General features: G+C 63.5%; 44 protein-coding genes, 2 pseudogenes and 1 other annotated feature. Of the genes and pseudogenes, 29 read left to right on the plus strand and 17 right to left on the minus strand.

Going from position 1 to position 54,805, the window contains the following annotated elements; translation table 11 throughout:
• The first annotated feature begins 275 nt into the window (after positions 1 to 275).
• Positions 276 to 2,093 carry a DUF726 domain-containing protein gene (locus RWK90_RS05810; protein ID WP_314035690.1) on the plus strand — a complete coding sequence of 606 codons (1,818 nt, stop codon included), beginning with the start codon at positions 276 to 278 and terminating at the stop codon, positions 2,091 to 2,093.
• Between the two features lie 148 nt (positions 2,094 to 2,241).
• Here RWK90_RS05810 and RWK90_RS05815 read toward each other — a convergent pair whose 3' ends face one another.
• Together RWK90_RS05815 and RWK90_RS05820 are read right to left on the minus strand one after the other, a co-directional pair.
• Positions 2,242 to 3,222 carry a hypothetical protein gene (locus RWK90_RS05815; protein ID WP_314035692.1) on the minus strand — a complete coding sequence of 327 codons (981 nt, stop codon included), beginning with the start codon at positions 3,220 to 3,222 and terminating at the stop codon, positions 2,242 to 2,244.
• 226 nt (positions 3,223 to 3,448) lie between these two features.
• Positions 3,449 to 6,190, minus strand: a complete 2,742-nt coding sequence (locus RWK90_RS05820) for an EAL domain-containing protein (protein WP_314035693.1) — start codon at positions 6,188 to 6,190, stop codon at positions 3,449 to 3,451.
• A 138-nt stretch (positions 6,191 to 6,328) separates the two neighbouring features.
• Here RWK90_RS05820 and RWK90_RS05825 point away from each other — a divergent pair, with 138 nt between their 5' ends.
• The 4 genes from RWK90_RS05825 (at position 6,329) to RWK90_RS05840 (ending at position 8,839) form a co-directional block, all read left to right on the plus strand.
• Complete coding sequence (locus tag RWK90_RS05825; RefSeq protein ID WP_314035695.1) at positions 6,329 to 7,771, plus strand: glycosyltransferase family 2 protein; 1,443 nt, start codon at positions 6,329 to 6,331, stop codon at positions 7,769 to 7,771.
• On the plus strand, positions 7,768 to 8,049 hold the full coding sequence (locus RWK90_RS05830) for a hypothetical protein (RefSeq protein ID WP_314035697.1): 282 nt from the start codon (positions 7,768 to 7,770) through the stop codon (positions 8,047 to 8,049). The genes RWK90_RS05825 and RWK90_RS05830 overlap by 4 nt, the downstream gene beginning before the upstream one ends.
• Positions 8,050 to 8,056: 7 nt before the next feature.
• On the plus strand, positions 8,057 to 8,482 hold the full coding sequence (locus RWK90_RS05835) for a hypothetical protein (protein ID WP_314035699.1): 426 nt from the start codon (positions 8,057 to 8,059) through the stop codon (positions 8,480 to 8,482).
• Between the two features lie 132 nt (positions 8,483 to 8,614).
• The gene (locus RWK90_RS05840) at positions 8,615 to 8,839 is read left to right on the plus strand and encodes a hypothetical protein (protein ID WP_314035701.1); all 225 of its coding nucleotides are present in this window, start codon (positions 8,615 to 8,617) and stop codon (positions 8,837 to 8,839) included.
• A gap of 124 nt (positions 8,840 to 8,963) precedes the next feature.
• On the opposite strand, the gene RWK90_RS05845 is transcribed toward RWK90_RS05840, so the two are convergent.
• From RWK90_RS05845 to RWK90_RS05855, 3 genes are all read right to left on the minus strand, one after another.
• On the minus strand, positions 8,964 to 9,671 hold the full coding sequence (locus tag RWK90_RS05845; protein WP_314035703.1) for an alpha/beta hydrolase: 708 nt from the start codon (positions 9,669 to 9,671) through the stop codon (positions 8,964 to 8,966).
• A 457-nt stretch (positions 9,672 to 10,128) separates the two neighbouring features.
• Entirely contained in the window at positions 10,129 to 11,100 is a 972-nt protein-coding gene (locus RWK90_RS05850; RefSeq protein ID WP_314035705.1) for a glycosyltransferase, read from the minus strand.
• A 205-nt stretch (positions 11,101 to 11,305) separates the two neighbouring features.
• A complete protein-coding gene (locus RWK90_RS05855; protein ID WP_314035707.1) occupies positions 11,306 to 12,568 on the minus strand; it encodes a nucleotide sugar dehydrogenase in 1,263 nt (420 codons plus the stop codon).
• A 283-nt stretch (positions 12,569 to 12,851) separates the two neighbouring features.
• Here RWK90_RS05855 and RWK90_RS05860 point away from each other — a divergent pair, with 283 nt between their 5' ends.
• The 12 genes and pseudogenes from RWK90_RS05860 to RWK90_RS05910 form a co-directional block, all read left to right on the plus strand.
• Complete coding sequence (locus RWK90_RS05860; protein ID WP_314035708.1) at positions 12,852 to 13,550, plus strand: PIG-L deacetylase family protein; 699 nt, start codon at positions 12,852 to 12,854, stop codon at positions 13,548 to 13,550.
• Entirely contained in the window at positions 13,547 to 14,119 is a 573-nt protein-coding gene (locus RWK90_RS05865; protein WP_314035710.1) for a sugar transferase, read from the plus strand. The genes RWK90_RS05860 and RWK90_RS05865 overlap by 4 nt, the downstream gene beginning before the upstream one ends.
• A gap of 11 nt (positions 14,120 to 14,130) precedes the next feature.
• Positions 14,131 to 14,952, plus strand: coding sequence for a formyltransferase family protein (locus tag RWK90_RS05870; RefSeq protein ID WP_314035712.1), 822 nt, complete (start codon positions 14,131 to 14,133; stop codon positions 14,950 to 14,952).
• A gap of 74 nt (positions 14,953 to 15,026) precedes the next feature.
• Positions 15,027 to 16,271, plus strand: a complete 1,245-nt coding sequence (locus RWK90_RS05875; protein WP_314035938.1) for a glycosyltransferase family 4 protein — start codon at positions 15,027 to 15,029, stop codon at positions 16,269 to 16,271.
• Between the two features lie 2 nt (positions 16,272 to 16,273).
• Complete coding sequence (locus RWK90_RS17340; RefSeq protein ID WP_396230278.1) at positions 16,274 to 17,176, plus strand: NAD-dependent epimerase/dehydratase family protein; 903 nt, start codon at positions 16,274 to 16,276, stop codon at positions 17,174 to 17,176.
• On the plus strand, positions 17,173 to 18,201 hold the full coding sequence (locus RWK90_RS05880) for an SDR family NAD(P)-dependent oxidoreductase (protein ID WP_314035714.1): 1,029 nt from the start codon (positions 17,173 to 17,175) through the stop codon (positions 18,199 to 18,201). Before RWK90_RS17340 ends, RWK90_RS05880 begins: the two co-directional genes overlap by 4 nt.
• Complete coding sequence (locus RWK90_RS05885) at positions 18,201 to 19,319, plus strand: NAD-dependent epimerase/dehydratase family protein (RefSeq protein ID WP_314035717.1); 1,119 nt, start codon at positions 18,201 to 18,203, stop codon at positions 19,317 to 19,319. Before RWK90_RS05880 ends, RWK90_RS05885 begins: the two co-directional genes overlap by 1 nt.
• Positions 19,316 to 20,452 (plus strand): non-hydrolyzing UDP-N-acetylglucosamine 2-epimerase, encoded by a 1,137-nt coding sequence (gene wecB, locus RWK90_RS05890; RefSeq protein WP_314035719.1) that lies wholly within the window; start codon positions 19,316 to 19,318, stop codon positions 20,450 to 20,452. The genes RWK90_RS05885 and wecB overlap by 4 nt, the downstream gene beginning before the upstream one ends.
• Before the next feature lie 334 nt (positions 20,453 to 20,786).
• Positions 20,787 to 21,911, plus strand: coding sequence for a hypothetical protein (locus tag RWK90_RS05895; RefSeq protein ID WP_314035721.1), 1,125 nt, complete (start codon positions 20,787 to 20,789; stop codon positions 21,909 to 21,911).
• A gap of 176 nt (positions 21,912 to 22,087) precedes the next feature.
• Positions 22,088 to 22,819: a hypothetical protein gene (locus RWK90_RS05900; protein ID WP_314035723.1), complete on the plus strand. Its 732-nt coding sequence runs from the start codon at positions 22,088 to 22,090 to the stop codon at positions 22,817 to 22,819.
• Between the two features lie 61 nt (positions 22,820 to 22,880).
• Positions 22,881 to 24,086, plus strand: coding sequence for a hypothetical protein (locus RWK90_RS05905; protein ID WP_314035725.1), 1,206 nt, complete (start codon positions 22,881 to 22,883; stop codon positions 24,084 to 24,086).
• Between the two features lie 309 nt (positions 24,087 to 24,395).
• A pseudogene (locus tag RWK90_RS05910) lies at positions 24,396 to 24,647 on the plus strand (IS481 family transposase); the annotation flags it as partial.
• Between the two features lie 1,730 nt (positions 24,648 to 26,377).
• On the opposite strand, the gene RWK90_RS05915 reads toward RWK90_RS05910, so the two are convergent.
• The 4 genes from RWK90_RS05915 to RWK90_RS05930 all read right to left on the minus strand — a co-directional run bounded on the left by RWK90_RS05915 (position 26,378) and on the right by RWK90_RS05930 (position 33,377).
• Positions 26,378 to 28,540 (minus strand): acyltransferase family protein, encoded by a 2,163-nt coding sequence (locus tag RWK90_RS05915; RefSeq protein ID WP_314035726.1) that lies wholly within the window; start codon positions 28,538 to 28,540, stop codon positions 26,378 to 26,380.
• A complete protein-coding gene (locus tag RWK90_RS05920; RefSeq protein WP_314035728.1) occupies positions 28,541 to 29,884 on the minus strand; it encodes a hypothetical protein in 1,344 nt (447 codons plus the stop codon).
• A gap of 192 nt (positions 29,885 to 30,076) precedes the next feature.
• A complete protein-coding gene (locus tag RWK90_RS05925) occupies positions 30,077 to 31,927 on the minus strand; it encodes a nucleoside-diphosphate sugar epimerase/dehydratase (RefSeq protein ID WP_314035731.1) in 1,851 nt (616 codons plus the stop codon).
• 55 nt (positions 31,928 to 31,982) lie between these two features.
• The gene (locus tag RWK90_RS05930; protein WP_314035733.1) at positions 31,983 to 33,377 is read right to left on the minus strand and encodes a polysaccharide biosynthesis tyrosine autokinase; all 1,395 of its coding nucleotides are present in this window, start codon (positions 33,375 to 33,377) and stop codon (positions 31,983 to 31,985) included.
• 1,222 nt (positions 33,378 to 34,599) lie between these two features.
• Between RWK90_RS05930 and RWK90_RS17345 the strand changes: the two are divergent.
• The 7 genes and pseudogenes from RWK90_RS17345 to RWK90_RS05960 all read left to right on the plus strand — a co-directional run.
• A pseudogene (locus tag RWK90_RS17345) lies at positions 34,600 to 34,725 on the plus strand (hypothetical protein); the annotation flags it as partial.
• Positions 34,726 to 34,823: 98 nt separating this feature from the next.
• Positions 34,824 to 34,932: a sequence feature (AL1L pseudoknot), on the plus strand.
• Positions 34,933 to 35,001: 69 nt separating this feature from the next.
• Positions 35,002 to 35,796: an IS3 family transposase gene (locus RWK90_RS17350; RefSeq protein ID WP_396230279.1), complete on the plus strand. Its 795-nt coding sequence runs from the start codon at positions 35,002 to 35,004 to the stop codon at positions 35,794 to 35,796.
• A 683-nt stretch (positions 35,797 to 36,479) separates the two neighbouring features.
• Entirely contained in the window at positions 36,480 to 37,067 is a 588-nt protein-coding gene (locus RWK90_RS05940; protein ID WP_314035735.1) for an ElyC/SanA/YdcF family protein, read from the plus strand.
• 772 nt (positions 37,068 to 37,839) lie between these two features.
• Positions 37,840 to 38,574 (plus strand): hypothetical protein, encoded by a 735-nt coding sequence (locus tag RWK90_RS05945; RefSeq protein WP_314035737.1) that lies wholly within the window; start codon positions 37,840 to 37,842, stop codon positions 38,572 to 38,574.
• A 94-nt stretch (positions 38,575 to 38,668) separates the two neighbouring features.
• Complete coding sequence (locus RWK90_RS05950; protein WP_314035739.1) at positions 38,669 to 39,553, plus strand: alpha/beta hydrolase; 885 nt, start codon at positions 38,669 to 38,671, stop codon at positions 39,551 to 39,553.
• 94 nt (positions 39,554 to 39,647) lie between these two features.
• The gene (locus RWK90_RS05955) at positions 39,648 to 39,983 is read left to right on the plus strand and encodes a hypothetical protein (RefSeq protein WP_314035741.1); all 336 of its coding nucleotides are present in this window, start codon (positions 39,648 to 39,650) and stop codon (positions 39,981 to 39,983) included.
• 66 nt (positions 39,984 to 40,049) lie between these two features.
• Positions 40,050 to 40,607 (plus strand): hypothetical protein, encoded by a 558-nt coding sequence (locus tag RWK90_RS05960; RefSeq protein WP_314035743.1) that lies wholly within the window; start codon positions 40,050 to 40,052, stop codon positions 40,605 to 40,607.
• Between the two features lie 24 nt (positions 40,608 to 40,631).
• Here RWK90_RS05960 and RWK90_RS05965 read toward each other — a convergent pair whose 3' ends face one another.
• The 4 genes from RWK90_RS05965 to RWK90_RS05980 all read right to left on the minus strand — a co-directional run bounded on the left by RWK90_RS05965 (position 40,632) and on the right by RWK90_RS05980 (position 45,537).
• The gene (locus RWK90_RS05965) at positions 40,632 to 41,732 is read right to left on the minus strand and encodes an acyl-CoA dehydrogenase family protein (RefSeq protein WP_314035745.1); all 1,101 of its coding nucleotides are present in this window, start codon (positions 41,730 to 41,732) and stop codon (positions 40,632 to 40,634) included.
• Positions 41,733 to 41,741: 9 nt separating this feature from the next.
• The gene (locus RWK90_RS05970; RefSeq protein ID WP_314035747.1) at positions 41,742 to 42,959 is read right to left on the minus strand and encodes an acyl-CoA dehydrogenase family protein; all 1,218 of its coding nucleotides are present in this window, start codon (positions 42,957 to 42,959) and stop codon (positions 41,742 to 41,744) included.
• The gene (locus RWK90_RS05975) at positions 42,956 to 43,735 is read right to left on the minus strand and encodes an enoyl-CoA hydratase-related protein (RefSeq protein WP_314035749.1); all 780 of its coding nucleotides are present in this window, start codon (positions 43,733 to 43,735) and stop codon (positions 42,956 to 42,958) included. The genes RWK90_RS05970 and RWK90_RS05975 overlap by 4 nt, the downstream gene beginning before the upstream one ends.
• Before the next feature lie 128 nt (positions 43,736 to 43,863).
• Positions 43,864 to 45,537 (minus strand): AMP-binding protein, encoded by a 1,674-nt coding sequence (locus tag RWK90_RS05980; RefSeq protein ID WP_314035751.1) that lies wholly within the window; start codon positions 45,535 to 45,537, stop codon positions 43,864 to 43,866.
• Between the two features lie 131 nt (positions 45,538 to 45,668).
• On the opposite strand from RWK90_RS05980, the gene RWK90_RS05985 reads away from it, so the two are divergent.
• Positions 45,669 to 46,988 (plus strand): MFS transporter, encoded by a 1,320-nt coding sequence (locus RWK90_RS05985; protein WP_314035753.1) that lies wholly within the window; start codon positions 45,669 to 45,671, stop codon positions 46,986 to 46,988.
• 129 nt (positions 46,989 to 47,117) lie between these two features.
• Entirely contained in the window at positions 47,118 to 47,819 is a 702-nt protein-coding gene (locus RWK90_RS05990; RefSeq protein ID WP_314035755.1) for an FCD domain-containing protein, read from the plus strand.
• 22 nt (positions 47,820 to 47,841) lie between these two features.
• Here the strand turns inward: RWK90_RS05990 and RWK90_RS05995 are convergent, their stop codons facing one another.
• On the minus strand, positions 47,842 to 49,092 hold the full coding sequence (locus RWK90_RS05995; RefSeq protein ID WP_314035757.1) for an amidohydrolase: 1,251 nt from the start codon (positions 49,090 to 49,092) through the stop codon (positions 47,842 to 47,844).
• A 166-nt stretch (positions 49,093 to 49,258) separates the two neighbouring features.
• Between RWK90_RS05995 and RWK90_RS06000 the strand changes: the two genes are divergently transcribed.
• On the plus strand, positions 49,259 to 49,636 hold the full coding sequence (locus RWK90_RS06000; protein WP_314035940.1) for a PH domain-containing protein: 378 nt from the start codon (positions 49,259 to 49,261) through the stop codon (positions 49,634 to 49,636).
• 77 nt (positions 49,637 to 49,713) lie between these two features.
• On the opposite strand, the gene RWK90_RS06005 is transcribed toward RWK90_RS06000, so the two are convergent.
• Together RWK90_RS06005 and RWK90_RS06010 are read right to left on the minus strand one after the other, a co-directional pair.
• Positions 49,714 to 51,288: an ABC transporter substrate-binding protein gene (locus tag RWK90_RS06005; RefSeq protein WP_314035759.1), complete on the minus strand. Its 1,575-nt coding sequence runs from the start codon at positions 51,286 to 51,288 to the stop codon at positions 49,714 to 49,716.
• Positions 51,289 to 51,489: 201 nt separating this feature from the next.
• Positions 51,490 to 52,602, minus strand: coding sequence for a Ku protein (locus RWK90_RS06010; protein ID WP_314035761.1), 1,113 nt, complete (start codon positions 52,600 to 52,602; stop codon positions 51,490 to 51,492).
• Positions 52,603 to 52,724: 122 nt separating this feature from the next.
• On the opposite strand from RWK90_RS06010, the gene RWK90_RS06015 reads away from it, so the two are divergent.
• Together RWK90_RS06015 and RWK90_RS06020 are read left to right on the plus strand one after the other, a co-directional pair.
• A complete protein-coding gene (locus RWK90_RS06015) occupies positions 52,725 to 53,318 on the plus strand; it encodes a DUF4352 domain-containing protein (protein WP_314035763.1) in 594 nt (197 codons plus the stop codon).
• 172 nt (positions 53,319 to 53,490) lie between these two features.
• Entirely contained in the window at positions 53,491 to 54,255 is a 765-nt protein-coding gene (locus RWK90_RS06020) for a sulfite exporter TauE/SafE family protein (RefSeq protein ID WP_314035765.1), read from the plus strand.
• A 50-nt stretch (positions 54,256 to 54,305) separates the two neighbouring features.
• Here the strand turns inward: RWK90_RS06020 and cynS are convergent, their stop codons facing one another.
• Positions 54,306 to 54,755, minus strand: coding sequence for a cyanase (cynS, locus tag RWK90_RS06025; RefSeq protein WP_314035767.1), 450 nt, complete (start codon positions 54,753 to 54,755; stop codon positions 54,306 to 54,308).
• Between the last annotated feature and the right edge of the window lie 50 nt (positions 54,756 to 54,805).

The following is a 54,805-nucleotide window of genomic DNA, read 5'->3' on the forward strand; positions in this document are numbered from 1 at the left end:
GCTGTCCGCCAAGTGATGACAACAACCTCGCCCTCTCTCCGGCCCAGACAGCTGAGTGAATGGCCGACTTGAGTGCGAATAATCACGATCAGCAATGCGTCCACTTCGGCGCTCAGCAGCGCGATCGTCAATTACCCTTCGTTAATCACAAAGTCGCACGTGAACACTGTCTACGCCTTCGGCGACCGGGCTATCCCAGCTCGAATCTCGAAGGCCGATCGTCGCGTGGTCAACAACGAGTCCCCGCGTCTAGCGGGTTGGAAAGCAAGGGTTAGATGCCAGGCGAAGCGGTGTGGTTCAGAAAGTCCGACGACGGGTCGACCGTGGCCGAAGCCCGTTCTGCGAAGGGCCTGAAGCTGACCCTGACGGGAATGCCAGGCGATCTCGAACCACAGGCGGTAGGCGACGACCGGCTCAAGCGAAATGCGACGTTGTGCCACAACTTATGGGCTTACGGCGGATTCGAGCGCCAACTCGCGGACCTTCCTGACTTGGTCGACGATCCTGACGCCTCGAATATTCAGGACGCGGCCGACGCGGCGGCCGATCTAGCCAGCGGTGTCGGTCTCCCCGCTGTCATCCCCGATTCCGATGTTCCACTGGACCAAGACGATGACGAGCTTCCACCCGACCCCGAACTGGTCGACGTCCCCGAGCTAGTAGGGCGTAAGGCGCGGGCGGCGCTGCAGAAGAAGGCAGATGGCCACGCGCGCGTTGTGAAGAAGATGGTCGTGCTCATCGACGAGCTCGGTGAGGAAACGCACGAGGGCTGGTGCTCGAACTGCTTCAACAAGAGCGTGCACCGCAAGGTCGCGAGCGCCAGGCTTCGCAGCAATACGTACCTGTGCGAGGACTGCGGCGCGCCGACGGATAAGTGCGCCGCTCCACGCTGCACGAACATGGCCAACCGGAGCCTGGGCACACTGCACCTACCGGGCTTCTGCGCGGAGCACTCTCATGATCTACCCAGCTTCGAAAGAGCTAACGACCAGATCGAGAGACTCGACGACATCAAGACCTTCCTCAAGTACGACAAGCCGAATCTCGCCCGCGGCACCCAGCTCGGTCTGACCGCGGTCTTCACCGCGGGCGCTGCGTTCCCCCTGGCGCTCGCGGCGGCGCCTGCTGTTGGTGGGGTCGTCGGGGTGCTGGCCTCGAAGTTCGGCGCTGGCGCCACGCTCGCCGGAGCCGCGGCTGTCAACCACGGGCTGGCGATTCTGGGCTTCGGGACCATCGCCGCCGGGGGACTGGGCATGGCCGGGGGAACGATGGTCGTCTCCGCGGTCGGTGCCGCATTGGGAGGCGGCTTGGGCGCATCGGTGACCAATTCATACGTTCGGGGCGACAAGTCGTTCAAGATTGAGTTTCTGCGCGAGGGCAACGGCGTCCCGGTGATCATCGCCCGCGGGTTCACCACGGAGAAGAGCATCGATTGGTGGCAGGCCGTGGACTTCGTCGAGAAGACCTATCCGGGCCACCCCATCTACCTGCTGAATTGGGGTTCCAAGGAACTCGCGGATGTCGCCATCCTGATGGGAAAGGTCGGCGCCGGCCAGGTGGGAAAAACCGCCGTCGGTGGATTCGCCAAGCGCGCTGGCAAGAAGGCTGCGGCGAAACTCAATCCGATTCTTCCGGTCGCGATCGCGGCAGATGTCGCCAAGAACCCGTGGCACGTTGCACGGGTTCGCGCCGACAAGACGGGCGTCATCCTCGCTGACATTCTCGCCCGCTACGACAATGAGGTCATCCTGGTGGGCCACAGCCTCGGCGGACGCGTCATGGCAACGGCGGCCCAGGCGGCGTCGACCAATCTTCGCAAATCCCGGATTCGCGACATCCGGCTCGCGGGCGCGGCGATCGGCGCCACGTTCGACTGGGACGCGGTCGGGCGTGCCGCCTCGGGTGTCGTGGTGAACTACTTCAGCAAGAACGACTCGGTGCTCAAGACGTTGTACAGAGCGGCAGAGTTCGGAAGCATAGCGGCCGGACTTGCGGGTACCGGGTCGGCAGCCAGCAACGTTCACGACGTCGATGTTTCGGACAAAGTGCCTAATCACAGCGCCTACTGGCTCAATATCGCGGGGGCCTTCTGAGTGCAGTCCCCGGGCTCAGATCGCAGAGACACCCCGGTGCGCCGCGCGTGTAAGGCTGCCGCGGGGCGCACCGGGTGAAGCACGGAGGGCGCGGTTAACCCGACAGCCTGTCCATGTCGCCCTACGGAAGCGTCTGAGTCGAGTTCGCTTAGCTTCCGTGCGACTGCCAGAGATCCCCCGCCGGGGCTTGGATCGATGCCACCTCAGCCAGGAAGCTGATCTGAGCTGCCAGATTCGCCTCAACCGTTCGGCGCTCTCGGATCGTATCTTCCACTCCTGCCCCACCATCGTTGAGAAGCGAGTCCGCCTCCAATTCGTGTAGACGAGCGGAACGCTGGTAGAGCCTGTTGGCCTGATCCCGCTGGTCCATCAGCCTGGAAACGCGTTCGATCTGCTCTCTGTATTCGATCAGCGAAGCGAGCTCCCGGAGAAGCGATCGCCTGGCAGCCATGACACGCTTACGCTCCAATTCCCACTGAGCGAATAGCGCCTCGTTGGCAAGGTCAGGCCGGGGGTCCGCCGCTGAGACGAACTCGTTGAGCTGCAGCGATCGGCGGGTGAGACGGTCCAGAACCAGGCCGAGGTCGAGGACGGCATCCTTGTCCTGGATCTCTTGGGAATCCCACGCACGCGACTTCATGATGTGGGCGACCTGGTTGCGGGCGTGAGCGACAACCCGCAACTCGAACTGGTCGACTTTCACCGCATCGAGACCCCGGATCAACACGGGAGGCGGCGGCGTTGGTCGTGACAGCTTCCAGATGACGAACGCAAGGCCGACGAGGATCGGTAGGACTACTAACAGCTCCCCCGCCAGGCGAGAAAATAGAAACGCCCCAATGGTGAGCACCCCATAGACCGCTGCCCCAATCAGAAGCTTGCGGCGGTTCTCCCGCCAGAAACTACCCGGGCCATGGAGTTCCGCTGGGCGCGGAAGCGTCACACCCAGGTATTCCCGCACCGTCAGCTCCCGAGACTCCCGGGAAAACCGGTCGTACTGGTCGTCGTATGGAGGTAGGTCAACAATCGTTGACACCGATATGTCTCGACGGTTCAACCCATCCGCCTTACGGATCAGGTTGTTCTCCTCCGATTCGCGGTGACTTTCGGTCCTCTCGTCGTTTTCCACGCTTCATCTCCAATCGAAAACTGAAGCTGTACGGCCCCAGCTTCAGCTCTCCGGCTACTCCGGCATCAACCAAACGGACTATATCCGCTGCCTAACGTCCTCTTAAGTAAACGTCGGACCTCCGCCGAAATGGACACCGGTGGCACAACGACCGCGCCCTTCTGGCCACCACCGAGTCTCCCGAAGCCGACCTCCCGCAGGCGTCCGGCCCGAGGAACCGGCCGCCTCAGCCCCGGTAGGCGCCGGGCCCGTCGCCACCCACGCTGCCCATCTCCCGGCCGCCCACGCCAGCACCCGCACCGGCGCGGACACCCGCGCCGGCCTCGCCACCGCCCCCATCCAGGTGCCGGGCCACGAACTCACCCTCCGGGCACGGCCGCCCGATCCCGAACCCCTGGGCGAGGTGAATCTTCTCCACGCGGACCAGGTCCATCACGGCGTCGGATTCCACGTTCTCGGCCACGACCTGCATCTGCAGCTGCCCGGCGAGGTCGACGATCGACCGGACAATCGTGCGGTCGGTCGCGGAGGTGTCCATGGCGGTGATGAACTCGCCGTTGACCTTCACGTAGTCGAACAGCAGGTGCTTGAGGTAGATGAACGAGCCGAAGCCGGTGCCGAAGTCATCGATCGCCAGGCGGACCCCGGCGGCGCGGAGCCGCTGCGCCTGAGCCTTGGCGGTGGGGACGTCGTCGATCTGGGCGGTCTCGGTCAACTCGATCACCACCGCGCTCGCCGGCACACCGTGCTCGACCAGGCTGGTGTGCAGCGTGCGTTCGATCTCGGCGTTCCCGATCGACTGCGCTGAGCAGTTGATCCAGACGCAGAAGCCGGGGTCCACCGCGCGCAGTCGCGCGGCCATGGCGACGGCCGCGCGGACCACCCAGCGGTCGAGCAGGACGGCGATGCCCGCCCGCTCGGCGACCGGGACGAACTCCGACGGGGAGACCAGCTCGCCGCCGTCGAGGAGCCGGACGAGCACCTCGGCGCCGATCACGGCGTGGGAGTCCACGTCGATGATCGGCTGGAGGTGCAGGACCAGCTCGTCGTTCTCCACCGCCCGCTCCACGAGCGTCTTCCACTCCGCGGGCGTGCGCGTGTGGTTCCGGTCCTCGCGGCAGTGGCCCACGATGAGGAACCCGTCCCGCCCAGAGTTCTTCACGTCGTACATCAACTTGTCCGCCAGCAGCAGCGGGGCGGTGCCCTCGTCGTCGGCGGCGTCAAAGGTCACTCCCCCGATCGACGCGGACAGCGCACGCCCGGCCCCGTCGAGGGTATGGGCGTAGCCACGTATGCGCTCGATGAGCGTGGCCGCCAGCGCCTGGAGCCGGTCCCGGTCCGCCCCGGGGATGAGGATCGCGAACTCGTCCCCGCCGAACCGGGTGACGAAATCGGACGGGTCGGTGGTCGAGGTGAGGATCCACGAGACTTCCGTGAGGACCTTGTCGCCGACGGAATGGCCGAAGGTGTCGTTGATCTCCTTGAAGCCGTCCAGGTCCAGGACCAGGACTCCGCTGCCGGTGCCCTCGAGGCGGTGGAGGTCGTAGTGGCGGGCGATCTCGCGGTCGAAGCGTCGGCGGTTGAGCAGACCGGTCAGCGGGTCGCTCTCGGCCAGGACCTCCAGCTCGCTCAGGACGCGGTGGTGCTCGCTCACGTCCCGGATGAGCAGCAGCGCGCGCTCGGGTTCGCCGCCGCCCTCGGCCACCAGCGGGGCCGCGGTGAGTTCAAAGGCCTGTTCCGTGCCGGCGCGGTCGACGTGGAGGAACCGGTGGCCCCGGACGGTCTCGCCGCGCAGCGCCCTGGCGGACGGGGTTTCCTCGCGGGCCGCGGCGTCGTGATGGCCGTGCGGCTCGCGGACCAGGCGGGTCAGCCCGTCCCGGCCCGTGGTGACGAACTGCTCCCCGGCGGCGTTGAGCGGGGTCGCCACGCCGGCCCGGTCCACGATGATCAGCGCGTCGGGGATGGTCTGGTTGACGGTGCGGAGCTGGACCGCGCGGGTCTCGGCGGTGGCTGCGATGCTGGTGAGCTGGTCGTTCAGCCGGACGAACTCGTTCACGCCGGTCGCCATCACCAGGGCGATCAGGTAGGCCACGATCATCGCCTGGTTGATCTGCAGGGACCAGGACACGGGATCGAAGTCGTCCCCCAGGGCGAGGCCCTCGCTGTACCACCCCAGCCCGCCCACCACGAGCACCGTGAACAGCGCATGGACGGCGGCGGCGGACGGGCTGCACCGCACTCCGCTCCAAAACAGCGGCAGCAGGACGATCAGCACCAGCGGGACGAAGGGGCTCAGGAGGTAGGCGATCACCGCCAGCGCGGTGGTGGCCACGTACGCCATGACCAGGTCCGACACCGGGTACCGCCGCGAGTCCCCGCGCCGGGCCACCAGGGCGAGCCCGGTGCCGGCGATCATGAGGACGTTGGCCAGGGTGCGCACCACCCACACGCACCCTTCGACGAAGCTCGGCACCGAACCGTCCAGGGTGAGCGCGACCGCGGCGATCCCCCAGGACAGCGACGCCCCGATGGCGGTGGCCGCGACCAGTCGGAACACGTCGGCGGGGACGGTCATCCGGCTGATGACCTCCCAGGCGGGCAACGGCGGCGACGAGCGGGCGCGGGAGGCGAACCCCAGACGGCGCCCGACCGGCACCAGGGCGAGGGAGACCCATCTCGTCACCAGGGCGGCGACGAGGTTGGCCACGGCCAGGACGAACGCCTGCGCGGGCGCCACGCCGGTGGCCACGGGCACCGCGGTGAGGATCACCAGGGTCAGGGCGACGAAGGCGGCGTAGTCCCGCGCGCTGCGGACGAGCAGCACCCAGAGGATGATCACGCCCACCGCCGGCCAGTACAGCGCCAGGCCCGAGGCCTGGGGCGCGCCCATCCGCCCGACCAGGGTGGCCACGACCAGGCCCGCGGCGGACAGCGCGAGCCGTTGGCCACTCATCGTCGGAGATTTCATCACGGAATCCTAACAACGGCCCCGGGCCGTCGACCGCGTTCCGCCCCTGCATTTGTCAGACGATGTGACGGTGACTAAGTTCTTATATGCGCCCGTCCGGCATGGGTGTGAGCACCTAACAGGACGGCGGGACGAAAAGTGCGCAAGAGCGGGTTCAGCATGGGCCGTGCGGTCGGTGTGGCCGTGATCGGTCTGGCGGCGATGGGCGGGCTGATGCTCTGGCTCGCGCTCGCCCTGTCGGAGAACCGGGCGCTGCAGGCGCAGGAGGGCCTCCTCTTTGGTACCTGGCGCGTGCTGTACGACACGTATGCGCCCTCGGCCGGGGTGATGGCGGCCGCCTTCGTCGTCGCCCTCGTCTTTGTGGCCATCGCCACCGGCGTGGAAACCACGGTCGCCACCCGCTACCGACGCGCCACCGACGCGGTGGATAAACCACTGGCACCGAAGATCGTCATGGCCCGGACCCGCGGCGTGTTCCACGGGCCGGTGACCATCACGGTCCTCATCCCCGCGCACAACGAGCAGGACCGGATCACGGCGACCATCACGTCGCTGCAGACCCAGGCCGACCCGCCGGAGCGGATCGTGGTGGTGGCGGACAACTGCACCGACGCCACGCCCGACCTCGCGCGCGCCGCCGGGGTCGAGGTGTTCATCACCCGCGGCAACGTCCACAAGAAGGGCGGCGCCCTCAACCAGGCCCTGGCCGACCTGCTGCCGGAGCTGGGCGAGAACGACTGCGTCATGGTGATGGACGCCGACACGGTCCTGGACCAGGGCTACCTCACCGCGGCGCGGCGCCGCTTCACCGACGACCGCGCGCTCATGGCGGTGGGCGGCCTGTTCTACGGCGAGGACGGCGCCGGCCTGCTGGGCCAGTTCCAGCGCAACGAGTACACGCGCTACAGCCGCGACATCCGGCGGCGCCGCGGCCGCGTGTTCGTCCTCACCGGCACCGCGTCGGTGTTCCGTTCCCGCGCGCTGCGCACCGTCGCCGCCGCACGCGGCACCCGGATCCCCGGGCGCACCGGGGACGTCTACGACACGGCCGCGCTGACGGAGGACAACGAGCTCACCCTGGCGCTCAAGTCCCTCGGCGGGCTCATGGTCTCCCCGCAGGAGTGCACGGTGGTCACCGAGGTCATGCCCACGTGGCAGGCGCTGTGGCACCAGCGGCTGCGCTGGCAGCGGGGCGCGCTGGAGAACCTCGCGGCGTACGGCATCACGCCGCAGACGACCCGCTACTGGTTCCAGCAGCTGGGGATCGGCTACGGCGCCATCGCACTCTCGAGCTACCTGCTGCTCATCGTGATCACCGCCCTCGCGCTGGACCAGTGGGTCTGGTACCCGTTCTGGGGCGCGCTGGGATTGTTGTTCATGCTCGAGCGGCTGGTCGGGGTGTGGCGCTCCGACGTGCGCGCCAAGCTCGCGGCCGTCGCGCTCGTCCCGGAGCTGGTCTACGCCACGTTCCTCAACGTGGTGTTCCTCAAGGGAGTGGTGGACATCCTCCTGGCCCGCCAGGCCAATTGGGGCCACGTGGTGCGGGACGCCGACGGCGCGACCCGGGTGGCCGGCGCATGAGCGGGGCCGTCAGCGGTGTGGCGCCGCACGAGATGATCCTGGCGGGGCTCGTCCTGCCGGAGTCGGTCCTGTCCTCGGGGTGGTTCGCGGTTCTCGCGGCGTTCGTGGCGATCAACACGGTCATGTACGTGACGTTGGCGGTGACCAAGACGCTGCCGAAGATCCACGTCCGCGACCTGCTGCCGCGCACCTACGTCCGGTCGGAGACGCGCAGCATCCACCCGGACCACGCCGAGCCGGGGCCTCGCGCGGCGCACCGCCCGGCCGAGCAGGAGTGAGCCCGCCGTGTTCTCCTCCTCCACCGGGCGCCTCGCCCGCCTCGAGATCGGTGGCCTGTGCGCTGTCCTGGCCCTCCTCCTGGCGGTGGTCGGGCTGGCCCGGGCGGGCGGCGACACCGCCGAGGTGCCGCCACCTCCCCCGGCCGGCCAGGCGGGGGCGATGAAGGCGGCGACGGACCTGACGCCGTGGACCTTCACGATCGACGAGGCGTACGCGTACGGCGAGCGGGCGTGTGAGGACATCCGGGATCCGCACTACGACGGGTTCGGCGGCTTCTACATGGGGGTGCGCAAGACGTGGGTCGCGATGCGGCTGGACGCGCACGGCCTGTCGAGTGAGGAGCAGGTGGAGCATCACCGGCGCCTGTACGCCGAGGCGGTGCGCTCCCTGTGTCCGGAGCTCGAGGCGCAGTTGCCGCCCCTGTATCGCTGACGCCCGCGCGTCCCCTCGGGGCGCCGGTGTCTGGCAATCCGGTAATTCCTCGCGCCGCGGATGTATTTACCCGTTACCATCACATCGCTTCTCGCGGGGTGTCCGTGCGGCGAGCTTTCTGGGAGGGAACGGATGACGGTATCGACGTGGACGGTGGAGACCCTGGGCCTGGGCGATTTCTCGGAGGTGTACTCCGAGGAGTTGCAGACGTGGGTCAGGGCGATCAAGCGTGTGCGCCGCCGGGATGGTCAGGTGTCGGCGACGGGCCCCACGGAGAGTGGTGAGCGGGTCACGGTGATGATGCCGATCGGTTCCACGTGGACGGTGCGGTACGCGGGGTGTACGGACGACAAGTGACGGGCGGCCGCTGAGGGCCGGCCGGCCCGCCGCGTGAGGGGTGGGGCTGGGACGGGGTCGACGACGACGAGGTCCTCCTCCCCCACCCGGCCTGCGGCCTCCGGGATGCGCGGAACCGGTGGCGTCAGCGTCCGAGGGAGCTGAGCCAGTCGCTGATCGCGCTGGCCAGCTGGTCCGGGGCCTCCACGGGCAGCATGTGTCCGGTCTCGGGGATCTCGACGTAGGTCACATGCGGCGCCGCATTCGCCTCCGCCCAACGGCGTTGTTCTTCCGTTAGCACCACCTGGTCGTGTGAGGCGCCCACGATCAGCACCGGGCACGGCGCCTTCGCGGGGAAATCCCAGCGGTCGGGCCGTGCGCCGATCGCGATGGAGTGGGCGGCGAACCGCTGGGGCCCGTACACCCGCGCGGCGCGCAGTCGCTCGGCGCGGACCTGCGGGTCGTGGCCGCGGTCGCCGTAGTAGACGGCCTCCATGCCGTCGAGGGCGATCTCCTCGTATTGCTCCTGGCTCAGGCCGGCTGCCCGTGCTGCCCGCGCCTTCGCGGATTGCGGGTCTTCGGCGCCCACCGGCGCGGTCACCAGGACGAGCCCTGCCAGCAGCTGGGGGTGCCGCTCGGCGAGGTGCATGGCGACCACTCCCCCGAGCGAATGCCCCACCACCACGCTGCCGGGCGCGATCTGCTCGGCCACCTCGTCGGCGAGTGCGTCCAGGTTTGCAACGGCCGGGAGGTCGAGGGCCGTGGCGCTCAGCTCGTGGGGCAAGGCGCGGATGACCGGGGCCCACGTCTGGGCGTCGCCGTGCAGGCCGGGGAGGAACACCAAAGTCGTCATGGGCTCGACCGTACGCGCGCCAGCAGCTGCCAGCCCTGGCCCGGCAAGTCCGACACGCGGCCGCCGAGGCGTCCTGTCTCGCCGTGGAGGTAGCGGTGACCCGTACGCCCAAACCTCGGGGCCCGCTGCTGGATTTCGCGCACACCAAGCATCGACACGTAATGTGAATCCCAGCTGACGGTTCACAACACATTCTTTGGTGTCACGCCTGCAAAGACCCTTATAGTAGGCCGACAAACGCCGAGAGTAACAGGGCCGGTCGAAGCAAGCTAACGGCCCTACGAGGCCTTCAGTGGGAGATGGGCCTCTATAAACATTCAAACCGCAAGCTTACCCGCGCCGCCGACGATGTTAAATGAACGCCGAACCGGGACTCCACCTATTCAACGTTGCTACTTCGTGACAGGAACACCACGCAAGCATGGCCTCACTCAAAACGCAACGCGAGACGGCCGCACTAAACCCCCAGGGCGCTTTTTGCAATTATGTCAAAGACAGAGGGGCCTTCTTGTTCTGCCCGCCAGCGCTCATAAGCATCAGCAGCCTCAGACTTCATACGCGACCTGACCGACCGGGGCAGCGAACAATAATCCTTCAACTCTGCCGACCATGCGTCAACAGTGTGATTGGCCACGATTCGCCCTCCCCCGTCCATTATGACATCTGTCCACGGGGTAACGTCTTCCACGAAAGTCGGGCACCCCGCCGAGAGGCTCTCCGCGATTGCGTGCCCGAAGTTCTCGTGTTCGGTCGGCAGAAAAAAAGCGTCGGCTTCGGCAAACAAACCTCGCACCTTCGAATTTTCCACCCCACCGCAGAAAACCACATCGACGTTCGACGGAAGGCGACTGGCAAGCTCTTCGCATCGCCGCAAATATGCAGAATTTTGAGCAGTACCGTAGATCTTAAGCGTCACGCCGACCTCAACTTGACCAAGGGCTTCCAACAGCAGAGTCACACCCTTTATCTCGGAGATTCTACTGACGAAGATTAGGTGGACATTATCGGTGCCAGAACTAGGGCAACGCATCGCCGTCAGGGGCAGAATCGACTCATTGAGCCGAACTACGACTGCAGCCCGCGGTTGGTAAGTCCTAATCTCGCCAGCCTCGACCTCACTGGAGGCGTGCCAGATCACACCGCTGTGCAGACGAGTCAGCCGCGACGCTATCAGGAACACCTTTTTCTTCAACGCCTTCTTCGCGAGAGCCGCAGTTCCGAACTCACCTCGGGGCGCCACAACCATCACCGCGTTACCGAAGATTCTAAACTTCGATAGGAGCATTGGCAGAATCGAGAATTTGGGGTCCAAGAAGCTATTAATGTACACGAAATCCGGATTGAGTCTTGAACCCTGCCAAAGCGCTCTGATTAGAGACCCAAGGTGCCGCTTTCTGGCGTAGAGCACCGACGCCTTATCTCGGACCACCCATGTGTCCGTAGGCACTCCTAGTGCCTTTGACTCCCCCCAATCCGTGTCTGACGAAATGACGTAGAAACGATAGCGATCTCCGTGCGTTTCAACCATAGCTTCGGTCGTCCGGATCGGGCCACCACCGCGAAAGGCCGGCGGATACAGCGGTGCAAGAAGAAGGACGGACGGCCCCTCATCCCCCCGAGCCGCGGCTCGAGAATCATAGCCGAACGACATTCTTATGGTCACCCCCCGTAGCCCCTCTAGTGTCAAAGAAGGCACGAGACAGGGAGGCGAGACGTTCCACATTATACGCACGGTGATTCTGGAGAAGAATCGTCAAATCCGCGTCAGCAGCAGCAGATTCAACGTCGTCGGCACGATGGGCGCTTGAAACTCTCGACCAATCCTCCACAAGCGGGTCGTGGAAGTGAACCACCGCGCCGTTCGATATGAGCTTCTCGGCGACTGAGGCAGCCGGGGACTCTCGCTGGTCCGCAATATCCGGTTTGTACGTAACCCCGAGGAGCAATATATGGGAACCGCGCAGCGCCATGGCCCGGTCGTTCAGTATCTCCTGGGCGCGTTCGACGATATAAGCCGGCATCCTCGCGTTGACTTCTTGGGCGAGTTCCACGAACCGGAACGGGTAGCCAAGCCGAGCTTTCACGTTGTGCGAAAGGTAGTTCGGGTCAATGGGAATACAGTGTCCCCCAACGCCCGGGCCTGGGTAAAAAGCTTGAAAACCAAAGGGTTTTGACTTTGCGGCCCCTATTACATCCCACAAATCAATGTTCAAATCGTGGCAAAACCTGGCCATTTCGTTGACGAGCGCAATATTTACATGCCGGTAAGTATTCTCAAGCAGTTTCGCCATTTCTGCTTCTCGGGTTCCACGTGTGCGAATAGTTTGGTTAACAAACTTCGAGTAGAACTCGACGGCACAGTCGGCACACGCCTCCGTGAACCCGCCGACAACTTTCGGCGTATTCTTCGCTCCGAACTCCGGATTTCCCGGGTCTATACGCTCAGGAGAGAAAGCCAGAAAAAAATCCGAACCCGCGGTCAATCCGCTGGATTCTAAGAGTGGTCGGACCACCTCGTCTGTAGTACCCGGGTATGTGGTTGACTCCAAAATGACAAGCATCCCGCGATGGATATGTTCGGCAATCATCGTCATGGCAGACGTCACTGCGCTAAGGTCCGGCCCCCCGCCCGCCGAAAGCGGCGTAGGGACACAAACGACCGCAACGGCCGCCTCGTTCAGCACGGCCGGGTCGGTCGAGGCACGAAAACCGCTCCTCAACATCTCCTCGACGTCCTCATCGGAAAGATCGTCGATGTGTGATCGCCCGTTGTTGATAGCACTTGCTACACGCTGGTCGACATCGAGGCCCACAACCTCCAGCCCCGCCAGTGCAGCTTCTCTAGCCAACGGAAGGCCCACATACCCCAATCCCACTATTACCGCTCGCATGCTCATAAAGGTCCTCCAGGGACGTCAGCGTATGATTGCGCCGCCGATATTCCGCCGACGCGTACCGGCCCTCCGACGTTGTATAAGCCGACAAGGGACGGTACGCGCCTACGTTACTCGGGCAAGGCGGCACCGTCGCCGACCCTAGCCGTCGAGACGACACTCCACTCGTCTACGGCGAGCCATCAGTCTCACCAGCCCCACCCATGGGCGATCAACGTTCACGCAGCCATCCGGACCCGAACATGCGCTACCGTTGCGACCGCCCCCACGAGAGAGGTCAGGTTCAATGCCAGAAAGCGTCTTGGTGGTCGTCGCCCACCCCGACGATGAGTCCCTGGGATGCGGCGCAACCGCCAGGGCGCTCACCGAAGCGGGACATGACGTGCGCACAATAATTCTTTCAGGCGAAGTGACCGCTCGAGCCCACAGGCCGTCGGACGAAAGTCTGATTGCCGACACGCGCGAGGCGTCACGTATTCTAGGGATGGCGGAGCCGGTGCTAGGCCCGTTTCCTAACATCAAGATGAACTCGGTCCCGCACCTAGAGTTGGTGCAATTCGTTGAAGCCAACCTCGCTGAGGCGAGCGCCCAGTGGGTAATCACGCACCACCCCCATGACTTAAACGACGATCACCGGCAAGTTAGTTCTGCAACCCAAGCCGCTGCTCGCTTGTTCCAGCGGAACCAATCCGTACCGCCGCTTAACGGGCTCTTCTTTATGGAAATACCCTCGTCGACAGACTGGCAGTTCCCCGGCGCAGGGCACGCGTTTCAGCCGAACGCGTACTTCCCAGTCACTGAGGAACAATTGGACGCTAAGATTGCTGCCTGTAGCGCATATCGGGGGGTGATGCGACCGTTCCCTCACCCACGAAGCCCGGAGGTTATACGCGGATTGGCGGCGGTCCGAGGCGGGCAGTCCGGCCTAGGGAATGCCGAGGCTTTCCAAATCGCTCATCTCCAGTTGCCCCAGGTTCTAGGTTGAGCTCGTATGCGCGCACGTGGAAGCGCGTAACAGACATCACGCTTGCATCGGTGACTCTAGCCGTGATTAGTCCGGTCAGCGGGATAATCGCCGCAGCTATATGGTTGGAAGACCGTGGGCCAGCCATCTTCCGCCAGAAACGGGTAGGCGCAGCAGGGAAAGAGTTCACTATCCTCAAGTTTCGCAGCATGGAGATCGGGACCCCTAGCCGGCCGTCAGACTCCGCAGCCGAATTCGCGATAACCCGGACAGGCAGACTCATTCGTCGTCTGAACTTAGACGAACTCCCCCAACTTGTGAATGTCCTACGGGGGGAGATGTCCATCGTGGGGCCGCGCCCCGCATTGAAGACCCAGACTGAAGTCATCACTGCACGCCAGGCAAACGGCGCGCTTAGTCTGAAGCCTGGGCTCACCGGCCTAGCCCAAATCAACTCGTACGATGGGATGTCGCCGGTAGAAAAAGCGCGGTTTGACGGCGAGTACGCATCTCGCGTCTCCTTCCGCCTTGACTGTGAGATTATCCTTAGAACTTTCGGCTACTTACTTAAACCGCCGCCGACATACTGACAAGGTTACCAATGCGCTTCGGATTTGTTACATGCGTCGAGCTGGGACTTTCCTGCATCGATGAAGTAGTTTCACTCGGCGGTAAGTTCGACCTTTTAATAACCCTTAACGATGATAAGTCCATCACGAAGTCCGGTCGAGTCTACCTAGACGGGATAGCGGCAAAACACCGTATTCCTTTGGTGAAAGTCGACCACATCAATGAGCCTGACTCAATCGCGGCCATACGCGAGGCGAGACTGGATTGGCTATTTATAATCGGGTGGTCTCAGATTGCCTCCGAGGAGGTTCTGAACTCCGCCGCACGGGGCGTCCTTGGTATGCATCCCACACTGCTCCCGCAAGGTCGAGGCCGCGCTGCCGTCCCATGGGCAATCATCAAAGACCTTCCGCACACTGGGGTCACACTTTTCGCTCTAGATTCCGGCGTCGATACGGGCCCGATTGTCGACCAAGTCTCGATACCGCTAGCCCCGCGCGAGACCGCCAGTTCGCTTTACGCGAAGGTTAACGAGGCGCATAGAACCCTGATACGCAAGGCGTGGCCGGCGCTAGTTTCGGGGACATGCCGGTTTGAAACCCAAGACGAATCGCTGGCGACTGAATGGCCCGCCCGAACGCCTGAGGACGGCAGGATCGTATCAACGATGACAGTCGCCGAAGTTGACAGGTTAGTTCGTGCAGTTACTAGGCCCTATCCAGGAGCCTTCTGGGACCAGGAAGGGAGGCGAGCAAGAGTATGGGCTGGCGGTGTGCAGCGAAGTGCAGTCGGTGCGCTCCAAATTAGGGTCTCTGACGGTTTATTCTACGCTACCGAGTTCGAGTGGGAGTAGGAACAAACTTAGAGTTGGCAGATTGATCCTGTTCGGTAAGAATACGGAAGTGGAGGCGCGTTGTGAGAGTAGGGATGGTCAGTCACTGGTTCGATCCAGAAGGCGGCGCGGCCGCAGGACCCGGCACGATCGCCCGCGCGATACAACGTCGTGGCCATCAGGTTGACGTCTTAACTGGATATCCGATTTACCCAGCCGGCAAAATTTTTCCTGGCTATCGAATTCGGCCCTACAGCCGCGAAACTCTCCGCGGTATAGCGGTGCATCGTGTACCCGCTTATCCGAGTCACGACGACAACGCGACGCGACGAATGGCAAACTACTTAACATTTGCCGCTTCGTCTTCACTAGCTGCGCCAGCCGCCTTGGGGGCCTCGGACGTGGTTCTCGTTTACTCATCCCCGGCTACCGCAGCTACTGCTGCAGTCCCGTTAAAAATGCTGAGGCGCGTCCCATTCGTGCTCCACATTCAAGACCTCTGGCCCGACACGGTGACTTCGAGTGGCTTCGTGACGGGTCCAACATCATCCTTTATGGACCGAACAATCGCGCGCTATTGCAACGCGGTATACCGCAGCGCGGCGCACATCGCGGTGATCTCTCCTGGAATGGTGGAAACACTGCGTGAACGAGGCGTTCCGGACCAAAAAATTAGTGTCGTTCCAAACTGGGCCGAGGAATCCTCGTTCTACCCCACGGCTAGGGACGCCTCCTTAGCATCGGCGTTAGGTATAAACCGCGCCTTTAACGTTATGTACGCCGGCAACCACGGTGAAATGCAGAATTTGGAGGTGGTCCTTGAGGCCGCGAACCGGCTGCGTCACCGGAAAGACATTGGCTTCACGCTCGTGGGAGACGGAGTGCGGAAGCATTTTCTGCGCCAGTCCGCCAAAGAGCGAGGCCTAGACAACGTAATCTTCCTGGATCCACAGCCCTTCGATAAGATGGCGGAGATTCTCGCGCTTGGCGATGTCCAACTGGTAACCCTGAAGGATCTCCCCCTTTACCGCATCACTATGCCGAGTAAGATTCAAGCAAATATGGCCGCCGCTCGCCCAATAATCGCTGCAGTGTCCGGCGACGCGGCAGCGGTTGTAGAACAGGCCGATTGCGGTGCTGCCGTGCAACCTGGGGACGTTGATTCCCTGGTTCGCGCGATTATCCAGCTTGCTGAGGCACCACATACAGCACTTGTTGAGCTAGGCAGGAATGCGCGGTCGGCCTACCTGGAGCATTTCTCAGAGCAGTCAGTCGGTGATTCGCTGGAGTCGATACTCGAAACCCACAAGCGGTCGGAAGAGGCGAAGTGCGAAAGATAGTAGTGGTCGGAGCCTCTGGCTTCGTCGGCTCCGCAGTCTGTAAGGCGGTCAGTGAACGCGGACACTCGGTTCAACAGGTTCGTGCGCCGCGACTTAAACACCGCTCCGACACCATTCCAATCACCGAGCTAGCTGCTATACAGGCTGCCGTCGCTGGTAGCTTCGCTCTGGTCAATTGTGCCGGAGTGCCTGACGCCAGTGGAGGCGACTTGTCGCAACTGATCCCAGCGAACGCAACGTTACCGCGGCTGTTAGCAGAGGTCGCGTCCACGGCGGGAGTCCGTTTCATTCATGTGAGCAGCGCAGCCGTCCAAGGACGCGTACCTATCCTGGACGCCCGCACTGACACATCTCCTTTCTCTCCGTATTCGCATTCGAAGGCAGACGGGGAGCGGGCTGCACTTTCGTACCCAGAAACGATCGTATACCGGCCCCCGGGCGTTCACGGCGCCGACCGCGAGGTCACTAAACGGCTTATCAAGTTCGCGAAGTCGCGACTCGCGTCCGTAGCGAAACCCGGTAGTGCCAATACTGCGCAGGCCCTCTTAGACAATGTAGCCGATGCCATCGCCTTTCTCGCCACAACCGACGCCAGCCCCCCATCGATAGTAAGCCACCCTTCGGAGGGCCTGACCGTTCAGTCGCTGTTGGAAGACTTGGGGGGTAAGTCTCCCCTTCGCCTTCCGAGGTGGTTTGCTCGCACCATCGTGGGCTGCGCCTTTCATCTTGCTTGCGTGCGACCAGGATTCGCCGGTATAGCTCGTCGTTTGGAAATACTCTGGTTCGGTCAAGAGCAGGCACCTAGCTGGCTGACCGCTGCAGGTTGGACGCCGCCCATTGCACGAATGGGCTGGAGAGAAGTTGCAGAAATATACCGTACACAAGATAAGTTGGAGAATAGATGATGAAATCTCTGCAAGGCGCCACCGTAGCAATTACCGGTGGTACCGGCTCTTTTGGCTCAACAATGGCGCGCCACTTGTTAGACAATGGTGCGGGCACCGTGCACATATTTAGCCGAGACGAAGCTAAACAAGACGAAATGAGGTCTCGACTGGGTGAGCCACGGCTCAAATTTTTTCTAGGAGACGTACGCGATCCGGAAAGCGTCGAGAACGCGTTCGTCGGAGCGGACTATGTTTTCCACGCCGCAGCGCTTAAACAAGTACCGTCCTGTGAGTTTTTCCCTGACCAGGCCGTTAAGACTAACGTAGACGGCAGTGCCAACGTCATTAGGGCAGCTCATAAGCTCGGCATTAAATCCGTGGTCTGCTTGTCTACTGATAAGGCGGTGTACCCAGTGAACGCGATGGGGATGTCGAAGGGCTTGATGGAAAAGACTGCTCAAGCATTCGCGCGGAACCATCCCGATTCATCGACCACGGTCAGCATTACCCGCTACGGAAACGTCATGTACTCGCGCGGCTCAGTGATTCCTCTCTTTGTTCGTCAGTTGCGAGAAGGCGTACCGATGACTGTGACGGAAGGCAGTATGACTCGGTTCCTGATGAGCCTCCAGGAATCGGTCGACTTGGTCGCGCACGCATTTTTCGAGGCCGAGCCGGGCGACCTCTTCGTCAAGAAGGCGCCTGCTACTACCGTTGAAACACTTGCCCGAGCAACCGCAAAAGTGATGGGCGTCAGTAATCCGCGCATCGCCCATATCGGGATCAGGCACGGTGAAAAGATGTACGAGACTCTACTTTCTCGAGAAGAAATGGCCAAAGCTGACGATCAGGGCGAGTACTTCCGCGTCCCACTAGACGCACGGTCTTTACAATATTCTGTCTATGTCGACGAAGGCAGTACCGATACTGCGAAGCCAAACGATTTTGACTCCAACAACGCCCGCCAACTGAACGTAGACGAGACCGCCGAGCTACTCGGAGCACTACCTGAATTGCAAAACGTCCTCTCAGGGAGGCTTTAATGAAAATTCTAGTTACAGGCGCTGGAGGTTTTCTGGGGTGGCACGTGCGTCTGAGACTTTCCGCACTCACCGACCACGAAGTTATCCCAGTGTATCGGAGTAACTGGCAGGACTTGCCACACTTGATAAAACGAGCCGACTCAGTCATCCACCTAGCAGGAGTGAACCGAGCCGACCGCGATGACGAAGTGGAGGAAGGTAATATTCAACTCGCGTACGATCTTTCCAGCGCTATCAAGGGCGCGGGGAGGGCGATTAAAGTAGTCTTCGCCGGGACAATCCAGACGGATCGAGACAACCCTTACGGCCGAGGCAAGCTCGCCGCACAAAAATTACTGGAAGAAGCGACCCAGGATGTTTCTGGGTCGTTTGTTAACGTCTGTCTCACCAACCTGTTCGGTGAGCACGGAGTGCCGTTCTACAACTCGTTTGTTGCGACCTTTATTCATGCCACCATAGCTGGCAAGAAACCGGCCATCAGCGGGAACTCCGTTGAATTGCTACACGCCCAAGACGCCGCCCAAGCTCTTATAGACGCGCTATCCGCTCGTGACGGTCAAGTTCAGCCGAAGGGTCTAGTGATCGGCGTGAGAGAAGTATGGGATATGTTGCAAGAGTTTCATGAAGCATATGAACATACTGGGGACATTCCGAGCCTCCACAGCAAGTTTCGAATTGACCTATTTAACTCGTATCGATCCGCCCTCTTCCCTTCCCATTATCCCATTCGTTTGCTGCCACACACTGACCCTCGCGGCTCCTTCGTGGAAACAGTACGCTGCCACGGCGGCCAGGGGCAATCGTCCATTAGCACCACAGAAACTGGCGTGACTCGAGGCGAGCATTACCATTTAACTAAGATTGAACGGTTTGCCGTTATTCAGGGAACCGCAGAGATAAGCTTGAGGCGAAAGTTCACTAACGATGTTGTGACCTTTGGCGTTTCGGGCGACAGTCCGGTAGCCATCGACATGCCAGTTGGATGGGTGCACAATATAACAAACACTGGAGATCAACTGTTGATAACCCAATTTTGGAGCCACGAACTCTTCCGCCCAGAATCTCCGGACACTTTCGCGGAACCGGTTCAATTAAGCGAGAAGGAAGATCAGCCATGAAAGTCATGACGATCGTCGGAACGCGACCCGAGCTCATACGTCTCTCCCGAGTGATTAATCGATTAGAAAACACGAACGGGATTGATCATGTCCTAGTCCACACTGGGCAAAATTACGACTACACCCTCAACCAAGTTTTTTTTGAGGATCTCGGAATCCGGCAACCCAATCACATGCTGGGTGTTGACACATCCAGTCTCGGCACCGTCTTGGGTGGCACTCTGATTGCCGCAGAGCAGATAATGACAGCTGAGAAACCCGATGCGGTACTTGTATTGGGTGACACCAATTCGTGCATCGCAGCGCTAATGGCCCGTCGGCTCAAAATTCCTACTTATCATATGGAAGCCGGCAATAGAAGTTTTGACCAGAATGTTCCGGAAGAAACCAACCGCAAAATGGTCGACCACATCGCGGACTTCAATATGGTCTACACGGAGCACGCTCGGCTTAACCTGCTGGCGGAGGGCCTACACCCCCGAAGAATCCTCAAGACCGGATCACCGATGCGAGAGGTGCTCCAGGCTTATAAGAACGAAATTATTTCATCCACGGTTCTAAACGATTTAGGGCTCGAGCAAGGCGAGTTCTTCCTAGTTTCTGCCCACCGGGAAGAGAATGTTGACTCGCCGGCTCGGCTACGTATGCTACTCGAGTGCCTAGTGGCCGTGCGCGAACGCTACAACAAGACCGTTTTCGTCTCGACCCATCCCCGGACTCGAAGGCGACTCGAAGCGCTGGAGGGGTGGAAGGCCCCCGAAGGAATTGTTTTCGCTGATCCGTTGGGTTTCCACGACTACAATCGCCTGCAGACCACTGCGGCGTGCTGCCTTTCTGATTCTGGCACGATCGCCGAGGAATCCGCGATTCTTGGCTTCCCCGCGGTCACACTTCGGGACGCGATCGAGCGGCCCGAGGCTCTGGACGCCGGTAGCATCGTAATGACCGGATTACATCCCGAAGACGTTATTACTGCAGTTGGGCTGGCAATGACCGATACGTCCGGCCCGGGCAAAGTTGGTGGATCCATCCCGGCCGACTACACGATTGAAAATACTTCGGATAGAGTAGTTAATTTCATTCTTTCCACGGCCCGACGCCATCACCAATGGGCCGGCATCAGGTTAGGCTAGCCGCACTCTCGCGCTCTGCGCAAGACCCAACCGCGCTGCGTGCCATCAGAACGCACTTCGCGTAGTCGCACATAGTCAGGGAATATAAATGACGCCGCTTTACCCAAAGCATCTTATCCGAAGGACCCTCGGGGCTAAGAGACTTCAGATTGCCACTGCAGGTGCGGAGCTTTTCCTTCAGCCTATAGGCGACGCAGAAATCGAGCATCGGCAGCTCGCGGAGTTTAATCGGGTCTGGCAATCGGCGACCCGGCTACCGTTTTACCGCGAATGGAAGCGGATACACTCTCTTCCAGACCGGGCGTCATCGTTAAATGATCTCAATACTTGGCCGGTGCTGACCAAACAGCAATTGCGCGAAATGCACGACTTGGTACTGGTTACGAAAGGTGCCGTCGGCACCTATAGGACTAGTGGCTCGACGGGCGAGCCGTATGACTTCCCGCGGGGGCCAAACGAGTTCGCTGACGGCTACATGTCTACCTGGGCGTCGCGAATTCCCAACGGGTTAGAGCCGTTCGACTCCTTCGTACTTGCCGCTAATACAATCTCTGGCTCTGGCGTCTCAGGATACGCCCAAGCAAAAGCGCGTCTCATCCGGGCGGCGAAGGACGTCTCTGGGAATTCATGGAAGGTGAACGGCTTCCTGCCGAATCCATCAGACGCCGATGCAGCTATTCGTGCTTTGAAGTTAGTTCGGCCGAAGTACGTCGTGGGCTACCCGTCAGCCATCGCATCAATTGCCAGGCGCGCAGCGGAAAGGGGTCAATCGTTCGCGCACCTAACCCATGTAATTCTCACCAGTGAGTCAGTCTATGCATCGGACGTTCGGCTGATCGAAGAAGGATTGAGCGTCCGCGTTCTAATCGAATATGGCGCCATAGAGACGGGAGTTATCGCGGGCACATCTGCCGGCGCGAACGGGTGGCCGCTGTCGGTCCTCTGGTGGAGGACCTTGGTGCGGACAGATGCCGATAACGAGGCTATCGTCACTACGCTCAGCAACAGGCTGTTCCCCTTAATCAATTACGGTCTTGGTGACCGGCTATCGCCCACACGCCTAACTGAGGCGGGTTCCGTCGTGACGATCGGGCAGATCGAAGGTCGCTCTCGGGACGTCGTCACCGTTAACGGCCGAGACGGCGCGTTGCGCATCGTCTCGGCGCGGGAAATTTCATCACTGGTACGGGACTTACCCGGAGTTTATTCCGCACAGGTTGCGCAGCCCAGGGAAGGGCTGGCCGAACTACTCGTAGTTGCTCCGGAACTGCCAATTGACCGCGTCGTGCGGCTCATGTCGGACGCTCTCGGCCGCAACCGGCCTGAGTTCGCCCCTGGGTCGGTGCGTGCACGACTCGTTACTCGGCACATCGAGGGTGCTCGCGGAAAGCGAAGCCTCGTTGTTCCCGGTGGTAGCATTCCGTCTGACAGTCCCGTGTTCGACCTCATCCTTCTTTGAAGCGGTATCGAACCCCTCCCAACCACTGCCGCTACCGCCCATGGTGCGGCTGTACGAAGCTAGGTGAGCGATCGCCGCGTTCCGGCCCAGTTAGGCAGCCATCGCCTGTGGAGAAGTTGGCTCTCTGAAGGTTGTAAAGTGCAGGAATGCCAAGTAGATAAGGTCTACACATCTATATGACTAGACACATTTTATGGACATCGGGCTGGGATTCAACTTTTTGCGTCGTTTCAGCGCTCCTCGACAGCGATGATCTCGTGCAACCGTGGTACGTCCTCGATTCCGATCGCAGATCATCGTCTATCGAGCTTAAGCGCATGGGCGAGCTGAGCGAGATGATCGCCCGCGACTACCCGCATGCGGCCGAGCGCTTGCTTCCGGTGACGGTTGTTCGGGTCGGCGAGATACCGCGGGACCGGCTCGTCGAAGAACAGTACTTCGCACTTCACTCCGAGTATGGCATAGGTGGTCAATACGATTGGTTGGCGCGGTTAGCGAAATGGAAGAATTTAAAACTTGAGCTAAGCGTCCTGCATGGCGCGGGCGCTAGCGGAGCATTCTCAGAATACCTGAAGCCGGCAATGTCTGGACGCTACAAAATGGCGGCGCCGGAAGATTCGCCGCTCGAGCTATATGAGCGCTTCTTATTTCCGCTTTACGGCCGCTCAAAAATCGATATGGCAGACGAGGCGAGGCAGCGCGGCTTTGAAACGATCATGAATCACACCTGGTTTTGCTTCAACCCGATAAGTGGTCGTCCATGCGGTTATTGCACGCCTTGTAGGCAGGCGATCGAGGAGGGGCTTGGCTACCGCGTGCCGACCAGGACTAGGCGACGTCGCGTCCAAGCCTGGGCTTTTATGCTACCTACTCGCATTCGGGTTAAGCTACGGCAACTAAGCAGGTAGCATGCCGCAGTGCAAATCGTCTTGATCTATACCATCTGCTTCCCTCCCGAACAGGCGTCCCGTGACTAGAGAGAGCGCGGCCGGCTTTGCCGATCAGGCTGCATCGAGCCTTGCTAATATCTTGGTAATTTTCGCCTGCGCACGCGTGATGGACGTTGCCTCCTTCGGCGAGGCCAGTGTCGCCTTCGCGATAGTTACGGCGATAATTATGGGTTGCCGCGGTTTCCTGGGCACGTCACTGGCGGTACTCAGCGGCGATCATGATCGGGTTAAATCCGAACTAGACAGGGCATCCGGTGCCGCGCTGTTGCTCGGATTTTTTATCGGGCTGATCTTGGTACTCTACGGGGCGTGGTCCGACTCGAGCATTTGGATCGTTTTTGGTCTGGGGTGCCCTTTTCTTGCTGCTCAGGATGTTATTCGTTATGGAGCCATCTCGCTTTCACGATCTACCTTAGCGCTGACTTCCGACTTAGTTCGCTTGGTTGTGTCGATTGTTTGCTTCGCGAGCACTTTCACCTCCCATCATCAGTTTCCGCCGGTCGCAATAGTCGGTAGTTGGCCCGCTGGCGCTGTATTGTCTGTCCTCGTAGTCTGCTTTGTCCTTAAAGTCCGTCCGTCGCCTAGGAGCTTTATTGTTTTGATGGCCGACCGACTGCGCGAGCGGCTGGGCTACGCCTTCGACACACTGATGATGTCAGTCACTTCGATCCTCTACATTGTTATTTTAACGAGCCTGCTTGGCAATGAGGGAGTGGCTGGTTTACGTGGCGCAGGCACATTGCTCGGACCGCTCAATACTATGGTCGCAGGCTTGTCGCTCGTGATGGTACCCCGCCTCGCACGGAGCAAAGCGAGCGTCAGCGCGATGATCCGAGAGGTCATCCCCCTCACTACGGCTATGTGTGTAGTGGCTGGGCTATGCGGATCGTTAGGCTTCTGGCTGCCCGAAAGTCTCGGCTCGGCACTGCTTGGTCCCACCTGGGTGGCGGCAGCAATCGTCCTTCCGATTATGGCTGTTGAGTATGCGCTAACTGCAATCAGGACGTCGCTTTCAACGATCCTGCGGGCCCGCCGAGCCGCTAGTCGGCTAGTAGTCGCTCGCATCGCTTCCACGGTAGGGATGCTGACTGTCGCCGCCGTCGGCCCGTTGTTTGGCGGGCCGGAGGCTGTAGCTTGGGGGATGGTGATGAATTCCGCCGTCGGAGTGACAATTGTGGCGGTCCTCTTGACTTCACTGTCGAGGGGACAGCGGCCACTTAAGTGAGGTTCCTGCCGCCAGACGGTTAGCGGACCGGCAGGTCGGTGGAACCTCGGCAGCAGGGGAGCCAGGCGTGTCGCTTTCTTTGCCCCGAATGCCCCGGCTTCTGTCCTGGTAGCCAACCTCAATGATCGGGACCCGCGTGGTGGGGAGCTTGGCGACGTAGCTTGGCTGCTCGGTCTCGGGCCTGGCGCTGTTCAATGGCGTCGTCGCCAGTGGTGCTTCGGAATTGCTACCCGGAGATCCTGTCCCGTTACGGGTGCGTGCGCTTGCCGTTCACCGAACCGGCCACCGACGCCCCGATCCCGCGACACAAGGCGCCGCCCGACCCGCTACGAGCACGCAGCTCCCGGCGATCTGGTGCACGTGCATATCAAGAAGCTCGGAAGAATCCCCGACGGTGGCGGGCACAAGGCCCTCGGCAGGGCCAAGGGGCGCAAGAACCGCAGCGGGGTCGGGTACTAGTTCATCCACGGGCGCCGTCGACGACCACTCACGATTGGCCTACAGCGAACTGCTGGACGACGAATACAAAAAGAGACCTGCGCCCAATTCTGGAAGCGGGCAGGCGCGGAACCTGACCCAGTTTCCCCGACTATCTCGGTGTGGCATCAGGTTCCAGTGGAAGTGTGCAGTGTTTCGTAGTCCTGCGGAGAGACTATCCCCAGGGCCGTACCTCGGTGGGTCTCATTGTGCCAACCCTCGATCCACTCGAGTACCGACAAGGCCAGTTCGGTGCGGGTGGCTCAGTCGCGGCGGTGGAGTGGTTCTCGCTGCACGGTGGACCAGAATGATTCAATAAGCGCATTGTCGACGCTGGACGCCACACGCCCCATCGAACACGAGCAGGGCCTGCCTGGCGCAGGCGGAGCCCGAAGATTCACGACGTGGAGGCGCTGCCGCTCTTCAAAGTGCACCACGGCCCCGTGTCGCTGCCAGCGGGCCATCTCCAGATTGTCCACCGAAAGTTCCGAGGGGACGTGGCCGGCGCTCGTCCACCCGATTACGCAGCGCGAGTAGGCATCGATCACCGTGGCGCAGTGCACCCTCCCATCCCGGGCGCGATGCTAGGTGTCATCGGTAAACCTGATGCGGTCCGGAGCATCTGCACGAAATTGTCATTGGACCAGATTGGGGAGCGTGGCAGGGCAGGGCTTCCACCCGCGGTGTTTGCGTCGGTGCCATACCCCGACCCGGCCGGCCGAGCGCATCAGCCGGGCCACCCGCTTACTCTCGACCCGGGTGCCCAGCCCCAGACCCAGCTCGGCGTGCACGCGGGCCCGCTACGTAGGTGCCTCGGGTCGCGTAGTGCACCCGGGCGATGGTCTCGGTCAGCTCCGCGTCCGCCCGGGACCGGACGGGCGGCGGCCGGCGGCCGATATCGCCACTCGTAGTAGCCCGACGTCGACACTTGCAGGGCCCGGCAGAACACCGCTAGAGGGAACCCATCGGCGGCGCGCTCGTAGACCAGCCGGAACCTACTCTGGAAGGACGTTCTCCCTAGCGATGCAGGCCGATACACGTTCTGGGGTTTTCTGTCTCTATCTCCAGCTCCCGGCTCTCGCGCTAATACTCCGCCAACTGGAGTTTGTCAGCTCTCGTCAGCCCCGCCTCTCGGCCCAAGCCCACCTCATCTACGGACTTCCACCGCCGCGGACACGACTCGCTGATACCCAGGTTCCGGGCGACTCGGGCAATCAGTTCACCTGAGCGACTAGATCAAGAACTCGACGCCGGAACACCGTCGGCTTCGCTGCAGTCATCACAGACTTGTTCCCTTGGATGATCATCACCCGCGTTAGTGTCCGGAAAAGCGGGTCAGGCTCCCAAGGCGCCTCACCCGCCACCTGCGTGGCAAACCTACGTGGACCGAACAATTGTGGCTGAAGTAACCGTCGTCGACGACATAAGGATTATGCCCATAGGTCAAACTGCCTCAAGGACCTTTTACCGCCCAGATAATGCCACCTACGAGGGTCGGAGCCAGCCAGTCGTCGATAGCCTGCGTCCCCTCCGGTTACCCAGGACCTTGGCTAACGCCGCAGTGGACGGACTCCAAACGCTCGCGCTAGGTTCGGCTGCACATACTGGCGCCACACCATCAACTAATACCCGGAGTTCGAACAATGACCCTGGGGCCAACACCGGTGTCGCGTCCGTGTCAGTCGCCGAGTTGAAACAAAACACCGAGAAACGGTTGTCGAATGGACGGGAGTCAGGTGTTCGCCACCAACCCATTTTTTTAACCAGATACCAACGTTGAACCTTAACTCGCCGTCATCTACCGTCTTCTGTAACTAGCCAGCTCCCGTTACCACAGGGACTAGTTGCCGTTCGAGTTCATCCACTAGAGAAAGCGCATACTGGAGCGATAGGTGATTCGAGTCGCGCCATACAAGAGTATTACCAATTACCGGCGGACAAGTACTCCCCGGACAGATCCAGTCGGTCAAGTCGATCACTGGAACGCCGGTTTGAGACGCGACCTGCGGTTGCACTGAATCTCGGCGCGAGAGTACCTCACTTTTCTCAAGCACGCACCGACGCAGACTCTCGACGTTCGCTTCCACGCATTCAGCGACGTTCACGCCCGGATAAGGAGTATCGCGGATAAGCGCAACCGATACGCCAGCATCGCGGATTCGGTCAATAGTTCGGATCTCCCCTGCCTCAAAAGAGGCCAAACCCTCCGCTGCGAACTGCTTATAATTGCTATGGCTTAACAAGAGGACGTCCGGAGCATCTACCCCGGTGAGCCATTCCATCGCTGATTCGTACCATTCGCGGCAGGAGACATAGTCGGCCCCCTCCGCCGTCGTGAGCTCCGCGTCGACTAGCGGGCACGCACCCTTAGTTGCCGCCCGAACGCCCCATCCATTCCGCTTTGCAACGGCAATAGCGGGAGCTACCCACTGGCCCGCATGCGAATCCCCCATAATGGCAACTGTCGTGTTGGCGCCCGGGACTCCAAGCTCGCATACGCGGAACTCGGAACTATCAAGATTTGAGTGACATCTACGATGCGGCTGGACCACTCGATTCGCCACCGCCGGAGCGGGATTGATGTGCTCCACTTGATCTACAGGCATCGCGTTAGGCGACGAGTTTGGATCATCACCCAACGTTTGGGCACCGACGGGCTTATCATCGCGCCCGTCCGCGATGCCTGCGGCCGCCCCTATCGCGGAAGCCGCGTACGGTTCCGGGTGGCGCGCAGTTAACGCAAGAATCATCGACGTAGCCACTACTAGCGAAGTAATCAACAATCCAAGAAAATAGACATTGCCGAGGCTAACGTTGGTCCACTGAGCGCGACGTAGGGGGTTCTCAACGAACCTAAGCGACAACCATGCTGGCAAGATCGACAGCGCCGCCAAGGCAACGCCCTCCGGCACGGTCGCTGCCCTGGTCCCGTCTGTAATAAGTTGACTCCCTATGACAATCACGGGCCAGTGCCACAGGTACCACGAGTACGAAATGCTACCCAACCAGACTAGAGCTTTTCGAGACAACAGCGGAGCCGGTCCGAGGCTACCGGCTTGCGGCGAGAACGCGATCAATAGCGCTGCGCCGACTGTCGGCGCTAGTGCTATCCACCCTGGAAAACTCATCTCGGTGGTATAAACCACCCCAGACGCGAGAATCGCGGCAAGCCCGAGCCATGCAAAAATCGCGGAAACAAGCCGGCCGATTCGAGCCACGCCAACAAGAGAGACCGCAACAACACCACCTAGGCCTAGTTCCCAAATCCGAGTGGCTGTCACGAAGTACGCCCTCGCAGGGTCGATTTCCGTCATGTAAATAGACCACGCCAGTGAAGCCGCTACCGAGACCGAAAGGGCCAGCAGCAGAGCCTTATGGGCCGAGATGTAACGACGGACGACCAAGTATCCAAGAGCGGCGACAATAATCGGCCAAAATATGTAGAATTGTTCCTCTACCGACAACGACCAAAAGTGCTGCACAGGGCTCGCGCTATCCGTCTGCGCTAAGTAATCAACTGAGGTCTCCGAGAATCGCCAATTGACAACATATAGGCCGGCGAACAGCGCGTCGAGAGCTATCGCGCCCAAGCGCGAGGCAGGCAGGAATAAGTAAGATGCAAGCAAGATGACGACGAGCGCAAGGCCGCTGGCCGGCAAAAGACGCTTGATCCGGCGAGCGTAAAAATCGAGTAAGTTAATCTTGCCGTTGTCACGCAGACCGCGATACAGCATGGCGGTCATAAGGAAGCCCGATATAACGAAGAAGACATCGACCCCGATGAAACCGCCGCCCAAGAATGGGACGCCAGCGTGCCAGAGTACAACGAAAAGAACCGCTATCGCGCGCATCCCCTCGATGTCCTCGCGGAAACGCGACGCGGCTTCCGAGCGCCGCGGGCTAGCTACCAAAGTTGCCGTCTGGGTCATGAATACACCTTTAGATAAACCGTCGTCTTCAGTTTCGCTGAGTGACACCTAATGGTGTCGAAAAGCCAGGTCACGGGAGCCTTGCCCCGACAGTCCAGGGCCAACCCTCCGCACATCAGCGGCAGGAAGACGGATCCCAACCGTCAACAATATGATCGCGAGCAGAATTAGAACACGCACACCGGCTCGCGACACGTATGTGAACGTCCCGCTCCAGACTAGGTCAGCAACGCCGCTCGCGAGCACGATGCCCAATGCGTAAGCTGCGACCGGCGGTGCAGAGCTTTCGAGGATAATGAGCAATCTGTCCGCCAACACCAGGAAACACCCAATTACTATCGGGGCGAGAACGATTCCCACCCATCCGAAAGAATAAAGCGCCTCTCCATAGACAGACCCAGCATCGGATTGCCCATACCTGACCAGATGCGGAGTGAAAATTTCAGCGAGTTCTGCACCAAACCCGACCGGCTTATCGGACCAGTACTGCCTTGGTATCCAGATCACAGCCGTGGCGAAAAGCGTCCCAAAACCCACATGGTCGAGCGAGCCCGCCAGGTCGAGTTCGAGTAACTGTGAAAAACGTACAAACGGGGCGAGTATGGAAGCGATACCGCTACCCTCAGCGTTTTCGTAGCCCTGCACGTTGATGGCAAAGGAAGTTCGCCATGTCACCATGTAAGTGAGCACCGGGACAGCAACAATTAAAATGGATGCCTTTACACGCCGGTCAGCCCAGCGGACGGAGAAACACATTGCAACCGCTAACCCCAATGTCCCGAGGATTAGCCGTCCAAGACCAGCAAACAAAAACTCGGTGTACAGCAGAAATAGCAATGCGCAGAGCGGAAGCGTCAATAGGGCGGGCAACGTCGACCGAGCCGCGCATACGGCGAAGAGAACCAGCAACGCGAAGGCAGCCGAGCGTTCGAGCCCGGGAACTCGCAAGCCAATCGCGATTAGAACATAGAGGGTAAGATTCAAAGCGAGAAGCAGCCAAGCGGCTGAACTCATCCGTTGGCAGCGCCTCGCCTCATAGGCATCTAAGCCACGGCCTAGCCCAAGGGGTACCAAAAACTGAAAGATGGCTATCTGGCTCGCCAAACAAGCGCTTGACGCCAGAAGGAAGAACTCGAACGCGCTTTCAGACCCGTCAAAATATGTATAGACAGCGGGAAAATGAAGGAACAAACCGGTCGCGAACGCGAATATCGCGGATGCTCCGATACGGTTGTGGCCTTCTCGCCAGAAGTGGATACATGAGTGCGCTAAGCCCGCGCAGCCGACGAGGAATAACCCGTACTGCGGGCGCGATGTCGAGCCGACGAAGTTGGCACCAACCAGCACCGCCAGCCAGAAGAAAGCCTCGCCGTACCGCGCGGGGGCCGTCATTGTCGGCTTCTTCACCGCGGGCCTGACATGCGCTATCATCTGAACCCCACTGTCGATACCATTTAACTTACGGTGCGTGTGCAATATTCCATTTGAAGCCTCCGTTCAGAAGCCAGCTTCCTGTCTTCTGCGAGTGAGCCCCCCCCTCTTATCTAAGGCCTAGCCCCTCGACTCGGATCCCCGATACCCGGGTCAACCAGATTTGTCCGCGAGCCACCTGCGAGACGCGCCCGCGTCGCCGAGAACTAATTCAACCTCCGCCAGATCTATTTCAAAGGGAGCTACGCGCGCGTGAGTGATGGCGGGATGGGCTCGCTGATCGCTTACTAGGTCCCGTCGGTCAAATAGCTCTTCATCGATCTTTTCGTTCTCTCGCAGTCCTGTGTACACGATTCCGATGTCTTTTCCAGACTGTTCTATTAAGGTTCGCGCTACATCGATTATCGCCACCGGCTCGCCCATGTCTAGCACTAAAGTCTCGCCTGATTGTCCGATCACAGCAGCCTGCAAGACCAACTGGCACGCCTCCGGGATCGTCATGAAGAATCTACGCACGTCTGGGTCAGTCACCGTTAACGGGCCCCCTTCGGCGATCTGTCGCTCGAAAACCGTAAGGACTGATCCCCGCGAGCCCAATACGTTCCCAAAACGGACGGAAACGTACTTACCCTGGCCAGCCCTTTCCGCTGCCGAGGCTGTGAGTCGCTCAGCTATCCTTTTGGAGAATCCGAGAACGTTTGAGGGGTTCGCAGCCTTATCGGTCGAGATATTGACAAACGTTTCAACCCCCGACTTAGCTGCTGCATCTAGCAGATTCTTTGTTCCCAGCACATTTGTCTTAACCGCCTCTAGTGGATAGTGTTCCAGGAGGGGCATGTGCTTTAGAGCTGCCGCATGGAAAACGATCTGCGGACGGCGCTCGGCGAAAAGTCGATCTACAGTTTCGCCGTCTCGGATAGATGCCAGAATGGTGTCGTCCCCGTCCAGCATCGACTGATTCTGGATCGATAATTGCGTCGCGTGCAGGCCCGATTCATCGCGGTCCAGCATAATCAATTCGCTCGGACGGAACCGCATAAGCTGCCTACATAATTCAGAACCGATCGATCCTCCCGCTCCCGTGACCAGGATCCGTTTGCCTCGTAGATACTCCGCTATTTGTGATTGATTTAGCCTCGCCGGCTTGCGACCCAACAGATCATTCACGTTGATCTGCCTTAGTTCATCAGCGGCGGGTCGGCTTTTCATGAGTTCGCCGATCGGCGGAAGAATCAGAACGTGGAGCCCCGCTCTCTCCGCGCGATCTCTTATTTCGATAAGATCTTCGGGCGAAAGACTCGGTGCCGCGATCACGAACGTGCTCACGGCTTCTTGAGAGGCAATCCTCTCTAGTCTCTCCCGGGTGCCTCTTACCTTGACTCCCTCGATGACCATGCCTTGTTTGGCGGGATCATCGTCCAGAAACGCAACCGGGTTGTAGGTGCTGTTAACCGACTGGCGTAGCTGCTTAACGAGGTGCCGTCCGCCATCCCCGGCTCCAAAAACAATTACTCTTTCAGCCTCCGCAAGCGCACCCGAACCTAGTAGTCGCCTACCGCGAACGAAAGAGCGAAGCGTGAGGGAGACCAGTAGCGTAAAGGCACCTGCCATTAGAGGAAGACCGCGCGGGAAAGCCTGGACCGACGGACTCGACATCAAGATAAGAAAAACCGTGGTCGATGCACCGGCGACAACGATCGATAGCCAACTCGCTTCAATTAGGCTTCCTGGGATGAAGCGACCCCTATATAGGCCGGAGATCACGCCCAAGACCGCGGAGAGGACCAAAGTGCCGAATAGGACGGTGGTGAATCGAAATCCCTCAAGAGCCTCGAGGGAGCGAGTCGTGTCAAAATCGAATCTCAGCCACAATGCACACCCGTACATCACCGTCCACGCGAACGAGTCGACCGCGAGCCACGGTGAGAGGCGCCTCGAGGCGAGGACTCTGAATATCTTACTCCGCGGATGCGGGTGCTGCGTTCCTGTGCGGTCGCGAGTCATTGAGGTATCCTTCCGTGGTAAAACGAGCATCCGCTCTTGCGCCTCAATGAAAGAATCAGCCGTCGTTCGCTGCAACAGCCTTGGCGGACGAATAGTAATACGTGTCGTAATAACCAGCAGCACCTTTACGGGCAGGCCTATTGGCAATCATTATGGAACCGAGCAGCCTCGCGTCGGCGGTGCGCAGGTTGGTCACCGCTTGTTGGAACTGGTCAGTGGTCGTGCGGCTTGCTCGTACGACCAGTACTGCGCCATCGGTTTTTCTGGCAAGCAGGGCACCGTCAGTAACGGGCAGCAACGGTGGAGAGTCGATGATGACGTAGTCGTACTTTTCCCGCAACTGCTCTAGGAGTCGACTACAAGTTTCTGAAGCCAAAAGCTCGGATGGATTCGGGGGAAGCGGGCCGCAGGCTAGAAGCTCCAGACCATCGTGTCGAGTTTGTTGTACCACATCCTCGAAGCCTGCCTGACCTGTAAGCACGTTGGTCAATCCAACTGCGTCCGGTAGGAGCATGTAGTTAACCACGCGCGGGCGACGCATGTCAGCTTCGACCAAGAGGACTCGACTCCCCGCCTCCGCGAGAGCCAACCCCAGATTAACTGCGGTTTCGGATTTTCCTTCTTCGCTAACTGATGAAGTTATTACGAACATTTTCGGCGGCTTGTCTACCTGAAGAAACTGGAGGTTTGTTCGCAAGCGACGGAACGCCTCAGCGGTCGGAGAGTGACCTCCTTGGAAGTCAATCTCGTGCTCAAACCCCTCCTTCCGATCCTGCTTAGCTCGAAAGGGGATGTCCCCGATCACCGAGGACTCAGCGATTAGTTCGATCTGCTCCCTGCTCTTTACCCGGCGGTCGAGGACGTTCGCGAGGACTGCACCGCCGGCACCCAGCAAGAGCCCGAATAGGATCCCGATTGCGAGGTTCTGCTCGGTTTTGGGAGCGATAGGATCGGTCGGGAGACCCGGCGGCTGCACTACTGTTAGCTTGGCCTGCGGCGGTCCCCCCATGTCTGGGGTTTCTAGTTGGCTAACGATCGATGGCAACACGACCCCAATTCCACTGGCGATTTCCTGGGCCCTCTCGGGGATTGTGTCCGTTACTGAGACATTCAAGAGGACGGTGTCGTTTTCACCGCTCGCTTCAACTTGTGAGGCAAGCTCGCTAGGCGACAAATCTGCGCCAGTCTCGTCAATTACTTGTCGAGCTACCTCTGCGCTTCCTACCAACCTCGCGTACGACTGCACGCGCTGTTGGGAAGCCAACGAACCTTGGTACGCAGCAGCAGCCGAGTCACCGCCGAGAGAGGTGACGTAGAACTGGACCGATGAGACATACGTGGGAGTGGTCAGCAAGCTCAGGCCTAGACCAAGTAGCCCTCCGATCAGCGTGGCCGCAACGATCATTAGCCAGCGAGCTCGAAGCACCACAATTAAGTTTCTGAGGTCCACTCTGTACAACCTTCCTTTTGGGGTCGCCCCCGCATCGTCCCTGATCCATCTAACAACCGCGGCCTGCACTACCGCGTGCGAGTTTAGTCACAGAGTTCGCTGTCATCGCGGCGGCCCAAGTCGCGGAGCGCGAATGAAGAATGCCCTCACCTCGGTCGCCCCCTCTTTTGCTATCCCGTTCGAGCGCACCCAGGCTCCGTGCTAGGCTTGGCTGTTAATAGGGCTACCCCCTCCACGGGTCCCGACTTCAACGGCGTGACCACCCGCTGTGAGCAACATATGCATTGCTTCACCTGATGCTTGGTCCTTCAATGTTTATCGGTCGATACCCTTGTGGTGTGGCGGTTGGCGACTGCAAGGCTCCGCTGTAACTTTGGCAAACATCTGACCGTTATCGTGCCAGATCAAAGAGTTTTCCGGCGGTCCTCGGCGCGCTTTCGCCGAGGCTGGGAATTTTCCCGCCACGTTGGCTCTTTCAGCCGGAATGTACTGGTAGTCACCGGACGGAGATGATCGGTCGATCGTCAGGATGCGAGTGGAACTAGAAGAAGTTGGGTCCGGCCCCTTATCGCTTCCCAAGTCGGCTGCCCAATCCTGGGCCTTCCCGTCACAGAGGCCGATGGGGCGCCGTGGCTCACAGAATGCTCGGGCGGCGCGTGTCCGGGAGCCCCTAGTCCCACCCAACATATTGGCTGGCAAGCGCTGCCAATTGCCGTCTCCCGGTAGCCATCCGAGGTTGCCGATCGTCCTAAAGTCACTGCTCAGAGGCAAATCCCGACAGTTTCTGCCCACCCCCTATGAAAGTGCGCTACTGGTCAAGCCACGGCATGACGGACTGCGCTTGTGGGTTACCCCGAGTTAATTGATCAGTCGTCCAACAATCGATTCGCCCCCGGGGGGGGCGGATCGATAGGTTTTGCGACGGAGGGGTGCCAATGCCCTGGATTGGACCGTACGACGGGCCACTGCGGGTGGGGCGTCAACACATCCAGGGCGTCGTGATAGTTATGACAACGCAAGCGCGCCTAGAATCGACACCGAGGTGTCCACCACGTCGACACAGTCTGTGCTTAATTTAGCTATCCTGCATAGTTCTGGTCCTGTCTTTGATCGATCTGAACCTCCCTGGATCTGTCGGAGGGTTCCGATCTAACAAGGAATACTGGAACCCATGGCAGCACCACGAAAGTTCGACGCTGAGACCCGGGAGCGGGCGGTCCGGATGTATCACGAGCACCTGGCGGATGCGCAGTGCTCCAAGGTCGCCGCTCGCACCCACGTCGGGTCACTGCTGGGCGTGAACCCGGCGGCGACTCTGCGGAACTGGATCGAAGCGGAATCGAGCCCCTCGTCACCTGAATCGACCGCCGAATCCGCGGAGGTCAGGCGCCTCAAGCGGGAGAACGCCGAGCTGCGCCGGGCGAATGAGATCCTCAAGACCGCCTCGGCGTTTTTCGCAGCGGCGGAGCTCGACCGCCGACTTACCTGATCGTCGACTACATCGACGTCCACAAGGTGCGATTCGGGGTCGAGCAGATCTGCCGCGTGCTCACCGAGCACGGCATCACGATCTCCGGAGAGCACCTACTACGCCCGCTCGGCCGCGCCGTCCACCGCCGCCGAACTGGATGACGCGTACGCTGCCCACGAGGTGTTCTGCCTATTCCACGACCAGAGGGGCCTGTACGGAGTGCTCAAGCTATGGCACAGCCTGCGCCGGCGGGGCCGGGACATCGGCCGAGATCAGGTGGCCCGCCTGATGGGCATCTGCGGCATCGCCGGCATCGTGCGAGGTAAGCGGCGCACAATCACCACCGAGTCCGATCCCTCCGCGGACCGGCACCCCGATCTGATCGACCGTCAGTGGAACGCCCCGACGCGGCCCGACCAGTGGTGGGTAGCCGACTTTACATATGTATGGACACTCGCCGGCTTCTGCTACGTCTCGTTCGTCGTGGACGTGTACTCCCGCCGAATACTCGGCTGGCGCGCCTCTACGACCAGGCGCTCCGATCTGGTCCTGTCGGCACTAGAGCAGGCGATTCACACCCGCCGACGGGGCTCGTTCGAGTTCACCTCGACCGGACTCGTCCACCACAGCGACGCCGGCACCCAGTACGTCTCCCTGGCCCTGACCGATGCGCTCCGCGACGCCGGGAGGCAGGGGTCGATAGGCAGCGTCGGCGACGCTCTCGACAATGCCCTCATGGAGTCCACGATCGGGCTCTACAAGACCGAACTGATCGACCTCGAGACGACCCGCAGGTGGAATGGACGTAACGAGGTCGAACGCGAGACCGCGGACTGGGTGCGATGGTTCAACGAGAAGCGACTGCACTCCGCGATCGACTATCGGCCACCGACCGAATACGAGGAGATGTACCGTTCCAGCCAGGCGACCGAACCTCAGGCCGCCTGATTCAGCAACACCCTCCGAGGGATCCAGTGCGGTTCAATCGCAAGACCTCTGACAGAGACACTTCCCGGCAGCTGCGGCGGAGCAAAGTGGGCGGCCGCAAATGACCCGGCCTTCGCAGGGCTGCCGGGTGGTTGTAGTCGGAGTCACCCGGATTTTATCGACCGCTACTTGGTTGCCCGACTTTGTAAATTTGGCCGGCGAATTTTAGTCCACAACTGATCTGCCGTAGGTAGAACCAGCACCCTGGCCGGCGAGCGCCCGCTCGTCCGGCGGATTGGCCGGAAACGCGTGACCGGGCCAAGGCCGGAAAGCAGCGACGGCCCTCGGGGCCTGCAGGCGGGTCTCGAAGCTAGCCAACCTTTGGTTGCGAAGAGCCACTGCCGCCTTTGAGCGGGTCCACGTCCATCTCACCTGACCGGTACCGGCGACAAGGACTTCACCTGCCAGCGTCGACGTGTTCGTCACTACCGTCATCGTCATCTACACCCGCTCTCAGGTCCCCTAGCTTTCAAGCGCAGGCGACGATCATCAAAACAACGGTCTCACCGCCAGCACTTGGGCCAGAACCGACCGACGCGGACCTCAGCAACCTTTACCCGTTGGGCCCACGAAAAGGTCGAGTGTGGCCATGACTGCCGGTAGCGGCTCAGCAAGCGCTCAGCGCACGGCCGTAGGTTAGGACCGTGAGACCCAGCTTTCGCCGCCGCCGAGTCGCGCTGACCGCGACACTGCTCGTGCTGGTAGCCACCGTCGTAGCTGGACTGGCAGCCGCGCGAGCGGTTTTATTCCCACAGGTCGATTTTCCTGGACACGTCGACGCCATCGTGGTGGTAGCCGGGGCCAACGACGATAGGTACGTTTACGCCCGGCATCTGGCAGAAAGCGGCGTTGCCGACCGCCTCCTAGTGTCTCAACCGACGCCCGGCGGCGAAGACTCCTACTCGGCTGCAATCGACGCGTACTGCGCGAACAGTCCAGTGGTCGCCCGGGACGGTCGACTCATCCAGATCGAGTGCTTCCAGCCCGACGTCGGAACAACCGAAGGGGAGACCACCGCAGCGACCCGCATCGCACGCGGGCGCGGGTACGAATCGCTCCTGGTGGTGACATACTGGGGGCACGTCTCACGGGTTCGCATCTACTTTGAGCAGTGCTTCGCGGGACCTGTCTACGTCACTGACACACCCCGGCCCACGCAGATCTCACGGCGCTATGCCTTCCTCCATGAGACGGGCGGCTTCTTCAAGGCTTTCCTCAAGCCGGCCTGCTGAACCACGCTGCGTGAGTGCCAGTCAGGAATGCATCCGCGCCGGAGTGTCGTACATGTCGCTCCGGCCCTGAGCCCAGACCGGCTGATCCGAACGATCCCCGGTGGTGCCACTAGAAGGGACAGACCGCCTCACGTCAGAAGGATGTCCAACATGGAATCCGAGTCCACCACCACCTCCGATCAAGACTAGAACCCTAAATGGTCCGAGAGCAACGACGGCAAGCTCGCCTGCTTGCGCGACATTTGAAAGGACGTCGACGGCGGCGACCTGCGTTTCGGCTACCCCAGCGTCGACGATTAGTCGCGACCGGGGGGGCGAACCGCCAGCGGCCGCGATGGGGGGTCAGCGGCCGCCGGCGATTCAATCGCACGCCGCGCGGGTCGCGACCGGGGATGGTCCGCGTGTTCCGCGCGACGCGGCGGAGTCGGCGACATGAGGGGGGGATCATGTTTCGCCACCGACGACGCCCACTATAGGAACGGTCGCGCCAGTTCACAAGCGTCAGTTATACGGAGTAGAGCTAAGTGTTTCATCGTCTGTTCGTATGACAATCCGAGACGTGGACGGCGACCTGCGGTGTCGTCCGCGCGCCGCGTCCGCGACCTCGCTCTGCGATCACCGCCGGGAGCGTGAAATCCTCGAGGGCATGTCGGGTCCTCACCACTCCCCCTGGGCACGTCCGCACGCAGACGGCCAGAACGCCGAGCCAGCGTCGCACCGCCACCCCGCTCCCCAACAGGGATGGCCGCAGGACGCTACCGGGCCTGGGCCGGTGACGCAGCGGAACACTCTGGGGATCGTCGCGTTGGGGCTTGCCGGGCTCGGCATCCTCCTGGCGTGCGTGCCCGGGATCATGCCGCTCGGCTGGATCGTGCTGCTGATCGCGTTCGTCCTGAGCCTGGTCGCCGTCACCTCCACCCACAGACGGCCCGGCGTCGCGATCGCGGGAATCGGCGCCTCCCTCGTCGGGGTGCTCGTCGCCGCGATCGCCTTTGTCGTGGCGACCGGCGTCTCCCCCAGCTCGGTGGTCTCCGCCGACAACGAGGTGATCGCCTCGGGCGAGGTCGGCGACAGCAGCCTCGAGGGCAGTGCAGCGGGGAGCCGCGAGAACCCCGCCGCTCCCGGCGACACCGTCACCGTGGGCGACTGGGAGCTCGTCGTGAACTCCTTCGACCGCGACGCCACCGAGCAGGTGATGGGCACCAACCAGTTCAACGACCCGCCGCCCGCCGGCAGCCAGTGGGCCCTGGTCGACCTCACCGCCACCTACGTCGGCGACGAGCTGGGCACCACGACCTTCATCGGCGTCTCGTACGTCACCGAGGACGGCTCGGTCATTCATTGGTATGACCACGTCGCCGTGGTCCCCCACGCCCTCAACGGCGAGCTGTACCCCGGCGGCACCGCCACCGGCAACGTGGGTATAGCCGTACCCCAGGGCGACGAGGGACTCCTCCGGCTGGGCACCCACGGCCAGACCGAGCTCGTGTTTGTGGACGCGGGCTGACAAACCAGCAGAGGCCGGCGCCATTCGGGGTGTAGCGGGGCGCCGACCGCCTTATGGTCGGTGAACCCCTCAGTTACTCGCCCCAAGGATCATCATGACCACCCAGACCATAGACGTCCCGCACCTCGGCGGATCCACCATCGGCTACCGATTCGGTCGCGACTACGACGCTTCTCTGCCCACCCTGGTGATGATCAACTCCTTCACCACCTCCGTCGAGCTGTACCGGCCGCAGTTCGCCAGCGACGAGCTCGGCTCCCGGATGAACCTGCTCGCCATCGAGCCCTACGGGCACGGCGCCACCCGTTCGCGCTACCGGCACTTCACCTACTGGGACAGCGCGGTCGCCGCCCTGCAGGTGATGGAGGCCCTCGGCATCGACATGGCGTTCGCGCTGGGCACGTCCCAGGGCGGATGGATCGCCACCCGCATGGCGCTGCTCGACCCCGACGCCATCCGCGGCATCGTCGTGGTGGGCACCTCCATGGACTACGAGAGCCAGGCCAGTATGGAACGCGGCTGCTGGGACGGCTCCGGCTTCTGCACCCCCGCGATCGACGCCCTCGCCGCCCCCGTCGGGGACGAGTGGGTCGTCGACGACGACTTTGTCCTTGGCGTCCTGGCCGCCGGTCGCGGCGACGACGTCTCGGACTCCGAGAAGCAGTTCTGGCTGGACACGTACCGCCAGAACTACACCGGCGACGGCGGCCGGCACCGCCTCCGCACGGCATCGGTCAACCTGCGCGACCGCGACGGCCTGGAGGCCCGCCTCGGCGACGTGGTCTGCCCCGTCCTCTGGCTGCAGGGCACCGCCGACGCGGTCTACTCCGTGGCCAACGCCGAGGACGGCATCGCCCGGTTCACCGGCTCACCCTCCGCCGAACTCCAGATCGTCGAGGGCGGGCAGCACTTCCTCACCGCCTCCGACCCCCAGACCGCCAACGCCGCCACCCTGGCCTTTGTCGAGAAGTGGTCCTAGTTCCCGGTGGCCGCGGCGTGGGCCGGTTCCGCCCCCTAGGCGACCGCGGGCCGTGAGGGCGGGGTGACCTCGTCGTCGTCGTAGTCTCACACCCATGTCTGAGACCGCCGACCTTCGTCAGGAGCTCGAGGCCGCCCGGGACCGGTTCGAGCACTACCGCATTTCCGTGAGCACGGCGTTCGAGGATCGGCCCGCCGGCGAGCTGGCCCGCGCCCTCGAGGCCGTGCTCCCGGACCTGGCGTTCCACGAGGGTCAGGCGTACGCCGCGACCGTAGCCCTGGAGCGGCTGGACGCCGGCGCCGATCCCGCCGCGGTGGCGCGGGCGCTGGACCTCGAGCTGATCGAGCAGCAGGCCGCGCGGCGCAGCACGGACTTCCTGGCCGGTGTCGCCCGGATCCTCGCCCGCGCGAGGCGGGACGGGGCGGTCTAGCGGGACGGGGCTGCCCGGCCGGGCGGCCGGGCGCGCGCCGGCGGGGCGACCGGGGACAATGGGGGCATGGCATCCCCGGAACAGCGCGCACAGTTCGAGCTCCTCGCCCCGCTCCTGGCCCGCGAGGGCGTCGACGTGTGGACCGCGACCGTCACCGACCTCGACGCCGGGATGGACCGCGCCAAGCAGCGCCACGCCGCCGCCGTCGCGCAGGTCCGCGCCATCCTGGACGCCCACTCCCGCCACGACATCTCCGCCGCCGGCGCCCTCCTCGAGGCGCTGGAGCAGTCCGCCGACGCCACTCCCCCGCCGATCCCCGACGCGCTGACCGTGGCGACCCGCTTCGCCCAGCTCGCCCAGACGGTGGCGCCGAAGCTGCCGGCCGAGGTGATCGACGCCGTGCGGGACAGCGCGCGGCTGCCCGACGTCCCCGACGGCATGGCCGCCCTGTGCGACGCGACCCTGCTCGACTGCGACGCCGCCACCGGCATGCGCACCGTGATCCGCGAGCACGGGCCGGCGGACGCCCTCTACGCCGCCGCGGCCATGACCGCCGCCGTGTTCCGCCACTGGGCCCGGCACACCGGGCAGGAGATGGGCGAGCTCGTCAGCGCGCACGCGTGAGGGGCGTCCCGGCCCGGGCCCGGATCAGCTCGCCGTGAGGGACCGCCCCACGGCCTGCACATGCACGGCGTCGTCGCCGAACAGCAGCTGATCGGCCTTCGCGCGGCGGAAGTAGTGGTGCAGCGGGTGCTCCCAGGTGAAGCCGATCCCGCCGTGGACCTGGATCGACTCCTCCGCGGCCGTCATCGCCGCCCGCGTGGCCAGCACCCGGGCCGCCGCCGCGCGGTCGGCCAGCTCGGCAGCGCCCCGGCCTGCCTCGCCGCGCCCCGCCTCCCCTGACGCGTCGAGCACCGTCGCCTCGGCGAGCTCGATCGCGACCAGCAGATCGACGAGCTTGTGCTTGATCCCCTGGAACGAGCCGATGGTCCGCCCGAACTGCTGACGCGTCCGCGCGTAGTCCACCGCCAGCTCGAGGCACGACCTCGCCAGACCGACCTGCTCAGCCGCGAGGGCGATGAGGATCCGCGACCGCACGTCCGCGAGACGCGCCGCGACGTCCGGCCCGGAGATGCGCCGCGCCACCGCACCGTGGAACGTCACAGTGGCGAGCTGGCGCGTGCCGTCCAGCTGCTCGCCGACCGTCCGTTCCACCCCGGCCGCCGAGCCCTCGACGAGGGCGAGGTCGACCCCGGAGGAGCCGGTGGGGACGACGACGACGAGGAGATCCGCGCTCGCGCCGTCCACCACCGCGTGCTGGGTGCCGAACAGGATCAGGTCTCCCCCACCCGCCGAGCCTGCGCCGGCCGGGTCCGCAGCCGTGGCCGAGATCGACGACCCCGCGATGGTCGGACCGCACACCAGAGCCGCCGTCCGGGATCCCGAGACGATGTCGGGCAGGACCTCGCGGCGCGTCCGGTCGTCGGCGGCCTCGAGCATCGCGAGGCCGGCCATCACCACGGACGAGAAGAAGGGAGCCGACGCCAGCGTCCGGCCGAGGCCGGTCATCACCACGGCCAGGTCCCGGAACGAGCCGTCCGCTCCTCCGACGACGGCGGGGAACGGGATCTCGGTGAGCCCCAGCTCGCGGATGGACGGCCAGGCGTCCTCGCCCGGCGCGAAACCCGCCCACATCTGGTGGAGGGTCTCCGCGAGGTCCTTCTGTTCGACGGTCAGGTTGATGGGCATACCGGCCTCCTAACGGGGCTCGCGCGGGAGACCGAGCCCGCGCTCACCGATGATGTTTCGCTGGATCTCGTCCGACCCGCCGGCTATCCGGTAGCCCGGGGCGCCGAGGAGGTGCTGCGCCCACGCGAACGTGTCCGGCTCGCCGGTGTCCGCGAGGATGCGGTGACCGAGGAACGACGCCGCGGCATCGCCCACCCGCTTGAGGTTCTGCGTCCACACCAGCTTCCCGATGGACCCCTCGACCCCCGGGACCTCGCCGGCCTGCTCGAGCTCGGCGTACCGGGCCACCATGAGCGCCTGGGCGCGCTCGTAGATGTGCGACTCGGCGATCCGGCCGCGCACCTCGGTGCTGTCCGTGATGTTCAGCGACCGGGCCAGGCGCACCAGGTCCGCCGTGTTGCCGCCCGCGCTGACGATCCCGGCGCTGGACTGGCGCTCGAAGCCCAGGGTCGTGAGCGCGACCGTCCAGCCGTCGCCCACCTCGCCCACCCGGTACTCGTCCGGCAGCTCGACGTCGGTGAGGAACACCTCGTTGAACGTGGACCCGCCGGACATCTGACGGATGGGCCGCACCTCCACGCCCGGCAGGTCCATCGGGACCATGAACGCCGTCATGCCGCGGTGCTTGGGCGCGGCCGGGTCCGACCGGGCGATGAGCAGGCCCCACTCGGAGAACTGGGCGCCTGAGCTCCACACCTTCTGGCCGTTGATCCGCCACCCGTCGCCTGAGCGGACCGCCCTGGTGGACAGGCCCGCGAGGTCGGATCCCGCCCCGGGCTCGGAGAACAGTTGGCAGCACAGCTCGTCCGCGCGCAGGAACGGCCGCACGAACCGGTCTTTCTGCCAGTCGGTGCCCAGTTCGAGCAGCGTCGGCGCCACCAGCTCCACTGTCACCAGGATCGTCTCGTGCCGGTCGGGGGCCAGGTAGTCGCGTTCCACTCCGGCGTAGACGCGTTCGTGACTCGCCGTGAGCCCCTGCCCGCCCCATTCCGGCGCCCACGCGATCGCGCCGAACCCGCCGTCCATCCGCTCGGCCTGCCACGCGCGACCGGCGTCGATGACCGCCTTCTCCTCCTCGTGACCGAGGTTGTGGAAGATCGAGTAGTTCGGCTCCTGCGCCGCTGAGTCCCTGCGGGGCAGTTGGGCGTCGAGCCACTCGCGGCACCTCGCCTCGAACGCCGCCGCGTCATCGCTGTTCAGGGTTGCCGGCATCTGCGTCACCGTCATGAGTTCGTTTCCTTCTCGTCCTCGGCCCTGCCCTCGCGGCCCGCGCCCGCGATCGCGGCCAGCCGCTGCTCGACCGCGGCGGTGGAGTCCGGGTGCTCCGAGAGCCGGACGGTGAAGGACTGCTCGAGCTCGTAGCCCCGCCGCAGGTCCAGGTCCTCGCAGCCGTTGAGCGACTGCTTGGCCAGCGTCAGCGCGTACCGGCTCCGGCTCGCGATCACCTCGGCCCGCTCCAGCGCCCGGTCCATCAGCTCGTCGTGGGGCACGATCTCGATCGGCGCGCCCCAGCTCCGGAAGGTCTGGGCGTCCACAGCCTCGGCGGTGAAGAACATCCGTCGCATGGCCTGCTCGGGGAGCATCCGTGCGGCAAAGCGGCCGCCGCCCAGGACGCCGACCTGCATCTCGGGCAGCCCGAACGTCGCCCGCTCGGAGGCCAGCACCAGGTCCGCGCTCGCCGTCAGCCCCGTGCCGCTGCCCAGCGCGGGCCCGTTCACCGCGGCGATCACCGGGAGCCGGCACTCCAGCACCGCGAAGAACGCGCGCCGGGCGTCCCGCATCGCCGCGTCGCCGTTGGACCCGTCCATCGTCCGGAACTCGTGGAGATCGTTCCCCGCGCAGAAGACCCGCCCCCGGCCGGTGAGGATCACCGCGCGGTACCGCTCGTCGTCGGAGAGCCGGTCGAAGGTCTCGGCGATCGCGCGGTACGCCGCCCCGTTCAGGGCGTTCACCTTGCCGCGGGCCAACTCGACCACGGCGATTCCCGGGCGGGCCTCGGTCACGGTCAGGGGCCCGTCGACTGCGCTCCCGGTCGTCGTCGTCGTTGTCGTAGTCGTCGTTGTCGTCGTCGGCGCTGCTGTTGTCGTCGGCGTCGGCGTTGCCGTCGTCGGCGTTGTCGTCATCGTCTCTGTCACCTCTCGTGGACGGCCACAACGCTCGTGGCCGCCATCTGCTCGGGCGCGGCGCTCCGGTCGCGCGTGTAGTTCCGCAGCGCGAATTTCTGGATCTTCCCGCTCGCCGTCTTGGGCAGGCTGTCCACCACGAACACGCTCTCGGGGACCTTCTGGATGGCCACGCCGCGCCCGATGAGGAACGTGCGCACCTCCTCCAGCGTCAGGTCGACCTGCCCGCGGGTCACGACGAACGCGCAGCCCCGCTCGCCCGTCTCCGGGTCCGGGCCGGCGACCACGGCGACCTCGACCACCTCCGGGTGCTCGCTGAGCTGGTTCTCCACGTCGAACGCGCTGATCTTCTCGCCGGAGCGATTGATGATGTCCTTGATCCGGCCGACGATGTGGATGCCGCCCCGCTCGTCGAAGCGCGCGAGATCACCGGTCCGGAAGAAGCCCGCCTCCGTGAACGCCTCGGCGTTGAGCGACGCGTCGAGATAGCCGAGGAAGGTGTCCGGCCCCCGCCAGAGCACCTCCCCCACCTGGCCGGTCTCCACCTGACGCCCGGACTCGTCCACGATCACGACCTCCGTCGGCGAGAGCACCCGGCCGTCCGAGCGCTGACGCAGCTCCGGCCCGTCCGCCACGCTCGCCGAGGTGACCGACGGCCCCTCCGTCGCGCCGTACATCCGGGTGACGGTGCCCAGCCGCTGGTCGGCCTCCGTCACCAGGGCGTCGGGAATGTCCGCGCCGCCGCAGATGATGTAGCGGATCGACGGGGTCTCGAGACCCGTCTCGCGTGCGGCCTCCAGCAGTCCGCGCAGGAACGGCGTCGCGAAGATCATGAAGCTCGCGCCCTCGTCCCGGATGGCTCGAAGCGCCACGCGTGAGTCCCAGACGTCCTGGAGCACCACCGTCGCACCCAGGACGAACGGCAGCGTGAGGGCGCAGTTCACGCCGGTGATGTGGGTGACCGGGGAGGGGTTGAAGATGACGTCGCGCTCGGTCAGGCCGAACGTGTCGATCATCGAGCGGTTCTCGAACACCAGCGTGTTGTGGCTGTGCAGCGCGCCCTTGGGGTCGGCGGTCGTCCCGGAGGTGTACAGCAGCAGGCAGACATCGTCGGGGTCGGGCGACGGCAGCGCGCGCACCCGCTCCATCTGCTCGTCCGTCACGCCGTCGATCAGCGAGTCGAGGCTCTCGGCCCCCGGCTGCGGTGCGGGGTCCGTGGTGACGATCAGGTCCAGATCCGGCAGGTCGGCGGCGAGGGCACGGTACATCTCGACGTAGTCGAAACCCCGGTGCACGCCCGGGACGATCACCGCGCGCGACCGCGCCTGCGCCGCGATGAACCGGACCTCGCGCTCGCGGTAGATGGGGACGATCGGGTTCGCGACCGCGCCGATCCGGTGCAGCGCGTGGTAGACGATGACCGCCTCGACGCAGTTCGGCAGCTGGAACGAGACCACGTCCCCCGACCGGACCCCACGCTCGACGAGGGCCGCCGCCAGGCGCACCGCATCCCGGTACACCTGCGCGAACGTCAGGCGTCTGTCGCCGTCCACCACCGCGACCGCGTCCGGCCAGAGCCGCGCCGCCCGCTCCGCGAAGTGGTCCACCGGCAGGTCCTGCCAGTGGCCCTCGGCACGGAACGCCGCCACCTGGCGCTCGTCTGGGAATCGAGTGGGTCTCATACCAACTCCTTCACGAAATGCTTGCCGGACCTCGTCCTCGCGACTTACAGTAACGCACGTCTCCCTAAATATGCACATGTTTCGAGAGGCGCCCAACTCCCCAACTCCCCCTCACCGGGAAGGTGACTGAAGTGAACACAAACCAGCCCAAGCAGCGCAGGTCGGTCGCTGCGGCAGGGATCGGCACGGTCGTCGAGTACTACGACCTGACGGTCTACGCGTACCTCGCCGTGGTCGTCAGCCCCCTGTTCTTCCCGGGTGACGACCCCACCGCGTCGCTGCTGGCCAGCCTGGCCGTCTTCGCGTCCGCCTACCTCATGCGGCCCATCGGCGGCCTGTTCTTCGGCCGCCTCGGCGACCGCTACGGACGCAAGCGCGCGCTGCTCGTCTCCGTCATCCTCATGGGGTTCGCCACGCTGCTCATGGCGTTCCTGCCCACCTACGCAGCGGCCGGCGTGATCGCCCCGACCCTGCTGGTCATCGCGCGCCTGGCCCAGGGCTTCTCCGCCGGCGGCGAGCTCGGCGGCGCCCTGACCTACGTCTACGAGATCGTCGGTCCCCGCCGCCGTGGCCTGGGCGGCTCGATCGTCGCGCTCGGCTCCAACGCCGGCTTCGCGCTCGCCGCGATCGTCGTGGCGACGACCTCCGCCCTCACCTCGGACGTGCAGATGACGAGCTGGGGCTGGCGGATCCCGTTCATCGCCGGCCTGCCGCTGCTGATCCTGTGCCTCTGGCTGCGCTCCCGGATCGAGGACACCCCCGAGTTCGAGGACGCGGCCGCCTCCGCCGACCTCGCCAAGTCGCCGGTGCGTGAGCTGCTCTCGCGCCAGCCGCTGCAGGTCCTCCAGGTCTTCGGGCTGGGCATCGCCCAGAACGCCACCGGCTACATGGTGCTCACCTACGTCGGCATCCACCTCGTCCGCGAGGGCGGGTTCAGCCAGACCGCCGTCACCTGGACCGCGGCCGCCGTGATCGTCTTTGTCGCCCTGCTCATGCCGGTCGCCGGCCTGCTCGTCGACCGTTTCGGTAGCCGCGTCATGGTGACCGTCGGCCTGCTGTGGGCGGCCGTCTTCGCCTACCCCGCCATGTCGCTCATGACCGGGCACGGGCTGCTGGTCGCCGGGCTCGCGTTCGCCTTCTTCGCCGTGTGCACCCCGCTGATCCAGGTCAGCACCGCGCCCGTGTTCCCCGAGCTCTTCGATCCCCGGGTGCGGCTCACCGGCGTGGCGCTCGGCTTCAACCTGGCCACCGTCGCCGCGGGCGGGACCGCGGCCTATATCGCCACCTGGCTCATCGACCGGACGGGCGACCCCATCTCCCCCGCCTACTTCCTCATCGGCGCGAGCGTTCTGGGCGGCCTGACCCTCGCCACCATCCGCGGATCGATGTACAAGGGTTCCGCGGTCACCGAGGGGATCGAGCGTCGGCCCGAGGCCGCGCCCGTCCGCTGATCACGGCGGCTCATCACCGGGTCCGGGCGCATGGCCGATGAGTAGAGTAGTCAGCCACCTGCGCTTTCCCCGATCTGGAGAACGATGACCACACGAGATTCCGAGGCTCCCCGCCCGCGAGGACGCAAGATGTCAGCGCGGGTGGGGAATCTCATCGCCGAGAAGATCTTCTCCGGCGGCCTCGTGGAAGGGCACCGGCTCCCCACCGAGAAGGAGATGATCGAGGAGTACGACGTCGGACGGACCACCGTCCGTGAGGCGCTCCGGCTCCTGGAGAGCCGGGACCTCGTCACCGTCAAGGCCGGCATCGGTGGGGGCCCCATCGCCAAGATGCCGCAGCTCGAGTCGCTCGGTCAGACGATGAAGCTGTTCTTCCAGATCAACGGCGCCACCATCAGCGACGTGATCGACGTCCGTCTCATGCTGGAGCCGATCGTGGCCCGCGCGGCCGCCGAGTCCATCACCGATCACCAGCTCGACGTGATGACGGGGGCACTCGACCGCATTGTCGAGGACCCCCACGACCATGACGCGTTCCAGCTCAACAACGCCTTGTTCCAGCGGACGATCTACGACGCGGTGGGCAATCCCGCTCTGAGGATCGTCATGGAGACCCTCTGGCTGCTGGTCCGCGACGCCGAGCCCAGCGAGCACCCGCTCGCGACGAGGCTGGAGGCGGCCGAACTCCAGTCAGACCTCCTCGAGTCACTGCGCCGTCGCGACCCGGACGCGGCCGAAGCCGCGATGGAGGTGTTCGTCGAGCGCTCGGCCCGGTACTACCGGCGCCATCTCGCCGACATCATCTCCCGGCCGGTGAAGTGGGAGTTGTGACCGCCGCCGTCGTCGTCGTTCCCTATTCGCCCCGGCGCTCGACGCCCAGGTAGCCCAGCGCCGCCACCACCTGGGCGCGCGTCGCGGTGAGCAGCGTCGGCTCCTCCTCGGGCGCGAAGTGCGGCGAGTGGTTGGCCGGGATCTCCCGGCTTACCGCGCCGCGGGCGGCCGCGTCCCGGTAGCGGGCGGGGTCGACCGAGCCGACGGTCCAGTACGTATACGGCACCCCGAAGGCGTCCGGGATGAGCGAGAAGTCCTCCGACGCCGTGACCCGGCTGGCCTCGTACACCGCGCCCGGACCGAAGTGCTCGACGAACGCCGCGGTGACCGTGTCCGTGACGGTCGGATCGTTGCTGGTGAGCGGGTACTGGTCGTAATAGTGGAACTCCGGATCGGCCGGGGCGCCGGCGGCCGCGCACTCGGCGCGGACGATGCGCTCGATCGCCGCGATCACCTGCTCGCGCACCGCCAGATCGTAGGTGCGGATGTCGAGCAGCAGCTCCGCCGAGTCCGGGATGATGTTGGCCTTGGCGCCCGCGGTGAGCGAGCCGACCGTGAGCACCGCGAACGTGCCCGGCTCCACCTCGCGAGAGACGACGGTCTGCAGCCGCAGGACGATCGACGACGCGAGCACCACCGGGTCCACCGCCGTGTGCGGCATGGACCCGTGCGCGCCCCGGCCGCGGATCGTGATCCTGAGCGAGTCGCCGGCCGAGAGGACCGGGCCCGCCACCGTGCCGATCGTGCCCGCCGCCGTGGGCATGACGTGCTGGCTCAGCGCCACGTCCGGCCGCGGAACCTGCTCGAGCAGGCCGCCCTCAACCATCGCCCGAGCACCGGCGGCCGTCTCCTCCCCCGGCTGGAACACCGCGATGTACGTGCCCGACCACGCGTCTCGATTCTCGGACAGGACTCGGGTGCCGCCGAGCAGCGCCGCCGCGTGCGCATCGTGCCCGCACGCGTGCATGACCCCCGGCGTCTGGGAGGCGTACTCCACGCCGGTGTCCTCCTGGAGGGGCAGGGCGTCTGTGTCGGCGCGGGCCAGGACGGTGGGGCCTTCGCCGTTACTGATGACCGCCACGACGCCCGTCCCGCCGATGCGCTGGGGCTCCAGGCCCAGTGCGGTGAGCTCCTGCTCGATCCGGTTGGCCGTCGCGTGCTCGGCCATGCTGAGCTCCGGGTGGCGGTGGAAGTGGCGGTAGAGGTCGCGGAGCCACGGGAGGTGGTCGGAGACAGCGGATTCGAGGGTGGCGGGGCTGGAGAGGGTGGCCATGGCGACCAGCTTGCCCCTCACGAGCGGCGCGGTGCACCGGTCGCCGCTCACGCCGCGATCACCCGGTCGGTTCCTCCGATTAGCAGCGCACAGCCGCGTATCGGTGCTTACGATCCCGAGCAGCCACTTTATTCGTGCGCTATTCCCCTCGAAGATCGGATTTCTCTTGACCTCTGCTGTCGCCAATATTGCCGCGTGGACCTTCGTCGCCGAGTGCCCGATTCCAGACGACATCGGGCCATTACTCGTCCAGGGCGAGCAGCCCATCGCCGCGTACAAGACGTTCCGTGACTCCGCGATCTTCACCACCAAGCGCCTTATTGTTCGAGACGCCCAGGGCCTTACCGGCAAGAAGGTCGAGATCTACTCCCTGTCGTACAACGCGATCAATATGTGGTCGTCCGAGAACGCCGGGCGAATGCTTGACTTCAATTCCGAACTCGAGTTGTGGACCCGAGCCGGCCACATCAAGATCAACCTGAATCGCGGCGTCGACATCCGCAAGCTGGACCACCTGATCGCGCACGTCGTGCTCAACGGGTGACGGTAGCCGAGTAAGGCAATCACCGCGCCGGGCCCATTCCGCAGGTGTCCCCTGCAGGATGGGCCCGGCGGCGTAACTCACTCCTCTATATAGGCTCCGTCGAAGAGCATCGTCGACGCGACCGTGGGCTTCACGCCCTTCACCGACTCGTCGATCACCACGTACTCCTCGGCGTTAGCGAAAACGGCGAACGGCATCACCCGGTTGTACTCCTCCTGAAGTCGATGGAACGCCGCTTTCTGTTCCTCAGGCGTCTCCACCGATTTGAGTGCCCTGGCCGCTTCCGCCAGCGCCGGGTCGTCGACGCCACTGATGTTGGTCGACCCACCGGGGACAAGGTTGGCCAGGAAGCTCGCCGACGCGTCGGCGTCCGACGGATTCATGCCGCCGATGATCATCTCGAAGTCCCCGCTGAACAGCTTCGCGGACTGCTGCGAAGCAGGCACATTCTCAAGCGTGACGTTGAAGCCAACGGCATCGAGCAGCGCCTTCGACACCACGCCGGTCTGGACGTTCTCGGGACTGGTGTTGGTGACCAACGTGATGGCGCCGTCCCATCCCGTCTCCTGCTTGAGCTCCTCGACGAGAGCTGCGGCCTTTTCGGCGTCGAACTCGGGCCCCTCCTGCCCGTCGAAGAAACGCGACGACTCCGCGAGCAGCGACGACGTAGCCTGGCCCCGACCCCCGGTGAGCCGCTCGTTCATCAGATCCCGGTCGAGGGCGTGCGCCACAGCCAGGCGCGCACGCTCATCGGTGAGAATGCCGTCGTACCCCGCTTTGCCGTTGTTCATGACCAGCGAGCGACCCGAGCTGATCGCCTCGTAGAACCCTTGCTCCCCCGCGTCCCACGCCTGGCTGATGAACTCGGCACCGCGAAGATACGCGACCTGGATCTCACCGTTCTGATACGCCTCGAACGTCCCCTGCGAGCCAGGGATGGCGACGAACCGAAGCGTCGGGCACACCGGGCCGCCGTAGTAGTTCGGATTGGGCTTGAGCACGACCTCCTGGTTCGGAATGTTCCGCTCCAGGACATACGCGCCCGCGCCGATCGGATTGTCCTTCCACGCCTCCGGCCCCGCCTCGGTATAGGCCTTCTCGGGTACGACCTCGCCCGCGGACCGCGACAGTGCGAACGGGAAGTCCACCCACGGTTCGGAGAGAGTGAACTCCACTGTCAGCGGGTCGACGACGCGGGTCGATTCAATCTGCTCGACATCGGTCAACGCCGTGGAGCCGACCGCCGGATCCAGATGGAGGCCCATGGTGAACTCCACATCCGACGCGGTGAGCGGATCACCGTTCGAGAAGGTCGTGCCCTCACGGAGCTTGAGGGTCCACACCGTGTGGTCCTCAGAAGACTCGAGTGACTCGGCGAGCTGGGGCTCGTACCTGCTCTCCTCCGGGTTCCAGCGCACCAGGCGGTCGTAGATCGCTGCGGACTGCGCGGCACCCCGGATGCCGTAGTGACCCTGGCCCGGCGCGAAGGACGGGAGCATCACGTATTCGCCCATAGTGATGGTGCCGCCGACCTTGTCCTCGGTGCACCGGCCCGCCTCCTCTGGCGTGCGCCCCTCATTGGCGGAAGCAGCCTCCGAGACCTCCCCGCCACCACCGCAGGCGGCAAGGGTCAGCGTGGCGGCGGCCAACATGGCAGTAGCTGAGGCAAAACGTTTCAATGGGTTCTCCGAAATCCGCGTGGCACACAGTCGAATAGTGGACTGACGCTCGACATCACCCGCAGCACTTCACGAGCGGATGTGTTGCGCGTCACAAACCTGACACTAGTTGAGGGTTTTGACAGGATTCTGCGCTTGGCGGAATCGGTGCCTATGAATACGGCGCGGCGGCGGTCAGGCGGACTTCTTGGCCGGCGTCTTTCGGGCCGTCGACTTCTTCGCCGGGGCCTTCTTGGCCGTGGACTTCGAGGCTGTCGACTTCTTCGCGGCTCTCGAGCCGGAGCTGCCGGAGTCCGACTTGGAGGACGTCGACTTCTTGGCAGTCGACTTCTTTGCCGCGGCCTTCTTGGCGGGCGTCTTCTTCGCGGCAGTCTTCTTGGCCGGGGTCTTCTTTGCCGCACCGCTTCCGCTCGTCTTGCTGGCGGTCTTCTTGGCGGAGCCGGAGTCCTCGTCGTCGTCGTCGCCTTCGTCGTCGTCCTGGTCGTCGGCGTCGTCGGCCTTGCCGCCCCGGTCCTTCACACTCGCCCGCAGCGCCGCGAGCAGATCGGCCACCTCGTCGTCGCCGTCATCGTCACTCGAGGTGTCCTTCTCCTCCACCGTGAACGCCTCACCGCCGGCCGCCTTGGCCTCGATCAACTCCTTGAGCTGATTCTGGTAGTCGTCCTCGTACTTCTCCGGCTCGAAATCCGCCGCCATCGTCTCGATCAGCGACGCCGCCATCTTGACCTCCTGCGGCCGGACCTTCGCCTCTTTGTCCAGGCCCTCGAGGATGGCCGGGCGGATCTCGTCGGGCCACAGCAACGTCTGCAGCATGAGCACGTCCTTGTACACCCGTAGGGCGCAGAGGCGAGTGCGGTTGCGCAGGGTGAACGTGCAGATGGCGAGGCGGTCCGTCTGCTGCAGCGCCTCGCGCATGAGTACGTACGCCCGGTTGGAGCGCGACGCCGGCTCGAGGAAGTACGCGTTGTCGAACGCCACCGGATCCACCTGGTCGGCCGGGACGAACTCCGTCACCTCGATCTCGTGATTCTGCTCCACCGGCAGACTGGCGAGATCCTCCTTGGTGAGGATGACCATCTCGCCCTCTTCGGACTCATATGCCTTGGCGATGTCGGAGAACTCGACCTCCTCGCCGTTGTCGTCGCGCACCTTCTTGTAGCGGATGCGGACGCCGTCCTTCTTGTCCACCTGCCGCGCGTGCAGATCGTGGTCCTCCGTCGCCGCGTACACCTTGACCGGCACGTTGACCAGACCGAACGAGACCTCGCCCTTCCAGATGGATCGCATATAGGGAGTATGCGACAGATGTGGGGGCTCGGCAGCCGGACGCAAGCAACCTCAGCGCCGACCGACCGTCCGCCCTGTGCCCGATGTGTCGAACGACAACTCGGTGTTCTAAGGTTCCTCTCATGTCTTCGTCGGCGCCTCAGCGCAAGGGCTTGCCCGCAACTACTCTCTACGTCCTCATCGGCGCTCTCCTCGTCATCATCGCTCTGCTCGCAGTCATCCTCGTTCTCCTTCTCGGCAGAGGCGCCGGCGCGACTGGCGCAGTCTTCGGCGGCTCAGCCAGTGGCGCTGAACCCGGATCCGGTCCGGCGTACAAGGGCAAGCGCCCTTCCGACATCGGCGCGAACTTTGGCGAGACGGTCGTATACAACGATGTAGAGATTTCAGCCTCTCCTCTCGAGTTCAATCCCTCGAAGTCCTGGTATTCGCGGAACGCCTACTGCACCACTGTCACTCTCACCAACAACGCGGACGAACCTCTTGAGGTCGGCCCGTCCGACTTCGCGTTGCACACAGATATCGGGAAGACCAAGACTCCCAACGAGCTGAACGAGATCAATCGGCTGGAAGACCAACTGGTCCCCGCTGGCGGAAGCACTCTTGGCTCCCTGTGCTATGCGGTGACGTCGGACAACGAAGGCGACGACGACTCGGACTTCATCTACGAGGGAGTCGGTCTAGGCGGTACCCGAATCGGGTGGACATCGGGCGGATAAAGCGCCGCGCAGCTACCTGCCCATTCGTTGCGCCCGCGCCGGGATCACGGGAGGGAGAACGTGGACCTCGTCGTCGTCGACCTAACTGGGCAGGACCCCTCGCCGGCGCGACGCCCGCGTCGCTCCCGCACCGACGCCGGCAGTCCGGTGCATGCGTGGAATGCTGGTGCCCATGCCCGGCGACGTGGACCCACTGCTCCTGCTGGTCGCGGCGTCGGCCGTCATCCTGGGCGCCGTCCTGCAGCGCGTCAGCGGCATGGGCGTCGGGCTCGTGGTCTCCCCCACCCTCACGCTGATCCTCGGGCCCGTCGCCGGCGTGCTGCTCACCAACCTCGCGACCATCGTCTCCGGGGCGCTCATCGCCCTCACCCTGCGGCGCGACATCGACTGGCGGCGCTATCGACACCTCGCGCCCCTCATCGTGGTGGGCTCCATCCCCGGCGCGCTCCTCGTGGGCGCCGCCGACCGCGCCTGGCTCGAAGTGATCATCGGGGTGGCGCTCATCGGCACCCTGCTCACGACGGCCCTGGTGCGGATCCCGCCCGTGAGCGGTCCCGTCCCAGCCGCCGTCGCCGGCACCGCGGGCGGATTCCTCAACACCGCCGTCGGAGTGGCCGCCCCCGCCATGCTCGTCTACGCCCAGGCGACCAACTGGCAGCAGCGGTCATTCGCTGCGACCCTCCAGCCGATCTTCTGCACCATGGGCGTCGTCTCCGTGGTCACCAAAGTGGGACTCGGTGCCGCACCCGTGTCCGGGCTGCCGCCATTGTGGGTGATCGGGGTAATCGTGGCGATGGTGCCGATCGGGATCTACCTCGGCGGGCTCGCCGCGCGGCGCGTCGCTCCCGCCGTGGGCCGACGCGTGGCCGTGGTCGTGGTGACGGCCGGGGCCGCGGGGCTGCTCGTCAGAGGAATCGGGCACGTGGTGGGGGGCTGACCAGCGCAGCGTGGCGCCCCGGCCGCGTGCTGCAGCCGGGGCGCCGATTGTCACCACTTGTAGTCGAGGAACTTCCCGTCGAGGGTGATGACCACCCGGTCGCCGTCCGGGTCCGGGCGGCGCGTGAAGTCCACCTGGAAGTTGATCGCGCTCATGATGCCGTCGCCGAACTCCTCGTGGATCAGGGCCTTGAGCGCCGGACCGTAGACGGAGAGCGCCTCGGTGAACCGGTAGATAGTCGGATCGAACATCAGCTCGGCCGGCGTGCCGCGGCTCGGCTGTAGGGCCAGGCTCTCGGCGACGTCCTCCCCCAGGCCGAGCAGCTCGCAGATCGACGCGGCCTGCTCGGCGGACATCGGATGGTTACCCAGCAGCGCGGCGGTCGTCCACACCAGCGGCGCGCCCAGGTGGTCGGCCAGCTCCGCCCACGTGCGGCCCTGGCGGATGCGGGCGGAGTCGACGTGGGCGGCGGCGTCACGCTTGGACATGATCGGGGTCATCGGGGGTCCTTCTCTGAGTGGCGGGGGGGCGGCCGGGGGGGGGGGGGGCG

Source organism: Dietzia sp. CH92 (assembly GCF_032248695.1).
Taxonomy (GTDB): Bacteria; Actinomycetota; Actinomycetes; order Mycobacteriales; family Mycobacteriaceae; genus Dietzia.

Bases quoted from the DNA above. Each gene is read 5' to 3' on its own strand.
- RWK90_RS05885 (WP_314035717.1), top strand. From the start codon at position 18,201: ATGAAAATTCTAGTTACAGGCGCTGGAGGTTTTCTGGGGTGGCACGTG.
- RWK90_RS06010 (WP_314035761.1), bottom strand. From the start codon at position 52,602: ATGCGATCCATCTGGAAGGGCGAGGTCTCGTTCGGTCTGGTCAACGTG.
- RWK90_RS06005 (WP_314035759.1), bottom strand. From the start codon at position 51,288: ATGTTGGCCGCCGCCACGCTGACCCTTGCCGCCTGCGGTGGTGGCGGG.
- RWK90_RS06015 (WP_314035763.1), top strand. From the start codon at position 52,725: ATGTCTTCGTCGGCGCCTCAGCGCAAGGGCTTGCCCGCAACTACTCTC.
- RWK90_RS05980 (WP_314035751.1), bottom strand. From the start codon at position 45,537: ATGAGACCCACTCGATTCCCAGACGAGCGCCAGGTGGCGGCGTTCCGT.
- RWK90_RS05900 (WP_314035723.1), top strand. From the start codon at position 22,088: ATGACTAGACACATTTTATGGACATCGGGCTGGGATTCAACTTTTTGC.
- RWK90_RS05845 (WP_314035703.1), bottom strand. From the start codon at position 9,671: ATGACGACTTTGGTGTTCCTCCCCGGCCTGCACGGCGACGCCCAGACG.
- RWK90_RS05925 (WP_314035731.1), bottom strand. From the start codon at position 31,927: ATGACTCGCGACCGCACAGGAACGCAGCACCCGCATCCGCGGAGTAAG.
- RWK90_RS05990 (WP_314035755.1), top strand. From the start codon at position 47,118: ATGTCAGCGCGGGTGGGGAATCTCATCGCCGAGAAGATCTTCTCCGGC.
- RWK90_RS05810 (WP_314035690.1), top strand. From the start codon at position 276: ATGCCAGGCGAAGCGGTGTGGTTCAGAAAGTCCGACGACGGGTCGACC.
- wecB (WP_314035719.1), top strand. From the start codon at position 19,316: ATGAAAGTCATGACGATCGTCGGAACGCGACCCGAGCTCATACGTCTC.
- RWK90_RS05950 (WP_314035739.1), top strand. From the start codon at position 38,669: ATGACCACCCAGACCATAGACGTCCCGCACCTCGGCGGATCCACCATC.
- RWK90_RS05970 (WP_314035747.1), bottom strand. From the start codon at position 42,959: ATGACGGTGACGCAGATGCCGGCAACCCTGAACAGCGATGACGCGGCG.
- RWK90_RS05960 (WP_314035743.1), top strand. From the start codon at position 40,050: ATGGCATCCCCGGAACAGCGCGCACAGTTCGAGCTCCTCGCCCCGCTC.
- RWK90_RS05875 (WP_314035938.1), top strand. From the start codon at position 15,027: ATGGTCAGTCACTGGTTCGATCCAGAAGGCGGCGCGGCCGCAGGACCC.
- RWK90_RS05820 (WP_314035693.1), bottom strand. From the start codon at position 6,190: ATGAAATCTCCGACGATGAGTGGCCAACGGCTCGCGCTGTCCGCCGCG.
- RWK90_RS05860 (WP_314035708.1), top strand. From the start codon at position 12,852: ATGCCAGAAAGCGTCTTGGTGGTCGTCGCCCACCCCGACGATGAGTCC.
- RWK90_RS05880 (WP_314035714.1), top strand. From the start codon at position 17,173: ATGATGAAATCTCTGCAAGGCGCCACCGTAGCAATTACCGGTGGTACC.
- RWK90_RS05830 (WP_314035697.1), top strand. From the start codon at position 7,768: ATGAGCGGGGCCGTCAGCGGTGTGGCGCCGCACGAGATGATCCTGGCG.
- RWK90_RS05840 (WP_314035701.1), top strand. From the start codon at position 8,615: ATGACGGTATCGACGTGGACGGTGGAGACCCTGGGCCTGGGCGATTTC.
- RWK90_RS05920 (WP_314035728.1), bottom strand. From the start codon at position 29,884: ATGACGGCCCCCGCGCGGTACGGCGAGGCTTTCTTCTGGCTGGCGGTG.
- RWK90_RS05955 (WP_314035741.1), top strand. From the start codon at position 39,648: ATGTCTGAGACCGCCGACCTTCGTCAGGAGCTCGAGGCCGCCCGGGAC.
- RWK90_RS06020 (WP_314035765.1), top strand. From the start codon at position 53,491: ATGCCCGGCGACGTGGACCCACTGCTCCTGCTGGTCGCGGCGTCGGCC.
- RWK90_RS05870 (WP_314035712.1), top strand. From the start codon at position 14,131: ATGCGCTTCGGATTTGTTACATGCGTCGAGCTGGGACTTTCCTGCATC.
- cynS (WP_314035767.1), bottom strand. From the start codon at position 54,755: ATGACCCCGATCATGTCCAAGCGTGACGCCGCCGCCCACGTCGACTCC.
- RWK90_RS05995 (WP_314035757.1), bottom strand. From the start codon at position 49,092: ATGGCCACCCTCTCCAGCCCCGCCACCCTCGAATCCGCTGTCTCCGAC.
- RWK90_RS05965 (WP_314035745.1), bottom strand. From the start codon at position 41,732: ATGCCCATCAACCTGACCGTCGAACAGAAGGACCTCGCGGAGACCCTC.
- RWK90_RS05855 (WP_314035707.1), bottom strand. From the start codon at position 12,568: ATGAGCATGCGAGCGGTAATAGTGGGATTGGGGTATGTGGGCCTTCCG.